Raw genomic sequence first — 57,671 nt, forward strand, 5'->3', positions numbered from 1 at the left:
TAGATATGATATACTCTTTTTTTACACCATTTTCACCTTATTGCGTAAGGTGAGTAATTAAATCTATGAAGGTCTTGATCCCGATGGCAGGATCTGAAGGAAGAGTTATTACTAATTATTCCCGCGCCATTGATCAGCGTGGGTGAACAGGCCGGGTAAGAATCAGCAAAGAAAGTTTTAGAATAATGCTTTAATTAAGTAAATTCGCACAGGCGTTTTATTGGATAAGAACAGCATGATTATAAATAAAACGACGAAATGGAATATCATCTCGAAAAATACATATAAAAAAGGCAAACAATGATCAAACATGTAATTACAGTATTTATAGTTCTTTCAGTAATGATTCCTTTGCAGATATCAGCAGAAGGCTACTTGATAAAGAACCGCTATCAACCCAATAATATATATAATATCCACTGCAAAACTGAAACAAGCTCCGATATTAATTTTGTAGCTTCGGAGGAAATGCTCAAAATGCTCAAAGAGAAGGGAACCACATTTCCCATTTCATCGAAATCTTACCTGGATATATCTGAGATTGCTGAGACAGGAAAACTGAAGGAAAATAATAGTTTCCCCATTAAAGTTGAATTTACAGATGTAACGCAGACAAATGTTGTAAACGGTGTAAAGAAGGAATCACCCGATTCAAGCAATTTCAAGGGAACTATAATATCTGGAATTATAAATGAGAATGACACATTTACTGATGTTCAGATTACAGGCAGTAATGCAGCAGTGAGATATAAGGAGTTGCTTTCAGGACTTGTCAGCAGTCTCATTAGTCAATTCCAATATCCCGATTCTCTGGTTTCAATTAATGACAGTTTTACAAAGGAAATTCCTTTACAGTTGCCCGTCCCGGGAACGAGTCCCATAAACATCAAATTAATAACTGTTTACACTCTAAAAAAAATTGAAAATGATCTGGCCTATTTTGATACAAAGTATGAGCTTGAAATGACCCAACAGTCTTCGAAATATGAAGTTGAATCACACGGCGGCGGCAAAGGAACATTAATACATGACTTGAAAAGAAACTTCTTCGCTAGACACCAGTCAGAAATGGAAATTCACCTTGAAGTAATATTTGATCAACTGAAGATCGTTTCTAATTCCGTTTCCAAAACAGACTATAGCGTAAAATGAAAGCCCTTACCTTTATTATAACATTGATCTTATCTGTAGCATGTTTTTCTCAACAGGATACGAATAAGGTGGATTGTAAGACGTGCAGAAAGCATCCCGGGGTAATTGGACCGGCTTTTAAGATCCATGGAGTGCTAAGCTACTGGAACGGAAATCCAAGTGTGAGAATTTGGAAGGTCGGCACAAAGAAGATTTATGGTGTAAGTGAACAAAGGTTTTATAAAGAAGGTTATTATAATTTGCCTCAATGGCTACCAACAATAGGCTTTGATGAAGAAATAACAGGTGATTTTGTCCTTTATCCGTTTACTAAAGAAAAGACCGGAGTTATGCCGCTTGTATGCATTGATACAGTTTACAATATGAAAGTAAGAAAGCGGAAATGATGAATATAATTTAAAGAAGCACTTTATTTTCAAATAGAAGAATATGGATTGATCGCTTGTTATAAGAATATGAGAAAAAGAATATTATTAACCAGAATGGAATCTCCATGAAAATATCCATAATTGTCCCGGATAGCGGGAGTTGAGACATATTTAAGAAGACAATAATATGATGCAGAATAGAAAACAAACGGCCTGGAAGAAGAATAGAAAGCTTGGCGACATCCAGGGCGGACGTATGCGTACTAAGCTTGCTGATAATATCTTTAACCGGCAGCATAATCTTCAACCTCCTAAGGATGGTGAAGAAAAGCCCATATTTATTCATGATAATCCCTCTAGGGATTTCTACTTTCCAGTTAGCATTGAAGATATAAAGAGAGTACTGTCTTGGCTTCCTGAGGAACATATTTCAGGTCTGACGCATATCTGGCTAAGAAAATTCAGAAAGAGTGATCATGAAAGTGGTGACACTCCGCAGGGAGAATTCATTTGTGGAAGCAAAGTCCAGCTGATTGTGCTTTATCCATTCCCGAAGAATCATAAAATGAGGTTCGGCAAAAATAAGCCGGAAAACAAGGTCATTAACTTTTATAAGAATTACACAAACGAGCTGAAAGAAGATGAAAAGGGCTGGTTCCTTGAGTGGACAAAAGAAAAAGTAAAGAAATACTACTTGGAAATCCTGCTTCTTCATGAGATTGGTCATTCACTGGATTCTTACTACAAAAGATTCAGAAGTAAAGCAGCAGTCAAGCAGCGTGAAGACTATGCCGATACATATGCAAAGCTATGGAGTAACAGAACAACTATCTCATTTGAAGATTAAGATAGATGAGTTTCTCGTCAGTTGGATCCGATGGCGTAAGCGCTAATAACGTTTTTCTTTATTTTAAAACGGCACCAAACTTAGGATCTAAATGAAATACACCTTCTCAGTAATCCTATTGAACTCATCCTTGTTCGCAGATAATGAGATCATAATTAAACTTTCTTAATCGGATGGTAACGTGAAATTATTATTACTATTCATTTGCATAATGGCGCAGTCAGAACTTCTCGTATGGGCTCAGGATACTTTGACTTGCGCTGTTCAGGTTTATGATATTCCATTTGATATCAAAGATGACCCGAATATCAGGATATCATTTCCGGAAAATTCCTTTCCCAATGGAGCAGAAGGTGTTGCATTGGCACCGGTTCTGGTTGATGAAAAAGGTATTCTTATCAAATATTGTGTTAATGTAATTCGAATTCAGGATTCTTTAAAAAATAATTCTTTGCTTTATACAGATTATAATATGAGATTGGACACTATCAGTGGAACAGCTGCCGAAATACCAATCGAAAAATATCCTTATTATATACGATTCATTGTTAAAGAAATTTATAAAAATATTAGACTGATAAAATTTACAACCAATAAACCGGCTTCCACAAAAAGAAAGTATCAATTTTCGGTTATTTTCAAAATAGGGTAAGAGTCTGCTTCCCTGAGTCATCATGAATGCGCATACGCAAAAGGGAAAATAAACTTAATTTAATATGAAAATATCTAAAGTAATCCGGTTGTCTCTGCTTATTTTCTCTGCCGCTGCTTTTGTCTTTGCATTATGGCAGCTATACCTTCTGAATTACTTAAAACAACCTAAGCAAAGAAAACCTTTGGAATTTCCAGCTGAATTTTTGGAGGGGAGAAAATATAACTATAGTTTCATTTCTGATATTAATGCAGAGTATGAGATTGCGATTAATTTTGACCATACTCAGCCGCTTAACAAAAATGATTCCTTAACAGGATATATAATTCCCTCCGGCAGAAGTTACCGAAGCATTTCTCTGCCGGTATCATTATCATTATATGAATCTGGGAAAAGGATCTTAAGTGTTGATTCTGTTTCAAGGCAGAGCTATTATTGCAGTAGCAATTCAATTGGGAGAATAATTGAAGTATTTACAGCCGGGAAGGGAAAACTGTACAATATTTCAGTCGAAATTAAAAGGACAATTGCTGACTTAAATCAGAGAAATCCTAAAATTATTATTAAACCGGCTGGAGCAGCAATTAAACGGGAAATAATTAATGCACAGAGTTCTTTGGCAATACACTGGTATTTCTTCTATATATCATTAGGAGTATTTATCATACTTTCAACTATAAACGTTACATGGTTTATTAAAGTCTGGATTTCGAAAAGGGAAGTAAAAACAGGACAATAACCATTATGGGGATATTCATAATTTGGCGAATCATTCCCGATGACGGGAGAGAAAATACATATTGTTGATATTTGTATGTCCCATGATCTTCCGAAAAGGTCTATAATAGAGAATTACAAATCCCAAGGTATTCATATCTGTAGGAAGAAAATGTATAAACAGCTGTTTTACATAGTATCTATTTTGATTGTTATTTGTGAAAACCTTGTTGCTCATGATATAAGGACATCTACATGCTTTAGCCAGTCCTTGACAAGTCAAAATAGTTTCAGGTTATCCATTGTCAGAGGTTCATATGAAATTATTAGATTCGAAATGGCTTCATCTAACATCATTCAGGATAATTTATCAGAAAGCAAATATTATATATCAACAAATTCAATTTCATTATTACTGAATTACCTTGCGACTAAGACAAAATGGGGTGAATATTTAGGCTGCGTTTTGATTCCTCAAATGCTGGGCAATATGAAGTTCAATATGGACATATATCAGGAGTATGCACAACTGACTATTGGACAAACAACGGATTATTACCTGCACTACAAAGTACCACGGATATTTACAGCTTCATCAGTTGGAATTGAATCTCATTTGGATAAAGTCAGACTCGTTGCCACTTTTGAAGTACCTTTATCCAAAGGTTACCGTAAAGATAGGAGCCCTTATTTTCAGGTGCTTGCCGGATATTATTTCTAAGCTTTACAGATGCTTTGAAAAAAGATATTTTTAGAATCATGCTAAATTTATCTAAATTTGCACTTGCCGGGTTTTAACCGGGTATATACCATGTCTACAAATCCTTAAATTATTTTGCACTACTAAGCATGAATAGATTACTGCAATATAAACATTCATTAAAGTACATAAGCGAAAGTGCGCTGATTATAACAACACTTCTCTGGGGCGCTACGTTTGTTATTGTTAAAGGGTCACTCACAGATTCATCCCCCATGCTCTTTGTTGCTGTGAGATTTCTCATAGCCTCAGTAGTCATGCTGCCTTTTGTTTATAAAAAGCTGATCCGGATAGATAAGAAGACACTATTCAGGTCTGCACTCCTGGGAGTTTTTCTTTTCTTTGAATTTGCCCCACAGGCAGTGGGACTTAAGTATACATCTGCCACCAAAAGCGGGTTTATTACAGGCTCTTTCGTGCTCTTTACTCCAATAATGCAGATAATAATTGAAAAGAAAAAACCTGCCCTTGGCGCAATTGCAGGGAGCATAATTGTAGTATTCGGACTTTTATTTCTCTCTGTTAAAGCTGCTCCTGGTCTGGATATGTTCCAGTCGATATTCAGTCTGCTCAGTGATCTTGGCGGAAACTTTAATATTGGTGACTTTTTTACACTCATCTGTGCTTTTTTCTTTGCCGTACAGATAGTATATCTGCACAAGATAAGTAAAGAGATAAACTTTCTTCTTCTTACTTTCTTTCAGACCGCTGTAACAAGCCTGCTGGCATTCCTGTTTTCGGCTGCGCTTTCAACGACAAATATTGAACCTGTTCATTTTGAGCTGACAGGAAATCTCATATTCGGACTCATGTATACAGCGCTGTTTGCAACGATCATTACCTTTTTACTTCAAAGCAGGTTCCAGAGGGAAGTGAGTCCCGTCAAGGCGGGAATTATATATTCGTTTGAACCTGTATTCTCCGCAATATTTGCATATCTGATGCTTGGCGAAAGGATCTCAGTTTTAGGCATAGTCGGAGGAATACTGATATTCTTTGGACTATTAACGTCTGAGATACTTGAATATTTGAGGCAGAAGGGGACAGTTGATCGTGAAGCGGAAGTGGATGAAGCTTAAATTGCAGCTAACCCCGTAATCAAATGAGTTGAGTATTTTTAAAGGGAATTATATATGAAATTTATGTATCTATTTCTCATTACTGCAGTGCTGAATTCCTTTCTATTTGCAAACACTGAAAGCGGTAAGGCTGAAAATTATCCGGAAAGTCCAACCAAGTCCTATATTTATCTGTCCACAGGGTTTTATGAAGCAGCTTCTGTGGGGCTGGGGCATGATTTTCACGGCGGATGGGGAGCTGGCATTAAGACCAGCGTACTTTTATTTAAGACTGATGTGCTGAAGAATAATGGGATGGGCATTGGCTTGGAAATTCACAAAAGAATATTCAGTGAAAAGAAATTTAGATTATTTGATACCATAAGTTTTGAAGCAAGTTATGGGTCAACAATAACTACGGTTCATAACCCCTGCAGCGAAATTCAGCTTAACGTTGCATCTCAGAAAGAAAGCAGAGATGGGATACACTTATACTATAGCATTGGTCTGGGGTACTCATATGAGAAAAGCAGCGGTGGAATGTTCACCCCAGCTTTCAGACTTGGAACGATCTATAATTTCTAATTCGGAAGGTGCTTCATAAATGGTTTATCCGTTTGCGGGCAATCGGCTAAGAAAATAGCTTCCCTTTTATCTCCATAATTATTTTTATTTAGCAGCAATATATTTCTTTTGCCGGCATCTTTAAAATAAACAATCGGTAAGGACTTGACTGCGAATCCCCTGTCTCTCTTAAAAAATAATTACTTATAAATTCCTTGTTTATTTTTCTTATAAATGTAAATTGCTGAATGGGTTAAACTTCTGTTTCATCTATTCTTAATTTTACAGGAGGTGAAAATGTCCCGCATTCTGTTCTTAATTCTGTTCATTTCATTTTCAGCCATTTCCTTTTGTAATAATTCCGACACAATTACTGTCGCATGCAGGCGGATTGAATTTGAAGTTAAGAATCCTTTATTGGAATCTCATCCATACATATCCGGCAAGGGAATTCCTGTGACAGATAATCTCTACAAGAAAGTAAAATTTCCTAAAGAATACCCCAAGCTTAAACTTGTTCTTTTCCATTTTCAGCCTTCCCAGTATTATTATTTCAAGTATATTAATGGAGAGTTGTCAAAGAAGAAATTCCATGAGTACATGCTGGACCCTGCACTTGGACTGGATACGGGCTGTGTATCCAAAAAATTCATCCGGGAGTATGTAATAGCAGGATTTGAGGAAAGGGATGATGAAATTATCTCCTTTATAGACGTTAATAACAATAATGACCTGAGTGATGAGACATCATATACTTATAAAATAGCAGATAAGGATAATATTAATTCAAAGGATCCGAAGAGGTATCCTGTGCTGAAATTCACATATGATTATTTTAATGGCTATAAAGTATCCCAGAGAACAATTGATGCAAAGTTAACCTTTGACCCGTCGGGTTATTACCAAAACCATGAAAACGGCGGATTACGTATTTTCTCATATATAGATTATATTCATGAGGGCAGCATCAGTGTAAATGGCGGTACATATAGAATTGGCCTTGATGATAACATAAAAGTCTACACTAAAAAGACAGCCCGTTTGGGTATTGCCCCAAATACCAGAAAACTTTTTCCGCCTGATATAAAGTACATGGCCGGCGATACAATTTCCATCGGCAATCAGTACTATAAGTTCCTGACTCACTCTGTTGACCTGGATACGGTCTATTTTGCAAAACTGCCGGATGACATAAAGCCAGTTGGTCCTTTTGAAGGGCTCTATGCACCTGAACTGACTGGAGTTACTCTAGATGGGAAACCTTTTTCATTAAAGGCGTTAAAAGGCAAATATGTGTTAATTCATTTATATTCAACCTGGTGTGTTCCCTGCCGGGAGGGAAATGCGCCGTTAAAACAGCTTCAGAAGAAATACAGAAACAGCAATCTTGTGATGGTAAATGTAACTGAAGAAGATAATCGCGACCTGGTTGAGAAATTTGCTAAAGAATTCGGAATTACCTGGCTTAACGTTTATAAGAAAGAAATATCCCCCAAATCTTATAATCACAGAAGAGAATTTAAGACATTTATGAATATACTTGGCATCTGTTATTTAATAGCTCCTGATGGAAAGGTCATAAAAGCAATTTCCCCGTTCGTGATCAATGAGCGTCTCATTAAAGAGTGCGATGAAGTGCTAAGTAAAAATGTCCGGACTGAGCTTCAGACAACTGTAAAATAAACGGGTTATATTGATAAGCTGGAGAAACAGCCTTATTTTGATACTGACCATATCCTTTCATTATATCCGATCAACAAAATAAGAGCAAATGAGGGTGAGCTTTTATAGAATTCCGGAGGAATGATTTGTTTGTAGAATGAATCAGGGCGCACCGCCGCTGTGCCTGCCTATGGCATGGTGCGCCCTACAAAGATGAACCTTATATTGTTAACTATCTGCTTATGCTATTTCCGGAACCTGCTTCAGGAATCCGTTTATCGTATCTTCCGGCATTTCGTAATTCTCAAGCTCGCCTTTTAAGAATGCATCGTAGGCTCCCAGATCCAAAAATCCGTGCCCTGAAAGATTAAACAATATCGTCTTGGCTTCACCCGACTCTTTGCAGAGGTTCGCCTGCTCAATTGCTGCCTTTATTGCATGCGAACTTTCAGGCGCAGGCACAATGCCTTCTGTCCTTGCAAACGTTCTTGCTGCCTCAAATACATCATTCTGCTGATATGCCTCGGCTGTAATTATACCCTTGTTGTAAAGATGTGAAATGATGGGCGACATTCCATGGTAACGAAGGCCTCCTGCATGGATCGATGGGGGAACATACTTGTGGCCCAATGTGTACATCTTCATCATTGGCGTCATTCCTGCTTCATCACCAAAGTCATACATAAACTCTCCCTTTGTAAGCGTCGGGCACGATGCCGGCTCAACTGCAATTACCTGCAGGTCCTTTTTCTCTCCGGCCAGCTTGTCCTTAAGGAAGCTGAAACTTAGCCCTGCAAAGTTGCTTCCGCCGCCCACGCATGCAATTACAACGTCCGGATATTCTCCGGCTTTCTCCATCTGAAGCTTTGCTTCTTCGCCTATAATTGTCTGATGCAGAAGCACGTGATTAAGAACACTTCCTAAAGCATAGTTTGTATCGTCTCTCTGGACAGCCATTTCAACTGCTTCGCTGATTGCAATCCCAAGGGCTCCCGGTGAATTCGGATCCTCTGCAAGAATTCTTCTTCCTGCTTCTGTGAGGTTCGAGGGACTTGCAATTACATCTGCCCCGAAGAGCTGCATGAACGACTTTCTGTACGGCTTCTGCTGGAAACTAACTTTAACCATAAATACCTGACATTCCATTCCGAAATGGTTGCATGCCTGCGAAAGGGCTGATCCCCACTGCCCGGCTCCTGTCTCAGTTACCAGCCTCTTTATGCCTGCTTTCTTGTTGTAATATGCCTGCGCAATTGCCGTGTTTGTCTTGTGGCTTCCTGAAGGATTGGAACCTTCATACTTAAAGAATATTTTTGCCGGGGTCTTCAGATGCTCTTCCAGACGGTATGCCCTTATTAAAGGACTCGGACGGCTTATGGCGTACATGTCCAGAATTTCATCCGGAATTTCAATATATCTTTTTGTGCTCATTTCCTGCTCAATGAGCTCCATCGGGAAAATTGCCGAAAGATCCTGCGGCCCTGCGGGCTGCTTTGTCACCGGATTGAGTGGTGCTGCCAAAGGTTCGCCCAGGTCGGCTAAAATGTTGTAGTAATAAATCGGCATTTCCTTTACGTCGAGGTTGATTCTGTTCTGTTTCATTGTAGTCTCCGTTGTATGTTTTGTTTTAATAAAATTTTTTTCTTTAAGTGACTTTATGTCCCGGCCAAAAAAAAAGCCGCAAGAATGTCTCACGGCTTTAAAACGAAAAAGCCGTGAATAGTTGTTTCACTATTCACGGCCATATAAAATTCAGTATATATATTTAAGCGAAGAATAGCGAAACACAGATGTTCCACCACCAACGCCAGGTGTTATTTACATTGTTTAATATGTAATTATTTGCTTTCATTACTTCAAATATATACCTAAAAATTAAAATCTACAAATTATTTTTTGACCCCAGTTATAAATTTATGAAAATTTATTTTGGTGGAGTCCCTTTTCAGAATTCCGGAGGAATGACTTGTCTGTAGGAAAAGGATATATCCCAAAAACATTTTAGAGCCCTGGAAGGGCGACATGTAATAAGGAAATGAAACGTGCATACCCCTGATACAAATCGCTCCTCCGGAGCTCTGAAGAGGGGGGTGGGAACATTCTTCTGCTACAGACAAATCATCCCTCCGGGATTCTATAAATACCAAATTATGCTAACGCCTGAATCCCGGCTACTGCCTAATGCCTTGATGAAATTTAATTTTTATGGATATATTATTAATGAATGGGATTATAAATGAATGAAATAATAATAGGGAGGAACTATGTTAAGAAGCGTGAAAACCCTCGAAGGCTATAAAATACACGCCCTCGACGGCGAAATTGGCGAAGTTAATGACTTCTTTTTTGATGATGTATCGTGGAATATACGCTACTTCGTTGTGGATACCGGTACCTGGCTTCAGAAACGACTGGTTCTCATTTCCCCTCATTCACTGGGAAAACCGGACTGGAAGGAAAAACGCTTCCCGGTTAACCTGACTAAGGAAAAAATCCAGAACAGCCCCTCTGTCGACGTTGCCAGACCCGTCTCTCGCCAGCAGGAGACCGACTTAAGCGACTATTACGGCTGGCCTTACTACTGGACGGGCTTGGGCGCCGGGTTCCCCGGTGCTATACCTCCTGTGCCCCCAAACCTTAACACGCCCGACCAGGGCTTTGTTACAGATAAAAATACCAGAGATGAAAACCAGAGGGAAACTGACCCCCACCTAAGAAGCGCACGCGATATAATAGACTATAAAATTCAGGCGGATGACGATAAAATTGGCAACGTCGAGGACTTTATCCTCGAAGACGACCTCTGGAGCATCCGCTATATGGTGGTCGATACCGGCAAGTGGCTCCTTCCCGGCAAAAAAGTGCTCATTGCACTCCCCTGGATACAGGATATCGACTGGAGCGATTCATTGGTCTATGTGAACCTTACAGCGGCCGAGGTGGAGCAGAGCCCTGAATATCATCCCGACAGAATCATAAATAAGGAGTTCGAGGCCGGCCTCTTCAAACATTATAACAGGCCGGTACCCTGGAAGTAAAATAAAAAAGGTCTGGAAGGCTGATCCTTCCAGACCTGCTAAAAACTATTTAAGCTTGAACTGGTAGGGCATTACCATGCGGACCCTTACCGGCTTGCCTTTCTGCATTCCGGGGTTCCAATTGCCCATAAGTTTTGTCACCCTTACAGCCTCTTCGTCGCATCCGCCGCCAATGCCTTTAACCACCTTAATATCACTCATACTCCCGTCTTTCTCAATAATAAAGCCTACCATTACTTTACCCTGTACGCCCTCTTTTTTAGCAGCCTGGGGATACACTACATTGCTGGATATGAACTCCAGAACCGCATTTACTCCGCCGGGGTAAGATGGCATCTGGTCTACAAACGTGTACGGCTCTTCCTGCTGAAGAGACGTATCTGCAGCCGGGGATGTCTTTGCAATTGCAGTAATGTCTCTTCCGCCGTTGGTCATGCCGAAGAACATTACTACAAGCATCATTAACGGAATGGAAAGAAGAAATTTAACTTTTGCATTCTTGGATGACCTTTTTTGTGCCAGCATTTCGAACCTCCTTTTTAAGAGTGAATTGAAATTGTTCGTCATTGAATTTCCGCCTGCTCTGAAGGCGAAAGCCAGAAGCGTGGATTTATATTCTGTGCTGTCTGTGCCGTTATTTATAACTTCCGTATCGGCTATAAATTCATGCTGTGCCTCAAGCTCTCTTTTCATGAGCCATACAAAAGGGTTGAACCACTGCAGAATTGTAAGAGCCTCAAAGAAGATAATGTCAACCGAGTGGAGGCTTTTTATATGCGCCTCCTCGTGCAGTATCAGTGTCGAAAGCGCCGGGTCCTCCAGGTTTCCCTTGGGAAGAAATATTGTTTTGAAAAATGAGAAGGGTGAATGCCCCTCGTCAAGCAGAATTGTCTTGTGCCCCTGAATAATTACCGGGGCGCTGTAGTCTCCCAGCTTTGAGATCTGGTACAGCCTCCACAAAAATCTTGCAAGTAATGCTGCGGAAATTATGAGGTAACCGGTCCATAAAAGGTAATAGGGATCAATACCGCTATCTGCGGCTTTTGTGCTGCTGCCTATAAGTACGGGCTCAAGATAAAGCGTAATGGTTCTTCCTGCATCACCCGAAGGAAGACTGAACCTGAAGAGGGGAACCGTGATGGAAAAAATTCCCGCCATTAAAAGATACACCCTGTTCATATAGTGCACGGTTTCTTTTTTAAGGCGCGCCATGTAGAACAGGTAAAAGATCATGAAGCTGAAGGACGACTGCAAAAGGTAAAATTCAAAAGAGTTCATTTTATTTCCCGTTAATTGTTTTTCTTTTTAGTCCCGTTTTCTTTCTTTGCCTTAATTTCTTTCTGGAGCATCTTCATTATCTCTTCCATTTCATTTACATCCATTTCTTCCTCCTTGCTGAAGAAAGAAACCATGCCTGCAAATGAATTCGAGAAGTATCCCTTAAGGAAGCCTTTAAGATGGTCCCTTGTATAATTCTCCTTTGTAACTATGGGGTAATACTCGTGCGTGTTGCCGTAGGCCTTGTGCGATACAAAGCCTTTCTTCTCAAGTATCCTTACAATTGTTGAAACCGTCGTATAGGCCGGCTTGGGCTCCGGAAGCTCTTTAATGATGTCGTTTACAAATCCCTTCCCAAGCCCCCAGAGTATCTGCATAATCTGTTCCTCGGCCTTTGTCATTTCTTTAGTTTTCAATTTATTCCTCTCTGTAATTTATTAATACAATGTAAGTGCAGGGTGAAACTGACGGTGCTTCCCCTGAAATTTCTACTCTACTGCACTCCGGCAGGCCGGTCCCTTCCGTCATCAACCTCCCGTTCCTCTTTTGCCTGATAACTATTGAATAAATAACTCAGTGATAACGCCAGATACCTGGAATTATGCGGCATGAAATGACCTTTGGAACTGAAATCATTTGCATAAGTTTCATAAATGACATCAGCTTTATTTAAGACGTCATATATCGATAACGTTACTCTTAAACTGTTAGCCAGAAACCGCCTTGAAAGTGAAATACCAAGATCCGTCGTGCTGCTCCTTTTATTTCTCTGCGACTTTGACTCCGGGCGGTAGGAAAACGACACGGATGCATTTGCCTTGTACCAGAGATTAAAGCTTGCGTATGAGGACAGGTAAAGGTTTGTCTTGTTTTCAGACAGGTCTTCCTGCATGTAAGTGCCTTTCTGTATGAACCTGCTTACATTTATTCTGGTATTCAGCGTCGGGAACCACTTAGGCAGTTGTACCGGCGAAGATTTCCCGCTGCTTAAGTTAAGGCTTAGCTCAATTCCAAATTCCTGCGTCTTTGGCCCGTTTATGTATGTGGAAAATAAAACCGTGTCCTGCATCATCGTCTGGGCGCTTATAATTTTGCCTTTCGAATCATAATAAAACAAAGTGAAGTACGGCATCAGCCCTGCGGAAATTGAATTTGTGTAAACAGGATCCAGCTTTGAATTTCCTTTGCTGGCTGAATAGGGAGAATTATTTCTCCTGAAGGGATTTAAATATCTCATCTCGGGCCTTTGTACCCTTCTGGAATAGTTTACAAAAAGCTGCATCATGTTTATGTTATATGAAAGATTAACAGACGGGTAAATACTGTAGTAATCTGTTGCAAAATTTTCTCCGCTTACTGTCTGCAGCCCTTCGGTATACGCTTTCTCTCCCCTGAGGCCAAGCCTGTAGTTGATGCCCAGGGCCTTACCCGAGTAAAGAAGATATACAGAATGAATACTCTCTTTATAATTAAACGTGTTGCTGAAATCCAGACTGTCCAGCCATGCATCCTGGAGGTAACTGAAATACAGGTTAGCGTATTCATTCGACCTGTTCCTGAACGTAAAGTTATAGCCGGTTTCAAACCTGGCCGACTTACTGAACGGATTCACATATGCCGCCTTAAAGATAGCGGTATTATTCTTCATCTGCTCATTCTGTTTCTGCAGATAAGGATAGTCTTTCCTGTAGTCATATTTAGTCGATATATTATAAAAATCATCCTGCCCTATATTTGCATAGTAAATGTCGGAAGTCACTTCGCAGCCTTCACTGTTTATCTTATTCCGGTAGAATCCGGTAAGTGTATAAGTGGCGTATTTTGTATCCTGGTCAGATCCGTAGCTGTATCTGGTATCCTGCAGCAGGTAACTTTCTCTGCGCAGTGAATTGTCAGAATAGTCTATATTCATTTTCTGATTTGTCATCGCAGTAGACAATGAAAAGAAATTGGATTCATCAGGCTCATAATCCATTCCGAGTTTCAGATCATAGAAATTGCTAAGCACACTTCCGTCGCCTGCTGATGTTGCAACGGATGTCCCGGCAGCGCTTTTCGAAATTAAGTACCGGCAGGAGGAAGATTTTTCTATATAATGTCCGTAAGTCAGATTTGTAAATATATTTATCTTCCCGCTTTTATAGTTCAGTGCTAAAGATGGCCTGGTATTTTCTTTGGAAGCTTGCCTTAAAGAGATGAAGCCGCTGAAAGAATCGAAGAGGTTCCTCTTTGAAATGAGGTTCAGAATTCCCGCATCGCCTTCAGGGTCGTCCTTGGCCGAAGGGGAAGAAACTACTTCAATTTTCTCAATCAGCTCTGCCGGCATCTGCGAAAGATACTCATCATTAAACTGGAAAGGCTTGCCGTCTACAAGTATTTTAACCCCGGCTCTTCCCCTGATCGTTATTTTGTTTGTAACAGGTTCAATCTCAACTGCCCCCACTGTTTTCAGGGCCTCGGCAACACTGGAAGGTGAAACGGGAAGTTTATCAATATTTATAACCTGCTTATCCACGTAATATTCAATCGGGGGCTTTTCTCCTTTAATTACTATGGTTTTCAGCGTAATTGAACCAGGGACTAATCTGATTTCCCCCAGGTTCAGTGTATCATTACCCGCAAAACTTACCTCAAAGCGCTTTGTCTCATAGCCTATCAGAGAAAACTGCACAACTGCGCTATCCGGCATAACTTTGCGGAGGGAAAAATATCCATTATTGTCAGAAATGGTACCTGCGGCAATTTTATTGCTGCTTTTGTTTATTACTGCCACTGTTACTCCGGGAAGCGGACTTTTAAGCAATTCACCATCAAGCACCCGGCCTTTAATTGAGAACGTTTTTCCGCTTTGAGAAAAAACAACTGAGGTACAAAACAGGACCAGAACAAGAATGAAATGTCGCATGAGATTATCCTTTTTTATGTGCAATTAGTACCTGAATAAACTGTATCCGCTAAAGGACGCCAAAATAAAAGCAAAATCATTCTTAATTTGAAAAGACCCCACCAGGCCGGTCTCATTGATGTCAACTGCAATATATAACTAAACTTTTAGTTAGTCAACGACTTTTTTAATCCCCTAACTATTTTTTTAGTAGAATTGTGATTTAAGCGGCGCCCTCAAGGAGCCTCGGAGAAAGAAAGAGGCCCCACACCCTTCTTCAGAGCTTCGGAGAAGCAAATTGTCTGTAGAAAAAGGATGATCAACAAAGAAAGCCGGAGCTCCGGAGGCGCGACTTGTATGCCGGGTATAAACATAAATTCAACATTCGGGTGGTGTCAGGAACCATTTCCTGACATCACCCGTCCGCCGCGCCATTAAAACAATCTTCTCCCCCTGTTTTATTTTCCTTAATATTCATTTATATTTTTTTATCGGATATTTCAATAATGTTACATAACCGGGAATAATATGAGATATAAAAAATTATGCAAAAACGGCCCCGAAGTCTCTGTAATCAGCTTCGGCGCCTGGGCTATCGGGGGACGCGACTGGGGTAAAACGGACGATAACCAGTCCATTGCTGCCATAAATGAGGCACTCGACCAGGGCGTTAATTTCCTCGATACGGCCGACGTCTACGGCTTCGGCCACTCCGAAGAACTTATTGCAAAAGTCCTCAAACAGCGCGGCAAAAACGGCATCTATGTCGCCACTAAGGCCGGCAGTGACTTCTATAATTATAAGGACGAAAAAGGGGAAGTGAAGATAACTCCTAACTATACAAAGGATTACCTCATTTCGGCAGCCGAGAAAAGCCTTAAAAGACTGAATGTAGATACGCTCGACCTCCTTCAGCTCCACAGCCCTTCAACGGACCTCCTTGAAAAAGACGACCCGTGGGAAGCCCTCTATCAGCTGAAAAAAGACGGCAAGATCAGACTCGCGGGCTTAAGCGTCCAGTCGTTTAAGGAAACCGAACAGGCATACCTGCTGGATAAATACAATGACATTCTGGACTGCCTCCAGGTGCGCTATAACCTCCTTGAAAGGGAAGCCGAAAAAGAACTCTTCCCCAAGGCTGAAAAGTACGGAATAGGCATAATTGCAAGAATACCTATGCTCTTCGGATTCTTAACGGGTAAATTCAGCCGCGATACGCGCTTTGAAGAAGGGGACCACAGAAGGTTCAACCTGTCCCCGGAGAAAATCGAGAAGTACTTTACCGGACTTGAAAGCTATGAGCCTTTGTATATGCTCCATCCGGAATACACAAAAGCGCAGATAAGCCTTGGCTTCTGCCTCATGCATCCTGCTGTCAGCACCGCAATTCCGGGCGGAAAAACCCCTCAGCAGGTCTCCGAGAACTGCGTCGCTGCCGAAATAGATCCTTCAATTTATAAAGAGCTCCTGTAAGGGCATAAAAAAAGCTGACATTTTACAAAATGTCAGCTTTAATTTTATATCAAAGATTTCTATCCTCTTCAATGGCTTAGTGGTGATGCCCGCCGTTGCCGTGAGCGTGTCCGTGAGCAAGCTCTTCAGCCGTAGCATCTCTTACATCCAGAAGTTCAAGATCAAATGTAAGTGCTTCGCCTGCCAGGGGATGATTAAAATCGAGTGTAATCTCATCACCTTCAATTTTTGCTATTACAAAAGGCAGCTGCTGGCCGTCAGGTGTATTTGCAACGTATTCCATTCCTTCTTCAAGCTTGCTGCCTTCAGGGAAATTGGAACGGTCTACAACCTGTACGGATTCAGGCTGATATTCACCATAAGCTTCTTCAGGAGAAAGAAATATTTCTTTTTTGCTTCCTATAATCATGCTGCTGATTTCTTCTTCCAGTTTTGGAAGAATCTGGTTTTGCCCGCTTAAAAATGAAAAAGGCTGTTCTTTAGTTGCAGAATCCAATACTTCGCCATTCTGATCCTTTAGGCTGTAAACAACAGTAACAACCTGATTCGGTTTTATTGGCATAAATTACTCCTCTAGAAAAATTATGATTGATATTTAAACATAAATAAACGCATTTTTCACAAAATAACCTATCCCAAAATGCAGGTTTGCTAAAATATTCATCTGTTTTAAGCTTTAATGATCATTGTAAAAACTTTACTCCCCTGCAAAAATTCACCCCCAAACATTGAATTTGTAAGACAAATACCTTAACTTTTTACCTTAACTAGTATAACCAGATGAAAGGCAAAATTGACAATAATCTTATAAGGTGTTGTAAGTAATGGAAAAACAGGAAGTCAGGCAAATCCTGCTCGTTGAAGATAACCTCGGCGATATCCGCCTTATTAAAGAAGTTTTTAACTACGGCAAGGTCCCCGTTAACCTCAACGTCGTCAATAACGGCGTCGACGCTGTCTCTTTCCTTAAACGGGATGAAAATTTCCCCGGCGCACCCAGGCCTGAACTTGTTATACTCGACCTTAATCTTCCAAAGAAAAACGGCAAGGAGGTCCTGGCAGATATCCGCGCCGATGAAGAGCTGAAAACCCTCCCCGTCATCGTCCTTACCTCCTCCGAGGCCGAAAGCGACGTGCAGATCTGCAAAAGCCTCAAAATTGAACGCTACTACACAAAACCGATGGAACTCGATAAGTTTGTCGGCGTAATTGAGGAAATTGAGGACTTTCTAATAAATAACAGAAATGGTAATTTAAACGGCAGCAATTAATTCTTTGCTGTTATCCGTTAAGCCGGCTATCCACGTTTTCTCAACACACTTTTTTAAAGGGGAATCTCCATGCTGAAAAAACTGACCTTAGCGCTTTTTCTTTTTGCCGCCACTTTGTCGGCCCAGGAAACTGACCTGAGCTACTTCGTCCAGAAGGCAACCGAAAACTATCAGAATAAAAATTATGCCGAATCGGCTAAAAACTTCAGACGGGCTCTCGAAATGGCCCCCCAGAGCCAGGCACTTAAATATAACCTCGCATGCGCAACCTGCCTTTCGGGCAATAATGAGGAAGCCCTGAAACTCCTGAATGAACTTGTGGACGCCGGAGGCGGTATGGACGCCGAAAATGACCCGGACTTTACTTCTCTTAGAAATACACCGGAGTTTAATGCACTACTGGAGAAAATTAAAAAACTTAAAGCTCCCATTGTAAACAGCTCAAAGGCTTTCACTGTCCACGAAAAAGACCTTATCCCCGAAGGAATTGCATACGACAGCAAAACAGGCAGCTTTTTCTTAAGCAGCCTCTATAAGGCAAAAATCCTTAAGATCAGCCCCGATGGAAAAACTGAAAACTTTACCTCGGAAAATCAGGACGGACTCTGGTCGGTTGTCGGCATGAAGGCCGACGCCGAAAAAGGACTCCTCTATGCCGCAAGCAGCTTTACCGCTACTATGAAAAATGCCGACCCAGGTGATCAGGGACGCGCAGGCATCTTTAAGTTCGATATAGCTTCGGGCAAACTGGTTAAAAAATATATAGCCCCCGGTAATAACCATTTCTTTAACGACCTCGCCTTTACTAAGGAAGGCGACATATATGTTACCGACAGCCAGTCACCCGCGGTATATTTTATTTCTAAGGATACCGATTCGCTTAAGCTCTACCTCAACCTTGCGGGCTTCCAGTACCCCAACGGTATTGCACTTAGCGACGACGGACAAAGCCTCTTTGTGGCTCATTCATCCGGTATATTAAAAGTGGACCTCAAAAAGAAAACATATTCCTCTGTTGTTGCCGCAGATAATATATCACTCGACTTCTGCGACGGCATGTACTTCTATAAAAACAGCCTAATAGGGGTCCAGAATTCCAACTTTAACCGCATCGCACGCTTCTACCTCGATAACACCCTGCGCAGGGTTACTAAAATGGAGGTCCTTGAAGCCAATAATCCCGATTTTATCATTCCCACAACCGGCACCATTAAAGGCGATGAACTTTATTTCATTGCAACAAGCCAGCTGAGAGCATTCGATGAAAACGGGAAAATATTCCCTGAAGAAAAGTTAAAAGACGTACTGATATTAAAACTAAAACTTTAAGGCTCTTAAATGACAAAAGACGAAATCCTGGAATTTATAAAAAGCAATTATAACGAGAAAAACGTTCAGGGAATGGCGCGCTTCGGCATCAGCTCCCTTAATACATACGGCGTACCGATGCCCAAACTCCGCTTTATGGCTAAGATGATAAGAAAAGACCACGCCCTGGCTCTGGAGCTCTGGAAAACCGGCATACACGAAGCCCGCATACTTGCTGCCCTCATCGACGATCCGCGGCAGGTGACTCCAAGACAGATGGAAGCGTGGGTGAAGGATTTTGAATCGTGGGACGTCTGCGACCAGACCTGCAGCAGCCTTTTCGATAAGACGCCCTATGCCTACGAAAAAGCTCTGGAATGGAGCGCGCGGGAAGAGGAATTTGTAAAAAGGGCAGGCTTTGTCCTAATGGCCACCCTCTCGGTGCACAACAAAAAAGCCGACGACGAAATGTTCATAGAGTTCTTGTCCATAATTGAAAGGGAAGCCTGCGACGAAAGGAACTTTGTCAAAAAAGCCGTAAACTGGGCCCTCCGTCAGATAGGAAAAAGAAACATCAGGCTTACCCCTCAAGCCATAAGAAGCGCCGAAAAAATCCAAAAAATGGATTCCAAAGCCGCCCGCTGGGTCGCCCGCGACGCCCAGCGCGAGCTCACCAACGAAAAAATCCTTGCAAGGATCAAAGATTAGCTAAATTGCCACGGTGAATTGCCACGGCCTTCAGGCCGTGGTCCCGGATATTCCCATCCCCCTCTGGCCTTTAGCCCCAGATTATTCGTCGACAATCCGGGGCTAAAACTAACTCAATTCGTCGGCAATGTCTTAAACGTGAACCACCAATCAAACCCTTCCTCTGTCTTCACGCGCTCTTCCGCCCCAACAACGTCCTTAGGCGGAGGATTAATAACCTTGTCGCCAATAAGCTCATTATTCGGCCAGTTCTCAGGCATTGCAACCTTCTTCTCATCCGCAATCTGAAGTGCTTTCAGTGCCCTCAGTACTTCATTGATCTGACGGCCAACTTCCTGCGGGTAATAAATCATCAGCCTTATAATTCCCTTGGGATCGATGATGAAAACAGCCCTTACGGTATTCGTCCCCTTTTCCGGATGCACCATCCCCAGCTTCATTGCAACTTTGCCCAAATCGTCTGCAATTACCGGGAAGGGGATTTCAGTGTTAAGCTTTTCCTTCATCCACTCAATCCACTTTATGTGCGAGAACACCTGGTCTATTGAAAGCCCTATCAGCTGCGCATTAAGTTTCTTAAATTCCTCGTCTTTCCTTGCAAATGCAATGAATTCCGTTGTGCATACCGGCGTGAAATCTGCCGGGTGGCTGAACAGAACAATCCATTTCCCCTGAAAATCCTGCGGAATCTTAAAAAATCCGCGCGTTGTCTGAACCTCCAGCTCGGGGAACTTCTCTCCAATCAAAGGAATGCCAATTCTGGTTTCTTGCGTCATTTCCATAACATACCTCATTTAATTTGTTTGTAAAACGAAGCTATTTATATATAAAGAAAGTGGAGCCTCATTATCCCGGATGGATCATCTTTTATCCTAAAGTAACGTTTCCCTATATAAATGCAAGTCAGGAAGAATTCTTCCTCCGCTTTACCTTTAACTTTCCCCATTTAATTCTTAAATTTGTAAACATAACAAACACAGGAAAACAATGATCAGTAAGGATTTATTGGATATACTCTGCTGCCCGGAAACTAAGGCCGACCTGGTGCTGGACGGCAACTACCTGGTTTCAGTGGATAAAGCTACACGCAGGCGCTACAGAATTGAAGACGATATCCCAATCATGCTTGTCGAGGAATCTGAACAGCTCGATATGGACACGTGGATGGAAATAATGAAGCGCCACGGCAGGAAAATTGAAGACTAATTTAATTAAGGTGAACGGAATTGATTATTAAAACCTCTCCCGACGAGATTGAAAACTACCTTTCAGATGCCGCCAACGTTAAGGGATTCTGCGAGGCGGTGTATTTCCCCGAAAATGAAAACGACGTAAAGAATGCCCTGAAAGAGGCCCTTTCTAAAAATACACCCGTTACTGTCTCCGGCAACGGCACGGGACTTACAGGCGCCCGCGTGCCCCGCGGAGGCGTCGTAATTTCAACGGAAAAAATGAATAAGGTCCTCGAAATAAATAAAGAAGAAAAATACGCCCTCATACAGCCTGCGGTAATTCTTAAGGACTTTCAGGAAATGGTGGAAAGCCAGGCGCTCTTCTACCCCCCCGACCCTACGGAAAGAAACTGCTTTGTAGGCGCAACCGTTGCGACAAATTCCTCGGGGGCAAGAACATTTAAATACGGCCCTACACGCAATTACGTGCTTGAAATTAGAGTCGTGCTCTCAAACGGCGAGACTCTTCACCTCACACGCGGCAAAGAAAAGGCAGAAGGCCTTAAACTAAGCCTTAAAACTGAAGAGGGAAGTGTAATAGATCTTGATATACCCAACTACTCAATGCCCAAAACAAAACATGCCGCAGGCTACTATGTAAAACCCGGCATGGATGCCATAGACCTCTTTATAGGCTCTGAAGGCACACTCGGCATTATTACAGAAATTAAGCTGAAACTCCTGGACCTGCCCGAGAACATACTCTCGGCAGTTATATTTTTTGACAACGAGGACGACGGACTTAACTTTATTGCCGGGGCCAGAAAGCTTTCATACGAAAGCCGCACCTCATCAGATAAGAACGGCCTCGATGCTCAGGGACTCGAGTACTTCGACTTCCACTCACTTAAATTCATGCGCGATGAATATCCCCAGATACCTGAAAGCGCCCATGCTGCGGTCTGGTTTGAACAGGAAATTACTTCTGAAAATGAAGAAACCCTTTTTGAAAAATGGATGGAGCTCATAACTGAATTTAACGGAAACGAGGAAACAGCATGGTTTGCTTCAAATAAAACTGACCTGGAACGCTTTAAGGATTTCCGGCACGCAATATCGTGGAAGGTGAGCGAGTACATTGCAAGAAAAGGCATTACAAAAGTCGGCACAGACATTGCCGTACCCGATGAAGCCTTCAAGGGTTTTTACCATGAGCTCCAGAGTAAAGTTGAAAATGCAGGCCTGAATTACATTATCTATGGCCACTTCGGAAACTCCCACGCGCACCTGAATATGCTTCCAGAAAACGAAGATCAGTTCAAAGAAGCCAAAAAGCTTTACATGGAAATATGCAGAAGGGCAGTGGAACTAAAAGGCACCATCTCAGCCGAGCACGGCGTAGGCAAGCTGAAGAAAGAATATTTGATGATGATGTACGGCGAAGAAAACATAAAACAGATGGCCCATTTGAAAATGTCCCTCGATCCGAATAAACTCCTCGGCCTCGGCAACATTTTTGACGAGAAATATTTGTCGGTGTAAAAAAATATTTATCCTCTATGACTAGCCCCGACCTTTTAGGTCGGGGTTTAATGATCCCAAACAAACCCTCTGGGCTTTAGCCCCCGATCCTCCGTCTCATGGCTATTCAAAAAAACAATGACGCCATCCGGAGATGACGCCATTTTCAATTTATATCACCGCCTTCACCGCCTCATAATGCGCCTTAACGGTCTTATCCAGATCCTCTGTCGTATGCGCCGTCGAAACAAACATCGCCTCAAACTGCGCCGGCGCAAGATATACACCGCGCTTTAACATCTCGTGGAAATACCTTCCGTACATCGCGGTATCCGACTTAACTGCACTTGCAAAATTCGTAACCGTGCCTTCGGTAAAGAACATGCACATCATAGAACCCACACGGTTCCATGCGAAATTCTTTCCCAGTGACTTCAGATTCTCCTGCATCCCTTCTTCAAGATACTTCGACTTCTCTTCCAGCACAGTGTAAACCTCAGGATGATCCTTAATATAAGTAAGCGTCGCATAACCTGCCGACATTGCAAGCGGGTTGCCGCTTAATGTCCCTGCCTGATATATGGGGCCCGAAGGCGCAACCATTTCCATAATATCCTTCCTTCCCCCGAATGCCCCAACAGGAAGCCCTGAACCTATAATCTTGCCGAACGTTGAAAGGTCAGGCTTAATCCCCAGTATCTCCTGAGCTCCTCCTCTTGCAACACGGAAGCCCGTCATAACCTCGTCAAAAATGAGCACTATGCCTTCTTCCTCACATAAGGTCTTTAACTCCTTAAGAAAGATTTTGTCAATCTTAACTACACCCATGTTTCCTGCAACGGGCTCAATTATAACCGCTGCAATCTGTCCCTTATTTGCCTGCACAAGCTTCTTTACAGAATCTATGTTATTGTAATCTGCAACCAGCGTGTCGGCTGCGTTTCCCTGCGTTACACCGGGACTCGTGGGAGTGCCCAGGGTAAGTGCTCCCGAGCCCGCCTTGATCAAAAAGTAATCGGCGTGACCGTGATAGCAGCCTTCAAACTTTATGAACTTTTCTCTTTTAGTAAATCCTCTTGCCGCCCTTACAGCGCTCATTGTGGCTTCGGTGCCGCTGTTAACCATTCTTACCATCTCAACCGAAGGCACCAGCTCTGCAATCAGCTTTGCCATATCAACTTCCAGCTCTGTGGGAGCCCCGAAGCTTGTTCCGTTTTCAATTGCCTTAAGCAGCGCATTTTTAATAAAATCCGGGTTATGCCCAAAGAGGTGCGGGCCCCAGCTTCCAATGTATTCCACATATTCATTGCCGTCAACATCCTCAATCTTCGAGCCGTATCCCTTTGTAATAAAAAGCGGACTGCCGCCTACCGACTTGAACGCCCTTACCGGGGAATTAACGCCGCCCGGTATATATTTTTTCGCTTCTTCAAAAAGCTTTTCACTTTTCTGAATATTCATTCTCTCGTTCCCTGGAATTAATTAAAAATTATTACCGCAAATATATTAAATTAAAAACTAAAACCCCTATCTCTGCGCCCGCAGCTTTGGCATCCTGATGAAAACAAACAGCGCAAATAAAATAAGAATCACCGAGTTAATTACAATAGCCTCGGGCTCACCCAGATGCTCGGCTAAGAAACCTATCAGCAGTGAACCAATCGGCATGAAACCGAAAAACGATATGCTGTAGATACCCATAACTCTTCCGCGGAATTCATCTGAAACCAGCGTCTGCACCAGCGCATTTACCACATTCATAACTAAAATCGATGCCGCCCCAATCGCTACAAGCATAAGAAGCGAAAGCGGCATCCACCTCACAAAAGAAAATGCCAGGAGCGAAAGCGGGAATGCGAACGTCCCGAAATTCACCATCTTACCCTTGCTCATATAATGCGAAACCGAAGCTATAAATAAGGCGCTTATGAGTGCACCTAAACCCCTTGCCGACTGCAGCAGGCCGTTCGTCGTTGCATCTCCGTGAAGTATCTTTACCGCCCAGGCCGGCACCAGCGTCGCAAACGATATTCCGAAAAGTCCAATAAAAGTAATGAGCGCAATAAGCACAAGAATCATCCTCTGCCCCTTAAGGTACTTTACGCCTTCCTTCAGATCGGCTATTGCGGACTTGCGCACTTCCGGTTTTGTCACCGGCTTAAGCTTCATCATAAAAAGCGCTGCAATCACGCCTAAAAACGATACGCCGTTAATTGTAAAGCACCAGGCGGGACCGAATACTGCATAAGTAACTCCGGCCACTGCAGGCCCAACTGCCGTAGCCGCATTGAACATCGTGGAATTAAGCGCTATTGCATTAACCAGATCCTCGCGCTCAACCATCTCAAGCACAAACGACTGCCTCGCCGGCGAATCAAAAGCGTTTGCAACGCCAAGCCCTAAGGCCAGAACAACAACGTGCCACGCTTCAACTATTCCCATAAATGTCAGCGCGGCAAGTATAAATGCCAGTATCATCATTACAGTCTGCGTAACAAGCAGTATGGTCCTCCTCGGCACGCGGTCTGCAACAACGCCCCCGTAAACCATAAAAAGCCATGCCGGAATGCCCGAGGCAAATCCCACGTAGCCCAGATAGACAGGGGAGTGCGTCAGCTCATAGACGAGATACCCTGTTGCAGTCGTCTGCATCCACGACCCGAACATGGAAGTCATCTGCCCCCAGAACCACAGCCTGTAATTCCTGTGCCTCAAAGCCGAGAAAGTCTGCCTGAAACTAACCTTCCTCTCCTTAGCAACCGTATTTGTATTTTCTTTAATATCTTCTTTCATATTCAATAAAGCCTGGTAAAGATAGAGGTAAAGGTAAATAAGTCAAATTATTAATCTTTACCTCTTTTCTGCCTTACCGTCGAACGTTGAACGTCGAACGTCGAACGTCAATACGTTATCTCCGCCCCCTGAAACAGATCCCTTATAAAATTAAACTCCTCATCCGTTAGCGGCTTGTCGGCGGCTTCCAGATTTACCATTACCTGCTTTAAGTTCCTGAAACCCGGTATTACTGCTGCAACTACTTTGTAATGAAGCAGATACTGCAGGGCCGCCCTCGAAAGCTCTTCTGTATTTGACCCGAACTTCTCCTTCAATGCCTCAACCTTCGGCTCAAGCTTCTCCAGATTCTCTACAGTAAACCTCTTTGCGTGCTCACGGTGGTCTCCTGCCTCAAACTTCGGGGGATTGTTCTTGCTGTACTTTCCTAATAATAACCCTTGAGCTACAGGACCAAATGCCACAAACGAAATCCCGTTCTTCTCAAGAAGCTTTCTTACAGGAGTCCCATCCGCAACATAATGATCATCCAGGGCATTGGCTGATGACTGAAGTACTTCAGGCTTAACTACCGGCACAAGCTTCTCAAAATCACTGTTTGAATAAGCCGACTGCCCGATAACCCTTATCTTTCCTTCCTCCTTCAGACGCCTCATTACCTCAACGGCATCGTTTAAGTACATGTCGCCCTGCCCGAAATCCCCGTGATGGAAATAATAAATATCTATATAGTCTCTCTTCAGGTTTACCAGCGACTGCTCGCACTGGTGCCTTATATGCTGAGGCTCATAGGCGTGCGCTGCGGTCCCTGGGAACCAGCCCACCTTGGTTGCAATAACCACACTATTTCTTCTTTCGCCAAGCACCTTCGAAAGCATCCTCTCGGCGCGCCCGTTCCCATAAACGTCGGCGTTGTCAAAATGATTTACTCCGTGCTCCAGCGCGTAATTAACGGCTTCTGTAACTTCTTTTTCATCCACGTTTGCCCAACCGTTGGGAGTTCCGTTTACCCAGTTAAGGCCCCCAAGCGTCCAGCAGCCGAGGCTTATTTCCGAAACTTCAATATTGCTTTTGCCAACTTTCCGGTATTTCATTTTATTCCTCTCTTTTTATAACAGTTTAATTAAAATGAACCTTCCAAACAACTCAAATAAAAAATGGAAGACGAAAAAAATCATCTTCCATTTCTTCTGAAATTTATATCCGCAGAATACTACTTGGTTCTTTCAAGAACCTTCACCACATCCTTTGCGAAATAGGTGATGATCATGTCCGCTCCCGCTCTTTTAATTGCAATGAGCGACTCCATCATAACCCTTTCCCCGTCAACCCAGCCGTTCTGTGCAGCTGCCTTAATAAGCGAGTATTCGCCGCTTACCTGGTATGCGGCCGTTGGCATTCCAAACCTTTCCTTTACGCGGTAGATGATATCGAGGTACGCCCCGGCAGGTTTAACCATAACCATGTCGGCTCCTTCCTCAATGTCTGACTCCACTTCCCTCAAGGCTTCCTCAGCATTTGCAACGTCCATCTGGTGCGAACGTCTGTCGCCGAAGGCTGGAGTGGATTCAGCTGCATCCCTGAAAGGCCCGTAGAAGCCTGATGCATACTTTGCTGCATAACTCATAATAGGGATCTTTGTAAAGCCCTTATAGTCGAGTGCTTTTCTGATGGCATATATTCTTCCGTCCATCATATCCGACGGCGCAATAATGTCTGCTCCGGCCTCGGCGTGCGAAACAGCTTCCTTTGCAAGAAGACTTACAGTCTCATCATTTAACACTTCCTCGCCGTTAAGAAGGCCGCAGTGCCCGTGTGAAGTATATTCGCAGAGGCATACGTCTGTAATTACAAGCAGGTTTTTTACTTCAGCCTTTATTGCGCGTATTGCCTGCTGAATAATGCCGTTCTCGGCATAAGCCTCGGAACCCTGCTCGTCCTTGTGCTCCGGAATACCGAAAAGAAGAACCGCAGGAATACCCATTTGGGCTACTTCCTGGCATTCCTTTACTGCAACATCAACTGACATCTGGTATACGCCGGGCATCGATTTAATTTCATGCTTTATGTTCTCCCCATGAACTACAAAAAGGGGATAGATAAGATCGCTTTTATTTATGTGTGTTTCACGCACCATGTCCCTTATTATGGGATCATAGCGCAGTCGCCTTAATCTTTTAGACGGGTAAACAGCCATTTCTAACTCCAATATTAAATTTGTTTTTATTCAGAGGGCGGAAAAGCTTTCCGTCCTTATTAACTTAATTTTATTATAACAGCGCAAGGGCTCTTCTGTAAACCACTTCCGAGTTTTTAATGCAGTCGCCTACAGAGATTCCGCCCCTGTAGTTGCCGCTTAAAAGTATTCCCCTGTGGGCTTTTTCAAACTCTTCGAAATACTTTTCATGCTCAATGTAGCCCAGATTGTACTGAGGGATTGCCTTGGGCCACATCCTGTCTGTCCTGTACTGCGGCATCCCCGTTATTTTCATAACTTCCTGAAACTCTTTTAACACCTGGCGAATCAGGTCTTCCTTATTCATCTCATCAAAAAGCTGCGGTGATCTTGCACCGCCTACAAAAATTGTAAATGACGCAAAGCCCTCGGGTGCCCTGTTAGGAAATATTACCGAGCTCCATATTGCGCCCAGATACGATTTATTCTCTTTCTGCGGAATTAAATACCCGAAGCCGTCCAGTGGCTGCCCTATTGACTCTTCCTTGTAGCCCAGATAGAGCACCATAACAGGCGGATAATAAATTGATTTCAGATGACTGAACAGGTTTTGATCCATTCCCTGGAACAGGTAGCCCGCAGCATGCGCCGGAAGGGTTGAAATTACAACGTCTGCTGAAACCGTCTCTTCCGTGCCGTTTTTCTTGTACTTTACTTCGTACGTGCTTCCGCTTTTTTTGATGTCTGTTACTTCGGCGCTGAGTATAACATTGTCCTTCATCGTTGAGGCAATAGTCTTCGGAAATGTCTGCATGCCGTTCTTGAAGGAAAACATTCTTGCGCTCTGCTTCGACTTCTCGGCATTCTGCTTCCTTTCCTTTGCGCCCTTTATCATTCCTTTTATAAGGCCGCCGTACTCTTCCTCCAGACGGTAAAGCTTGGGGAAAGCCGACTTTACGCTCAGCTCATCCGGGTTGCCTGCAAAGACCCCGGCTACAAAGGGATTAATGGCATAATCCAGAAACTCCTGCCCCAGACGCCTTTTTACAAAATCGGCAATCGACTGGTAGTATCCGTCGTTGGATTTTCCTACGAACGGTTCCTTCAGGAGCCTCAGCTTTCCCTGCGCCGAAAACAGACCTGTACTGAGAAATTTAATGGGATCCGTAGGAAGCGCGTGCAGCTTTCCGTCCCTTAAAATATATCTCTTATTTCCTTCAGAACTGGCATAGATCATTTCATCAGAAATACCTGTTTCCTCAACTATCTGACGTATGAGGGGAGTTGTCTCAAGTCCGCTGTTCGGACCGTAATCCACAAGAAATTCATTATCCCAGGTGCTCATCATTGCACCGCCCGGTTCACTTCCTTTTTCAATTACGGTAACATCAACACCGTCTTTTTTCAACCAGTAGGCCGCAGCCAGCCCGGATATTCCGGCACCAAGTATAACCACTTTTTTGTTCATTGTCTTCCGGATTTATTTGTACATTTATTTGAATGTTCAGGAATATTAAACTTTTTCCGCACCGTTTAACTTCTTCAATACTTCCTCACACAACGCCTCAACAAAAAGAGACGATTCATTCAATCCCGTCATTACAACGTAATTCTCTATACCTGCCTTATCTGCTATGTGCCTGTACTCAATCCCTAACTCATAAAGAGTCTCAACATGATCCGATACAAAACTTACGGGAATTAAAAGCAGATGCTTTTTCCCCGCCTGCGCCATCTCCTGAATCTTATCCTTCGTCGATGGCTCAAGCCACTTGATGGGACCAACCTTGCTCTGGAAACACTCCACAAACTCATGCGAGTTCTTCCTTTCTTCCATTACAGCCTTAACCGTCTTCTTTATCTGGTGACTGTAAGGGTCTCCTCTTTTTACATAGCTTACCGGAGTTCCGTGCGCGCTGAATACCAGCACCACGTCTTTTCTTACATCCTCCGGAAACTTTAACAGGGCTTCATCAATCCTTTCATTGATCGCCCTTATATATGCCGAATTGTCAAAATAATCGTTAACGGGAATAACCCTGGCCGCGCTGTTCTTAAACGCCCTGTTCCATTCATTAAATGAGGAGCCCGTAGTGGAGCTGGAAAAGTGGGGATACAGTGGAAGCAGTACAACCTCCTCATAACCCTTCTCCGCAACCTCTGCGGCAACTTTGTCCGTAAGAGGATTCCAGTACCTCATTGCGGTATATACATCCGCATCCACGCCTGACTTCCTTAAACTCTCTTCCAGGCTTTTTCTCTGCAGCTCCGTCCAGTAGCCTATGGGCGACTTGCCGCCAATAAGTTTGTACTCTTCTACAACCTTCGGAGCCCTTCTTCCTGCGATAACCTTTGCCATAAAATCCTGGAACGGCAGATTGAATATATCCGTATCACTGAACAGATTCTTTAAGAACGGCTCAACAGCCTCCAGCGAATCCGGCCCCCCCAGATTAAACAGCACTACCGCAGTTTTCGTCATACAGTCCTCGAATATTTTGCGGTATCTTCTTTTCTTTCAATATAGCCGTCAAAGTTCATTGCAATGTTCCTTATAAGAAGCCTTCCCATTTCTGTAACCTGAACCTTCTCATTCGTTACGGAAACAAGCCCGTCGCCAATCATCTCCTTCAGGTTGTTGAGCCCCCATGCAAAGTACTCGCGGAAATTAATCTTAAACTCGTTTTCAATCTTTGGTATATCAAGCTCAAAGTCGCACATAAGCCTCATTATAACCTGATGCCTCAGGTAATCATCATCGCTCAGGCGGTAGCCCTTCATAACCGGAAGCACTTCGCTGTCAATTGCCTGAAAATACTCTTTCTCCGTTTTATAATTCTGCGCGTAAATTCTCTGAAGCTGGCTTATAGCAGTAATGCCCATTGCATAAAGATCTGCTCCCGCGTGGGTCGAATAACCCTGGAAATTCCTGTAGAGCTTTTTCTCACGCAATGCAACTGCAAGCTCGTCGTCGGGCTTTGCAAAGTGATCCATGCCTATAAAGACATATCCTGCCGAAGTAAGCTTTTCAACCGTCATCTTTAATATCTGAAGCTTCTCTTCAGCCTGCGGAAGATCCTCTGCGTGAATTAATGCCATGTGTTTCTTAAGCCACGGAAGGTGCGCATAATTAAATACCGCAATCCTGTCGGGCGAAATATCTATTACCTTATCCACCGTCTGTGCAAACGTTTCAATTGTCTGGAAGGGGAGCCCGTACATAAGATCGAGATTAATGCTGTGGAATCCCAGCTCACGCACCCACTGGACGGTCTGCCTTGTAATATCCTCGGGCTGAATTCTGTTTACAGCCTTCTGCACCTTCTCGTCAAAATCCTGTACTCCCATGCTTATCCTGTTAAAGCCGCCTTCGCGCAAAGCCGCAACGTGCTCCCGCGTAAGATCCCTCGGGTCAATTTCGCATCCGGCCTCAATGTCGCTTTTGAAACTAAACGACTGGCTGATGTATTTAATGAGGTCTGCAATTTCATCGGGATTCAGGTGCGTCGGTGTTCCGCCGCCCCAGTGCAGCTGTGCAACCTTCCTGTCAGGAAGAATATAAGCTCTCAGCATGTCAATTTCTTTCTTAAGGTACTTAACGTACTCTTTCACCCTGTCACGGTTGCGTGTAACAAGCATGTTGCATCCGCAGAAGTAGCACAGCGTGTCGCAGAAAGGAATATGATAATAAAGTGAAAGATCAGGCAGATTCTGTCCGTAATTTGTTTTAATTATTTCATCCAGATACTGCTCGTGCTTAAAACTGTCATTGAACTGCGGCGCCGTGGGATAACTGGTATAACGCGGCCCCGGCTTATCGTACTTCTTTATCATATCCAAATCTATCGTAAACATCTTTCTTTTCTCCATTATTAAAATTCTTTATTTTGTCCCGATTCAATCTGGGGCTAAAGCCCCAACGAGAGAGGGGGAATTCCGATCCACGAGCTAAAGCTCGTGGCTATTCAATTGAGCCCGCCTCGGCGGGCTTTCTCAGCCTGAATAGCCACGACCTTCAGGTCGTGGATAAATGGTTCAAAAATATTTTTGGGCTTTAGCCCCGGATCTTTATTTATGAAATTCGGCGCTCTCTTCCTTAACAATCCTCACCAGCGCCTTCAGATTCTCCGGATCCACATCCGGAAGAATCCCGTGGCCCAGATTGAACACATGCCCCGTCCCTTCACCGTACGACCTCATTACATCCATAGCTCTCTTTCTTATAACATCCTGATTGGCATACAGCACGCAGGGATCCATATTCCCCTGAAGTGCCACTTTACTGCCCACGAGCTTTCTCACACTCCCTAAATCCATCGTCCAGTCCAGCCCCAATACATCAGCACCCGAATCCGCAAGCTCGCCTATATTATAATGCACTCCCTTGGCAAATACAATAACGGGCTCATCTTTTTTCTTCAGCTCCGAGATAACCCGTGTAATATATTGTAAAGAAAATTCCCTGAAATCATCAGGGGCAAGAATTCCGCCCCACGTATCAAATATCTGTACCGCGTTAACTCCCGCCTCTATCTTGGCCGAAAGATAATCCGCCACGGCTTTTGAAATCATCTCCAGAAGCTCGTGCGCAAGCCTTGGCTCGTCATAAATCATCTTCTTGATCAAAGAGAAATTCTTGGACCCTCTCCCTTCCACCATATACGTCAGAAGCGTCCAGGGCGACCCGCTGAAACCTATGAGCGGAACCCTTCCCTGAAGAGCCTCTTTAGTCACTTTAACAGCATCCAGAACATACTTAAGATCCTTATAAGGATCAATTACCTTTAAGCTCTTTGCATCATCCTTTGTGCGCACCGGGTTGTGGAATATTGGCCCTTTCCCCTCGTGCATCTCAAGCTTGAGGCCCATGGCCTCGGGTATAACAAGAATGTCCGAGAATATAATTGCCGCGTCCACGCCTATAATATCCACCGGCTGAATTGTCACTTCGCTTGCCAGCTCGGGCGTTTTGCACATAGTCAGAAAATCGGCTTTTTCCCTTACGGCCCTGTATTCCGGCAGATACCTTCCTGCCTGACGCATAACCCATATTGGCGTGCGTTCAACCGCCTGCCTTCTGCAGGCCCTTAAAAATAGGTCGTTCTGTATCTTCAATAAACTGTCTCCTGGCTTGATGCTGTTTTGCTGATTAAATAATAGTCTGCTGCCGCTCTTAAAACACCTTCCATCGTGTACTCTTTGGGAAGTATATCTACTCTTAAACCCGACTTCTCAATCTCACTTGCCGTCGTGGGACCAATGGCCGCAACGGCAAAATCCTCAAAGTACTTGCTTACATCTTTAACCTCCATTATTTCCAGGAAGTTTCTATACGATGATGGACTCGTAAAAATGAACAGGTCGGGCTTCGAACTCTTTAACTTGTCTTTATATAAACTTATGCTTTCTTTCGATGGCACGGCAACGCTGTAAGCCGCAGCCGCACTTACATTCGCCCCCATCTGCCTTAAGGCTTCCTGAAGCTCTCCTCTTGCAATTGCGGAAGAGGGGATAAATACATTTTTCCCCTTAAGATCTTCTTCACCTAAACCCGCAATCATTCCCGAAGCGCTGAACTCCTTGGGCACCATGCTGACTGTAATTCCCATCTTCTCACACACAGTAGAAGTTTTCTTTCCTACTGCCAGAACCTTCAGCTTCGAATAGTCGGGTTTTACCCCAAGCTCCTCGCATCTTTTAAGAAACATCTTAACAGCGTTAGCCGAAGTGAAAATGAGAATGTCTGTTTTATTAAGATCCTTAACAGCACTGTCAAACTCCTTCCAGTCCTCAGGCGGCACAACTTCAAGAGTAGGGAAGATTACAACGCCCGCGCCGCTGTCAGTAAAAAGTGCTGCCGACTCCTTCGAATCCTCCTCGGCTCTCGTTATAACAACCGTCCTGTTCTCCAGCGGAAGCTTCTTTTTGCTTCTGCTTAAGCCCTTCAGAATAAAATCAAAAAGCCTTTCCCTTTCATCCGTAATTTCATCTTTTGTGTAGCTGCCTGCAACGGCGCGGCCTACCGCGGCATAAATGCTTCCAAGCACCACCTGCGCCGCAAAATCGGGGTCAGACGTAAAGAAAACATTTTCCTTTACGCCTTCACTTATAATCTCCTTCAGCGCGTCATTAAGCTCGGTTTTCCTTTCCCTGAACTCCGAGCACGAAGAGCTCTGCGCGTTAAGGTTATCTTTCTGGAACATGATAAAGAAACAAGAGTACTTTACCATGAACATGTAATTGTGTATTACAAAAGAGTGCAGCGACTCCACAGCCGTCGCCTCTTCCTTAATTCTTGTCTTAAGTGAGCTGATGAGGTTCGTCATCCTGGTAAGCATGATGGAAAAATATAGATCCTCCTTCGAGGCAAAGTAATTATAAAGCGTGCCCTTGGCAATTGAAGCCATCCTGGCCACGTCCTCCATCATCACTTCATGAAAACTGTTCTCCGAAAAAAGCCGCGATGCCGCCTCAATTATCCTTTCACGCTTGTGATTTTTTTTATCCGTTATTTTTCCCTTATCAGCCAAAAGTAAAATCTCTTATTTTAATCGTATGTTTTTGTAGATGTCTTCCAGTATCTCGCCGGCCCCGGCCTTAACCAGATCCTTTGCAAGCTGCCGCCCGAGCTTTGCGCTGTCTTTTTTGCTCCCGCGCAGCTTCTTCCTGAACGTTACAGAGCCGTCAATTGCCCCTACAATGCCGTCAAGATAAAGCCCGTTCGGCCTAACCTGCGCATAAGCACCAATCGGCACCTGGCAGCCGCCTTCAAGCGCCTTTAAGAATGCGCGCTCTGCCATTGCTGCCGTAAATGTCTCTTCGTCGTGCACCGACTGCAGTATCTCATAAACCATTTCGTTATCCGTGTGGATCTCAAGACCCAGAGCCCCCTGGCCTACGGCCGGAAGTATCTCTTCAGTAGGAATAATTGACGAAATATGCTTCTTTAAGCCCAGGCGCTCAACTCCCGCGCGGGCAAGTATAATTGCATCCCATTCCGATTCTTCAAATTTCTTAATGCGTGTGGGAACGTTTCCCCTCAGCTCCACAATCTTAATATCCGGCCTCATGTGCAGCAGCTGCGAACGCCTCCTTAAAGAACCCGTTGCAACAACGGCACCTTCCTTTAAGTCCAAAAGCGTCATTCCTTTCTTTCCTGCAATAAGCGCATCCTCCACCGGGTGGCGCTTTGTAACTGCCGCAAGCCTCAGCCCTTCCGGTATATCCGTCTGTAGGTCCTTAAGACTGTGCACCGCAAGATCAACATTGCGGTTTAGAAGCTCAACTTCCAGCTCCTTGGTAAATAAACCCTTGTCGCCAATCTTGGACAGGGCAACGTCAAGGATCTTGTCGCCCTTGGTCTTTATAAGCCTGATTTCAACGGAAACCGACCTGTTTTTCTTTTCAATTTCTTTCTTTATAAAATTTGACTGCCACAGAGCAAGCTCGCTGCCGCGTGATCCTATAATAATGGTTTGTTTTTTCAATTATTCCCTCTGAAAATTCAGTTTTAATTTTAACTCTCGTGGTCCAGACCGAAAATGCTTCTTATAACATTTACCTTCATTGCCGATTCCTGCGTGTTTACACCGTTCTCCGAAATCTTCTTCAGCTCCACCGTCGGATGATGCAGTAGCTTGTTTACAATGCGCTTTGTTACCAGGTCCAGCTTCTCTGCGTCTTCGGCGCTTAACTTATTCTTCATTTTTTCCACTTCCTCCTGGCGTATCTCTTCAAAAAGCTGCCTTAAGGATTTGATCGTTGGCGTAACTTCAAGCGAATTGTACCACCCGAAGAGGTTAACAAGCTCCTCCATAATAATTTCCTGCACCCTCGGAAGCTCGCCCTGGCGCTTTTTGACGTTCTGATCCACAATTATTTTAAGAGAATCTATGTCGTGATAGAACACATTGTCCAGCTCGCGCACCCTCGGGTCAATATCCCTCGGAATGGCAATATCCATAAAGATTGTTGAAGCATTGCTCCTTTTCTTCATGGAGCTTTTTACCTCGTCGTAGGTCAGTATCAGATCCGGCGCGCTCGTGGCGCTGATTATAATGTCATAATCCTGCAGGTATTCCCTGAAATTTGAGAAGGGGACAGTAGTGGCATGGATTAAGGAAGCCAGCTTCTCGGCTTTTGACATTGTCCTGTTTGTAACTGAAAGCCTTCCAATTCCCTTATCCCTTAAGTGCTTGGCTGCAATCTCGCCTGTCTCGCCAGTACCAATAACAAGGGCCGACTTGCGGTTAAGTCCCGAAAAAATCTTTTCAATCAGCTGCACCGCGGCATAACTGACTGTAATTGCGCCGTCGCTTATAACCGTCTCGGTTTTTGCGCGCTTTCCTACTTTTATAGCCGAATCGAAGATCCTTCTCATTAAGAAACCCGCAAAATCAAAGTCCTCCGATATCTGGAAGGATTCCTTTACCTGTCCAAGTATCTGGTTATCGCCCAAAAGAAGCGAATCAATTCCAGCGCTGACCCTGAAAAGATGGTTTACAGCACCGCAGGAGAAGTAATTCTGGAAATTCTCCGGAGTAATTTTGCCCACGGGCTTCATTTCAATGAGGAATTTCTGAAGGTCTTTGAAGTTCGTGCGGGGATTTATAGGGAAACCGTATATTTCCGTGCGGTTGCACGTGGAAATAATAAAACCCTCGCTGAATAGGTTGCCTTTAAGCTCCTTTAGGAAAACCTTAATTTCCTCGGTGCTCAGGTGCAGGCTCTCCCTTAATTCAACGGGCGCTGTCCTGTGATTTATGCTAACTGCTAATAAATTCATAAGTAAGAATATTTGAATTCAACGTTAAATTCCGGCCTCGTCATTAATAAAACGAATGAAAACTCTTTGCCAGAAAGTTTGTAAGCAGGATAGAAAAAATTGCCAGGCAGAATCCTGCTATTGAAAAAACAATTACCTTTTTACCCCTCCATCCGCCTACGGTCTTGCTTAAAATACCCAGGCCGTACAAAACCCATACAAAGGCTGTTACAATAAGTTTAGGATCGAACCAGTTGAAATTAGGGAACGCCGAAGGAAGCCATACGGCTCCAATGATAATTGCTATAGTAAGGAGCACAAAGCCTATTACAACCGAGTAATAGCTTAACTGCTCAAGCTTTTCCAGACTCGGCAGACGCTCAAAAATGAGCCCGAACCTGTTAAGCTTAATCTCTTTATATAATATCCAGAAAAGCAGCCCGTAAACAGCGGAAATCGTAATGCCCGAATACCCCAGTAAAGCGCTTATTACGTGCAGACCCAGCATACGGTTGCGCAGAACCTCGCGCACCTCAATTAAATCCTGTATAAATAAAGATGAAATCAGCTGAAAAATGAGGGAAAATACTATTATAAAAAGCCCCGTACCCCTTATGTCCGTCAGAAGCTCCAGTATAAAGTAGCTGCAGCTGATGGCAAAAGCCAGCACCGTAAAAATCTCAAAAACATTAGTAATCGGGGGATGATTAAAATCTATTGTCCTGGCCAGAAGATAAAAAGTATGAAAAATAAGGGTTACAAAGAGGAAAATTCTTTTGGAATTGGAAAATTTGTTCTTTTCCTTAACAAAGTCATACAGATAAACGAAAAATGTAAGGCTATAAAGTACAGGAAGAAGAAAATTTAGTATCTTTACTGCAGAATACATATGCTTTTCTATTAAAAAAGTGACTGATGGGTTCAAAAATAATAACTATTTCCAACATACGCAACTCAAAATTAGACCCACCGGTCAGGAATCGTTCGACGTTCGACGTTCAACGTTCTACGTTGAAAACATGATACAAAAAAGCCCGCAAAAGCGGGCTTCAAATTATCTTTACCGTCGGACGTCGGACCTTCTTTCCGTCGAACGTCGAACGTCGAACGTCGAACCTTCTTTCCGTTGGACGTCGGACCTTGGACCTCAGTATCCCCGTCTTACAACTTTCTCAAAATCCGAATGTATCATCAATTTCACTAATTCTTCAAACTTCGTCCCCGGCTCCCAGCCAAGCTTTTCCTTCGCCTTTGCTGCGTTTCCAATCAGCAGTTCAACCTCTGTGGGACGGTAATACCCTGGCGAAACCTCCACAACGCACGTTCCGGGCTTCAGAATGTCGGTCTTTATCCTGGCACTCTGGTGCTTAAGCTCATGCTCCACAAGAGACATATCCACCTTCCTGATTACACCCCTTTCATTCTCCTCCTTACCCTGCCAGTCTATCTCAATTCCAAGCTCACGGAAAGCCAGATCCGTAAACTCACGCACCATATGCGTCTCACCCGTAGCCAGCACAAAATCATCAGCCTTCTCATGCTGAAGTATACGCCACATACCCTCGCAGTACTCTGGAGCAAAACCCCAGTCGCGCTTGGCGTTCAAGTTACCCAGAATAAGCTTATCCTGGAGCCCAAGTGCAATCCTCGAGACTGCACGCGTAATCTTCCTCGTTACAAACGTCTCACCGCGCCTTGGCGACTCATGGTTAAACAAAATTCCGTTGCATGCAAACAGGTTATAAGCCTCACGGTAATTAACAATTATCCAGTAGCCGTAGAGCTTTGCCACTCCGTAAGGGGAGCGGGGATAGAAGGGGGTCTTTTCACTCTGCGGCACTTCCTGCACCTTGCCGAACAGTTCACTCGTGGAAGCCTGATAAAACTTAACCTGACGGTCAATTCCAACCTCCCTTATTGCATCCAGGAACCTGAGAGTACCCAGGGCATCCACCTGTGCCGTATAGTCAGGAAGCTCAAAAGAGACCTTAACGTGGCTCTGAGCCGCAAGATTGTAGATTTCATCAGGACAGATCTTCTCCAATAGGCGGTTTAAGTTACTGGTATCCACCAGGTCGCCATAGTGCAGAAAAAGAGTTTTCCCGCTGATATCGGGATTATTATAAAGATGGTCAATCCTTCCCGTATTAAAAGAACTGCTGCGTCTTATAATGCCATGGACCTCATACCCCTTTTCCAGAAGAATTTCTGTCAGGTACGATCCATCCTGTCCCGTAATGCCTGTAATGAGTGCTTTTTTCATGTTCAATTAAAAATTAAAAATTAAAAAATATTGAATAGCCACTGAATAGCCACTGAATAGCCACGAGCTTTAGCTCGTGGAACGGAATAAAAAAATATTGGGGCTTTAGCCCCCGATCCTCCGGGGAAAATCAAAAACTAAACCCTCTCGGCCACATTCTCCAAAAACCAATTATAAGCTTTCCCAATCCCTTCCTTCAGCCCGGTGGTGTGGTGCCATCCCATCCCGTGCAAACGGGAAATATCCATCAACTTCCTGGGTGTTCCGTCGGGCTTGGTGGAATCATATTTTATTTTGCCCTTAAACCCTATAACCTCTGCAATTGTGGAGACTAACTCTGCAATCGTCAGATCCTCTCCCGTGCCTATGTTTATGTGCGAGATCCCATTCTCATAGAGATCCTTTGCCTCCACCTTCTGCATCACGTAATAACACGCGTCTGCCAGGTCGTCAACATAAAGAAATTCTCTCTTCGGCGTTCCCGTGCCCCATACTTCCACCTCATCCTTATTACCCGCCTTTGACTCGTGGAACTTGCGGATGAGGGCCGGAAGAACATGAGAGGTCTTCAGGTCATAATTGTCAAAAGGACCGTACAGGTTCGTCGGCATAACCGATATGAAATTAGATCCGTACTGCCTGTAATAGCTCTCGCACAACTTTATGCCCGCAATCTTGGCTATCGCGTAAGGCTCATTTGTATACTCAAGAGGACCCGTAAGAAGCATCTCCTCCTTCATAGGCTGAGGCGCCATCTTGGGATAAATGCACGAACTTCCCAGGAATAGAAGCTTTTTAGCCCCGTACTTATGTGCCGCATGAATAATATTACTCTCAATCATGAGGTTCTCATAAATAAACTGCGCGCGGAAAGTGTTGTTGGCAAGTATTCCTCCCACTTTTGCCGCCGCAACCACAACCTCTTCGGGCCTTTCCTTCTCAAAAAACTCCTCAACTTTATCCTGCCTTATAAGATTAAGCTCACTGGAAGTCCTGGTAACAATGTTATCATAGCCTTCTGAAACAAACTTCCTGCGGATTGCCGAACCCACCATGCCGCGGTGCCCTGCAATATAGATCTTCTTGCTCTTCATGCCAACGCCTTTAATAAATAGAAAATTAACTTAAACCAACTAACTAAATTAAAGAAATTCAAACAATCAACGCAAACCCGTCATTAATTTTTGAATCGGCACCGAATTCTTTGTATAATTTATAGTAGGCAGCTAAACCCGCGGCCCGCACCGTGAATTGCAATTTTTATTCTGCCGGCTTTTTTTTACCTTTGCATTGATTTTTTCTACCATAACCGAAATAAGAAAAATGAAGGGAGATTGAACTTTGAAGAAGATCATATCAGTAGTAGGCGCAAGGCCCAATTTCATGAAAGTAGCACCGCTCCATAAAGCACTTAAGAAATATAACGGACAAATAGAACACCTGATCTGCCATACGGGACAGCATTACGACGAAAAGATGTCGAAAATATTCTTCAGCGACCTGGAGCTCCCCGTTCCTCACTTCTACCTCGGCGTCGGCTCCGGAAGCCATGCAGAACAGACAGCCCGCGTAATGGTGGAATTCGAAAAAGTGCTCCTTGAGGAAAAACCCGACCTCGTTATCGTTGTAGGCGACGTAAACTCAACCATTGCATGCAGCCTTGTGGCCTCCAAGCTCCACATTAAAGTAGCCCACGTGGAGGCCGGCTTAAGAAGCTTCGACCGCCATATGCCCGAGGAAATAAACCGCCTCCTTACAGACGCCATATCCGACTTCCTCTTCGTAACCGAAAAAAGCGGACTGGAAAACCTCATGCGCGAAGGAGTTTCAGAAAGCAAGGTCTTCTTCACCGGCAACGTAATGATAGACAGCCTCGTAAACTACCTTCCCAAAGCCGAGTCTTCAGACATAATTGCATGCCATAACCTGGAGAAGGGGAATTACATCCTCGTCACGCTTCATCGCCCGAGCAACGTCGATTCAAAAGACTACCTGGAAGAACTCATTCACCTTTTGAATACAGTATCAGAAAAGAGGAAAGTAATATTCCCAATTCATCCCAGGACAAAAAACAACATGCACCGCTTCGGACTAAATAACACATTAAGCAGTAATGTAATCCTTACAGATCCCATAGGCTACATAGATTTCCTAGCCTTAACAAAAAATGCGGAGCTTATAATAACAGACAGTGGCGGCATACAGGAAGAGTCGACATACCTGGGAGTCCAGTGCATAACAGTAAGAAATAATACAGAAAGGCCGGTTACAGTAGAAGTAGGCACAAACCAGCTCATAGGCACGGACCTTGAAAAAGTAGAAAAGGCCGCTCTCGAAGTCCTCTGCGGCCAAAAAAAGCAGGGTAACATTCCTGATCTCTGGGACGGCCGCGCCGCCGAAAGAATCGCCCAAATCCTCATAGAACAATTAAAAAATTAATCCCTCTGAGTACGGGCGCACGTCGGTGCGCCCTCGCCTCAGGCTTTAGGCCCCAACCTAATTCAGAGCTTGGAGAGGTCAGATGAAGCTGATCTGTCGCAGAGAAGGAAACCAATCCTCTTCAGAGCTTCGGAGAAGCGACTTGTCTGTAGAAAGAGGACCCACACCCTTCTTCAGAGCTTCGGAGAAGCGACTTGTCTATAGGAACCAACGTGTAAACCTCTGATACAAATCGCCCTTCCAGGGCTCTGGAATTTTGGGGGAATCCATTCTTTCTACAAACAAATCATCCCTCCGGGATTCTATGAATATCAGCTGTATTGGCTTTATTCAATGAAAAAGAAATCTAAGTACAAGCCCCAATACCGCGTTAGCGGTAAAATATTTGTAGAAAAAGGATCCCAAAACCGCGAGAGCGGTTTTCTATCTGTAGCCCAGGGTATCAAATTCGCCGTGGCGAATGCAGACACCCTGGGGATGCTGATTGACATAAAAAGAATAATGTATTAAATTATGCATCATCTGGAAGATAGATCTATTCATATCATACACTGCAGCGCATAAAAAAATCACTGATCTAACACTTTAGAGCCTGAACAGTTGAATGCAGCTTTCAGAACCTTTCATCCCTTAGTTTTTCATTCCGGATATGACCTCAGACAAAATAAAGAACAGGCCATACAGTCGCCTGGCCTTTCCGTTCATTCCCGGAGGATCAAAATTCCCCGGAGATCACCCAAAGCTTAAAAAACAGGAACTATCTTCTTACACAAAAGGAGAATGCTCATCATGCTCAGTGCAATACGTATTATGCCGTTATTCCCCATAATCTTCTTAATAATTCTAACTTCAGGCTGCAAGGTAAATGACCCCGAGAAACTGAAGCCAGATGGCAGCCTCATTATAAAGGCTGAAGGAGTCTCCTCAACTGAGGTCTGGATCAGAATAAAAGACGAATCTTCCGCTCCTAAGGACGTTATCTCTCTTCAAAGAGATGGCCAGGCAGTCCTTTTATTTAGCCTCAAAGGAAAAGATACACTTATATGTGAGGATTCACTTAGCCCGGGAAGGCAGTACACCTACAAGGTAGCAAGAGTTACTTCAAAAGACGCATACACTTCAGAAGAATTAAGCATAAGAACGATGGACACGACCAGCCACGACTTTCATTTCAGAACCTTCTGGGTATGCAACCGGTCCAGCAGTCTAAGGGATGTAGCCATTATAAATGAAAATGATATCTGGGCAGTAGGGGACATGTACATGAACCTCCCTGAAGGAAAAGAGGACTATGAACCTGTTGGAGCAGTGCACTGGGACGGGAAAGAGTGGAAACAGATAAAGCTTCCGGCTGTGGCATCACCTACATACAATACATTTTTAACTCCAAATGATATACTTGCATTTTCACCTAATGACATCTGGTTTGCCAATGGAGGGGTAATCCATTTTGACGGGAAGAAAGTGACAAAATGCTACTGGATAGCAGATTTTCCGGGAAATGTTGACAATCCAGTTCTGGGAAAAGGAAAAGGGATTACAAGACTCTGGGGCACTTCATCTAATAGCATCTATGCTGCTGGCTACAAAGGAGCAATAGCCCATTTTGACGGCAAGACGTGGAAGAAGATCGACTGCAATACTGATCTGACTATACAGGATATATGGGGAAGCAAGGACCCATTAACAGGTGAAGAGGTGGTCCTCTGTGTAGCCTCAAGACTATATTCCGGCGACCTTCCCAAAGTGCTCCGGATTAAGAACGACAAGGTAACAGAGCTTTCCATAGATGGTCTCCCTCCAAGTCTCTGCTCAGTATGGTTCATGGATCTGAATAAAGTCTATATCACAGGTGACGGTCATTTCGTAAAAAACCTGAACATTGGGACTGAAAAGTGGGATTTCTTTTCAAGATCATTTACCCGGTACTGGTCGGATGCGGTAAGAGGAAATGATCTTAACGATATTGTTCTTGCCGGTGCATTCGGGGATATATGCCACTTCAACGGAAAGACATGGAAAACTTACCTCGGGAATGGGACGGAGTATATCAATGGTAGTTTGAACGGGGTGGATATAAACGGAAACACTATCTGCGCTGTTGGTACAACTGGAAGTTCTTCATTTATAGTTCTGGGGCAGAGATGATCTTAAAACAGATATTAGTCCATAATAAATTAGGAGGCAAAGCCTTCAGAAAAACAAAAACCCATTCCACCTCATCGCTCCAATTCTTCCCATCGAAAGTCGAACGTCGGACCTGCTCTCCCGTCGAACGTCGAACGTCGGACCTAATTCTTCCCCCTCATCCTCTCAATTAACTCCCGAATTATTCCCGAAACGCACTCCGTATCCGCGGCTTCATACTTCTCCAGCACACACGAGTGCATATCCAGACACATCGCATTCAGATCCCTGATTAAAGGCTGACTCTTACCCGTCAGAAATACATTAATACCCCGGCGGTCATCGGGATTAATACTCCTCGTTATCAGCTTCTTCGCCTCCAGTGAGGTAATTATATGCGTTATTCTGCCCGGCGTAAGCTTCATCTCCCGCACCAGATCCTTTATACTTACAGCCTCTGCATTCCTGAAATAACAGAGAAGCTTAAATTCTGCGGGAGTAAGACCGTTCCTTTCGGCAAAATCCAGCTCCATATTCGTGTATTCTTTAACGAGATCAAACGTCAGGTCGGCCATTGCCTGCGCCTGCCGGCTTCTGTCCTTTAATGGGGGGTTAAAGTCAGATGGGATTGGTTTTTTTTTAAGTTGTTCCATTATTTTCCAGAGGATAAAATCTTACTTTACAAAATAAATTATTTTATCGCTGATAAAACTAAAAACTTAAACTGAAAAAGCCAAAAGAAAAATAAAATTAAATATTTTTTGCTAAAAACCTAAATATCTGAATTATATTCACTCACCACCCGGAATGATATCAGTGATTTCAGGAAATGGTGAATTATACTGAATTTGTCATTACTGAACTATGGGAGTGATTGCCCGCCTGGAGCACAGGATCCCTCTGCTTGGTATGATATCCCAAACAATTTCGGAACCCTGCGAGCAGGATTCTATGATAATTGAATTTGTAAAAAAAATGATATAAATTGACCGGGAAAGTTTTGTAATAAGATTTCTAAATACCTCGGCACAAGAGTGGAAAACTGGAATAAAACAAATTATACGCGCTGGAAGGAATGAGTGTGGGTGAAATAATATCGGGACTTTTTAATGAACCAAATAATAGTTAAATTTGAGTAAAGAATGGCCCAAATTGATATTGATATAGAAATCACTGATTGTATTATTAAGATAGCTACTAACGAAAAGTTTGATACTGTTATTGAAAGAGCTGCCCGAAACGATATCGAAAAATTGAAAGGCTTCGATTTTGACTGGAAAGTAGAATATAATGATAGCGAAAAGGAAGTTTATAAACTTAGAATTCAGGGACAAAGCGAGATACTTGGCCTAATCAGCCTTTCACCTATGCACGAGGAACGGGTTGTATTTGTTCACCTCATCGAACGTAAGGACTATAAAGGCGAGAAACTCTATGCTGGTATAGGTGGAAATCTGTTCGCATTTGCCTGCAAACTCTCAATGGAACTTGATTTTGATGGCTATGTTAGCTTCGAGGCAAAAAGTAATCTTATATCCCATTATGAAAAGGAACTGGGCGCTGAACTATATGGTTCTAATCTTATGGGGATAAATGATGAAAATGCTCTCAAACTGGTTATGAGATATTATAAGGAGTATGGAAATGACGATGTTGGTTAATTATGTAAGCAAGCTTTCGGCCGAAGATAAAAAGAAAATCGGCCAATGGGCATCTGAGAAAAGAACTGAGTCCAGGAAAAGAAAAAATCATAAAAATGTGGTTGCTAAAATAGAAGTTATTAAAAGACGTAAGGCCATATAACTTCACCCCCGTATTAACGCTAAATCCTTACCTGGATAATCGGGGGCTGAAGCCCCAGTAGAGAGAGAGAATTTCCCTTTCCACGGCCTAAAAGGCCATGGCTATTCATCCCTCCTCCCCGTAGAACGTCGAACCTGCTCTTTCCGTCGAACGTCGAACGTCGAACCTCCTTCCTGCCTTTCTATTCTCCCCTCACTTTCATATCTTAACTTTCTATATTATTTAACATAGACCTTAAGAAAAGCATGAAAAAATTCGAACTAGTCTCAAGCTATAAACCCTCCGGCGACCAGCCCGAGGCTATCCGCCAGCTCACTGAAGGCATCCGCCGCGGCGAAAAGGACCAGATCCTCCTCGGCGTTACCGGAAGCGGCAAAACATATACTATATCTAACGTTATTAAGGAGATCAATAAACCAACCCTTATTATCTCCCATAACAAAACCCTTGCCGCTCAGCTCTACTCCGAATTCAAATCCTTCTTCCCCAATAACGCCGTCGAATTCTTTATCAGCTACTACGACTACTACCAGCCCGAGGCTTACGTCGTTAAAAGCGACTTATATATAGAAAAGGACTTCTCCATCAACGAGGAAATCGACCGCCTGCGCCTTAAGGCCACTACAGCTCTCATCGAAGGCCGCCAGGACGTCATTATCGTCGCCAGCGTCAGCTGCATCTACGGCATCGGCGCCCCGCAGGAATACGCTAACCAGATGATCTTTATTGATAAAACCAAGGAACTCCCGCGCAAACGCCTCATGCGCCGGCTCATTGATATCTATTATGAACGCAACGATGCCGACTTCACACGCGGTACCTTCCGCGCCCGCGGCGACGTCGTCGAAATTATCCCCGCTTACGAGACCGAGGAGGCTATACGCGTCGAATACTGGGGCGACGATATAGAAAAAATATCCATTATCGACCCCCTTACAGGCGACATTAAACGCGAGATCGAATCAATTGCGGTCTACCCCGCAAAACACTTCGTCTCCACTAAGGAACAGGTCACCCGCGCCATCGTAACTATTGAAGATGAGCTCCGCGAACGCTTAAAATACTTCAACTCGCAGGAAAAATACCTCGAAGCCCAGCGCCTCGAACAGCGCACCCGCTTCGATATAGAAATGATCAAGGAAATTGGCTACTGCTCCGGCATAGAAAACTATTCGCGCCATATGGACGGACGCCCCGAAGGCTCCCGCCCTTACTGCCTTTTCGACTATTTCCCCAAGGATTTCCTCCTCGTAATCGACGAGTCGCACGTTACCATACCCCAGGTCCGCGGCATGTATAACGGCGACCGCGCCCGCAAGGAGGTCCTCGTCGAATACGGCTTCCGCCTCCCCTCGGCGCTCGATAACCGCCCGCTCAAATTTGACGAATTCCTCCAGCTCACTAACCAGGTCATCTACGTCAGCGCTACCCCCGCCGATTACGAACTCGAACGCACCGGCGGCGCTTTCGTCGAACAGATCATACGCCCTACGGGACTCCTGGACCCTGAAATCGAAGTCCGCCCGGTTAAAAACCAGATCGACGACCTCATAGGCGAGATCCGCATCCGCGTGGAAAAAAAGGAAAGAGTCCTCGTTACCACTCTTACAAAAAAGATGGCTGAGGACCTGACAGATTACCTCGACCGCATCGGCATCCAGGTGCGCTATATCCATAGCGATATAGATGCATTGGAAAGGGTGGAAATTGTGCGCGACCTGCGCCTGGGCGATTTCGACGTCCTCGTGGGTGTAAACCTCCTCCGTGAAGGACTCGATCTTCCCGAAGTCTCCCTAGTTGCAATAATCGACGCCGACAAAGAAGGCTTCTTAAGAAGCGAACGCTCCTTGATGCAGACTGCCGGCCGTACCGCGCGTAACGCGAACGGAAAAGTTATAATGTATGCCGACGTAATAACCGCCTCAATGCGCAAAACGATAAATGAGACGAACCGCCGCCGCAAGATCCAGATGGCATATAATAAAGAGCATGGAATAACGCCCAAAACCATATTCAAGAGCGTCGAAGAGATCATGAATTCAACATCAATTGCCGATGTAAGAAAGAAAGAAGAAGAAAAATCCGATTTCTCATTCAGCAAAGTAGCCGAACCGGTAATAAAATACATGACACCCGATCAGAAGCAGGACCTGGTAGAACAGTTAACCACGCAGATGATAGAAGCCGCCAAAGATTTAGAATTCGAGCGTGCCGCCGCCATCCGCGACGAAATCGACCGCCTGAAAAAAATGATAAAATAAGTTCAAAGTTGAATAGCCGCGGCCTTTTAGGCCGTGGTTCAATGGTCCCCAAAAATATTGGGGCTTCAGCCCCCGGTTATTCGTGGAAAATCCTATAAGCCATTTTACGAAAGGGAAGAATGAGAAATTAAACAATACCCGTCTTAAACTTAAATCAGATGGAATTTATTAGCATAATTATGTAAATGATTGAAAGCAATATAAACATACCTTTCCTGGAAGAGTTTCTGCTTTCTCACCGACCAATCATTAATTACCTTTATAATATCATCTGGCTGAAGATCGGGCTTATCTTTCCGGACAAAATCAACGGTCGCAAGTACTTCAAGAGATAAAGCCGATTGAAACCCCTCAATTAAAGCTATAAGATTCTTTAACCTCGTTTTTTGTTCCTGAGAAAGCTCTCTCCTTATGTAGTCGCTTACTTCCTTTGTCCTATCATATTGTAATTCAAGTGTTTCAAAAGGCTTAACATTCATCTGTTCCAAACCTTTAATATACTTTCCATTAAGATTATGAAGCATATGTTCAACCTGTACACTATAAGGCCCATAATGGCTGGCTTGAAACTTAAGTTTGCTGAAGTTTTTATCTCCCAGCCTTTGCAGAAAATATGCAAGCTTATTAGCTACAAATAAACTGCTGTTCTCACCCAATGTCTCATAATAGAACATTGAATATAAAAGCATTGCCCGTGCCGGTGTTAAACTAACTTCTCTGGTTTGCGCATGCGACTTCAAAAGTGCTTTAATCTCCTGGCTGGGCTCATATATTTGTATATCTACATCTTGTAAATGTCCAAGATATTTTTCTATCAAAGGCTTTACTTTACTCCATTGCAGCCCTCCATTGCCGCAGCCTAAAGGAGGAATGGAAATACTATAAATTTTATAATCTTCAATTACTTTAACAAGCGCTTTTAGGCCCTCTTCAACGTATTCATACTTCGATTTCAGAAACCATTCTGTCTTGGTCGGAAAATTAATGATTATTTTTTCACCATCCAGTTTTGTTTCCTTAACTACTAGTAATTTGCCGGGAACTAACTCTTTTTTCTTGCATGCCTCGGCATAAATCCTGAAGTTCTCAGGAAATGCCTCCTTAAATTGAAGAGCTATTCCCTTGCCCATTACGCCCACAGTATTTACTGTATTGACAAGGGCCTGTGTTTTAGCTTCTAAAAGGTTTCCTGTTACAAATTTCATACTTTATCTTTCATTAATAATAAAACTGATTATTAGGATTTATAACAACGGTAATATTTAGTCCAAGACGGTTAATAATTTCCTCAAGTACTTTAGATTTTTCACTATTAAAAACTACAATTGCCCTGATACAGGATACAGGGACATAATCTTTGACTAAAAATTCCGCCTGTTTTCTTCGCATCCTGTCATAATCTGATTGTTGCGGCTGCCAATAACGGGCAGAAACCATATCCCAGTCTACCTCATCAATATTGGAGAGATCGTTATAAAACTTAGTAATTAAATTCTTGGCATGTCCATCTGTAAAGCACCATTCCCCGCATTGCTGCACTACATCATCAAGTTTGCAGCAAACATATACAATCTCACTTTGCGGGCGCATTGTAATCCCTCTGTATCCCGTCTTTATATTTAATAACATAGGAGATAACGGCCCGAAATAGAAAGGGATGTAATCTCCCAAATATCCCCCGGGAGGGTTAATTCCTACAGGATAGTTGTTCCGCTGTTGAATAAGATTACTGTCTCCAATATTTATATAGCCTGGTTCTGCTTTTTGATGTGTACGGGTAAACATTCCATGGCTAAGTAAATACTCCATATTATCTATATGGACTATTCTGTATAATTTAACAATTTTGGGCCTTTGTCCGGGCATTTACTTTTTATTATTGTAAAAAATCCTGTTATTTCAATAGACTGTATTGCATGATAAAGACACTAAAACAGACGGATAAAAGTTAATTACTAAATTAAGTAAAGAAATAACAAATATAAATAGTACCCTTTCACCGTCGTACCTGCTATACATTTCTTCCTCCCCGTTCTTTTCATTCAAAATTCAACATTCAGCATTCAACATTTAAAATAATTTGCACTTATTAAAAAATATTATAAATTGAACTCGGTTTTTTAATCCTCCGAACAAATGTTTACATTGACATCAGCTCCCGGGATTCAGAAAATCCTCATCATCTCATGCCGGAGGTGACATAATTAATTATTTATTTGTGCTCAATTTAATCCGGATCATTAAACTGAGGGGTATAATGACAGAGGTTGAAAACAGAGTGGAAATGAATGGACCTGAAATCCTGCAATATTATCACTTCAGGAACACTTCAGTTAAACTCGTCAAACACGACGGCAGGTACGTAGTCACCGCAAAAAAGTATATTCTCTATTTCTTTAAAAGAAAAATGAGATTTGAATTTACAAATTATAACGCAGCTGAGGATAAATATCTGGAAATCAAATCAGACCTCCAGTACCGCGGCCGGTCCTACTGACATCCGGAAAGGGAAGAAGGCCCTAATTAACCATTAAGTCCCTCTCCCTTTTCCCATCTAATAATTCACCATTCATAATTCATAATTCAAAATTCCCCATTCCTCTGCCTTAACCTCGAACCTCGAACTTCGAACCTTTCTTCCCGTCGAACGTCGAACCAAAAAAAATGAAATTTTTTTTGAAAATTTTTCCGAAAACGCTCCTCGTCACCATATATATATATGTAAGTAAAATATTTAATGTAAGAAAAATTGTGTACGGATTGGGGAAGCGACCGGCCGACGAGTTGAGGGGAACCCGCCAGACGTGTGATCTTTAGGTCACAACCTCATAAAAATCCGCAAAATGCTTTATTTTGCTAAATTTTTTCATTACGTTTACAAATTAAAATTGGGAGTTGTGAACTATCTTTTCCGGCTCCCTGAAGTCGTCATATTAAAATGGGATTTCGTGTCCCAAATAGGCCATGTAACTCACGTGGCGGAGCTCCGCCCGGGCCAATTAAAAATTAAAAAGTGAGGGAGGGAAGAGTTTCAGTCTTTCGAATGGCTGCAAAAGTAAGTGAAATTGTGGTGAATAATAAATTAGAATTTTTATATTTATAAGTGGATACATAAAAACCGCATCGCGGTTTCATATTTGTAGCCCGGGGTATCAAATCCCCGAAGGGGATGCAGACACCCCGGGTTAGGGATCCCCCACAATTCAGAGCCCTGTAGGGGCGGCATATTAAGAATGGTTGTTAATTCATAGAAAGTTGAACAAATATGAATTTTTTCAAACATGAGTCGGCATACATAGATGAACCCTCCGAAATTGGAGAGGGAACAAAGATCTGGCATTTTTCTCATGTTCAGAAAAACGCTAAAATTGGAAAAAATTGTGTTTTGGGCCAGAATGTGAACGTTGCCAATAATGTTACCATTGGCGACTACTGCAAGATACAGAATAACGTATCTATATACGAAGGTGTAACCCTCGAAGATTACGTCTTCTGCGGACCATCAATGGTCTTCACCAACGTTCTCGACCCGAAATGTAAATATCCCCAGGTCGGCGCAGAATTTTACAAACCGACACTGGTAAAAGAAGGCGCCTCCATAGGAGCCAACGCAACCATAGTATGCGGCCACACACTCGGCCGCCACTGCATGATCGGTGCCGGAGCCGTAGTAACCAAAGACGTCCCCGATTACGCTCTTGTAGTAGGCAACCCGGGAAAGATAATCGGCTGGGTAAGTGAAGCCGGCAAAAAACTGGAATTTAACAAGGATAACCTCGCCCGCTGCGAAAAATCAGGCAAGACATACAAATTTGAAAAAAATAAAGTTATAGAAATTTAAACAGTACAGAGTCTACGAGGAGTCCGGGGGGGAATTTTTGTAACCGCACATCCCGCTAAACGCCAATAAATTTTAACTCATTTCCCAGGGGGAAAAACACCGGATAAATCATTCACTGAAATCCGGTGCTTGAATATTCCCATCCGGTTTATTTAATACACAAAAAAAATAACAAAAAGAAAGAAAACCTATGTTTTTTTTAAGATTAATCCGGGAATCATGGGAAAGAGTCGTTAAAAGAATAGAGTATATCCGGACGTATATAGTATTAAAAAGAAACAGGGTGGAAATAGGGAAAGAAAGCATTAAAAACATAAACGGTGTACCGTTTATTGTAAACTGCGGAACCTGTGTAATTGGCGATAGAGTAACATTAAACAGTAAATATTCAGCAAATGCCATAGGCGGCCAGACATTCCTTTCAATTGTTGTTAAAGAAAACGCAAAATTAGTTATAGATGACGATTCAGGTATATCAAATTCAGCAATCTACTGCGCTCAGGAAATACAGATAGGTAAAAAAGTATCCATCGGAGGGGATTGCAAGATATACGATACCGATTTTCATTCAATTCACCTGAGTGAAAGAAATACAAATGTTAAAAGCTCCCCGGTTATAATAAAAGATGGTGTATTTATTGGGACGGGAGCTATAATACTGAAAGGAGTAACCATTGGAACCGAAAGTGTAATAGGAGCCGGTTCCGTAGTTACAAAGAATATTCCTGACTATGAAGTCTGGGCCGGCAATCCGGCTAAATTTATTAAAAAACTAAAAAGCTAGATATTTTATCCTTATCCTTGGATCCAAAACATTTATTAGCTTTTGTCGAACAATTTTAAAAGAAGTTTAGGTCACTTTTCCGTCCCTCCCGTATGAAAAATTTAGTCATTTAATTCAGAAATAAAAATCTTTATTCTTGCCACGGTCATTTCTGAATTTTTCATCCTGAATTTTTCCCCCTGTGATTGACGGGGCGGAGCTATGCTAAAATAAGAATTAGTAAGTAACTTATTAATTAGTCCAGTTTCATTTGCTGAACTTGTATTTAATATAAAAATTATACTACAAAAATAATTATTTCCGGAGTAACAATGCAGCTCTTAGAAAAAGTTAATAACAAATCCGCAGTTGTCGGTATTATAGGCCTTGGTTATGTGGGGCTACCATTAGGACTTGAATTTGCCCTTAAAGGATTCAAGGTAATAGGCTTTGATCTAGACCCCCGCAAACCAGAATTTCTTTCCCAAAAGAAATCTTACATTAAGCATATAAGTGAAGTGAAAATAGCCAAAGCAGTTGACAGCGGAAAATTCTCTGCAACAACGGATTTTTCTAGACTTCCGGAAGCTGATGCTATAATTATCTGCGTTCCTACTCCATTGGATGAACACCGCGAGCCTGATATGACTTATATTGTTAACTCGTCAAAAATGATCCAGCAGTATTTAAGGAAGGGTCAGTTTGTTTCTTTAGAATCGACTACCTATCCTGGCACAACTGATGAAATTCTTCTCCCAATGTTCGAAGAGGCTCCAATAGTCCAGGGAAAGACTGACGCTAAGAAGTTAGTTGTTGGTGAGGATTTTTACTTAGCCTTCAGCCCTGAACGTGAAGACCCAAATAATCCCGATTACTCAACTGCCACAATACCTAAAGTTGTCGGTGGTACTACACCAAAGTGCCTTGAGATAGCAAAAGCGCTTTATGGAAATGTTATTGTAAAAGTAGTTCCGGTAAGCTCAACCGCTGCAGCTGAAGCAACAAAAATACTGGAAAATGTTTACCGTGCAATCAACATTGCCCTTGTAAATGAGCTTAAGATGGTATTTGACAGGATGGGTATTGACGTATGGGAGGTAATTGAGGCAGCAAAGACAAAGCCCTTCGGCTTCAACGCATTCTACCCTGGTCCTGGACTTGGTGGCCACTGTATCCCCATAGATCCATTCTATCTTACATGGAAAGCACGTGAATACGATATAAATACAAAATTCATAGAACTGGCCGGAGAAGTAAATACATACCAGCCCTATTATGTAGTTGAAAGAACACGTGAAGCACTCGACTGCAAGCGCAAGCCATTAAATGGTGCAAAAGTCCTGATACTAGGGGCTGCATACAAGAAAGATATTGATGATATGAGGGAATCTCCTTCCCTTAAACTTATTGAAATATTCCGTGAAAAGGGAGCTGAGGTCAGTTATAATGATCCTTATGTACCAAAACTTCCTAAAACACGAAAATATGAATTCCAAATGGATTCAGTTGAGCTCACAGCTGAAAATCTGGGAAGCTTTGATGCCGTGGTCTTAAGCACAGATCATACAAATTATGATTATAAGTTCATTGCCGAGAATGCAAAAATTGTAGTAGACTCCCGTAATGCTTTTGCAAAGAACGGCGTTAAAAAAGAAAATATTTATAAAGCTTAAAAAAACAAATCGTGCTGAGGATAAAAGCTCAGCTGATTCTATGAGTGAGAGGAAACATGAATTATTTTAAACATGAATCGGCATATGTAGATGAGCCTTCCGAAATAGGGGAAGGAACAAAAATATGGCACTTCTGCCATGTTCAAAAAAATACTAAAATCGGCAAAAATTGTGTGTTTGGTCAGAATGTTAATGTTGCAAACAATGTTACAATAGGAAATTTTTGTAAAATACAGAATAACGTATCCATATATGAAGGCGTAACCCTGGAAGATTATGTGTTCTGTGGACCTTCTATGGTATTTACCAACATTCTGGATCCAAAATGCAAGTACCCACAGGTCGGAGCTGAATATTACGTACATACATTAGTAAAGGAAGGTGCTTCAATTGGAGCTAATGCTACAATAGTATGTGGACATACAATAGGAAAACATGCTCTTATCGGAGCTGGTGCTGTTGTAACAAAAGATGTCCCCAATTATGCTTTGATTATAGGCAATCCAGGGAAAGTAGTAGGATGGGTTAGTGAAGCGGGTAAAAAATTACAGTTCGATAAGGATGGATTTGCTTATTGTGAAAAATCCTGTAAAACCTACAAAATCGAAAATGGAAAAGTCCAAGAGATATAAAATTGTATATTAAATTTCTAGAAGAGACTAAAATAATTAAATCTAAATAATCTCCAAGTAATTATATGAAAAAAGCTCTCATCACCGGAATTACAGGCCAGGATGGTTCATATTTAACCGAAATTCTTTTGGAAAAAGGTTATGAAGTTCATGGAATAGTAAGAAGAAGCAGTTCAATTAATACTGGAAGGATTGATCATCTTTATAATAATCCGGAAATAAGAAATGAAAGATTATTTCTTCATTATGGTGATGTAGTAGATACAAGTAATCTTAACAGGATTCTTGAAAAGATTTGTCCCAATGAAATTTATAATCTTGCGGCTCAGAGTCATGTTAAAGTCTCTTTTGAAGTCCCAGATTATACTGCTCAGGTTGACGCTCTCGGAACTCTTAGATTTCTTGATGCCATTAGGGAAGTTGGAATTGGAAGGGAAACTAAATTTTACCAGGCATCAACAAGCGAGCTCTTTGGTAAAGTACAGGAAGTCCCCCAAACTGAGAATACTCCATTTTATCCCCGTTCACCTTATGGTGTAGCAAAACTTTACGGCTACTGGATAATTGTTAATTATCGTGAAGCCTATAATCTTTTTGCATGTAACGGAATTCTTTTTAATCACGAATCCCCTAGACGAGGCGAAACATTTGTTACACGCAAAATAACAATGGCAGCTGCAAAGATCGCGTTAGGACTGCAAGATAGGTTAGTTCTTGGTAACCTAAATTCCAAACGTGACTGGGGCTTTGCTCCTGAGTACTGTGAGGGAATGTGGAGAATTCTTCAGCATGAAATTCCAGAAGACTTTGTTCTTGCTACAGGTGAAACTCACACAGTCCGTGAGTTTACAGAACTTACCTTCAAAGAGCTGGGAATTGAGTTAGAGTGGTGTGGCGAAGAAGAAAACGAAAAGGGTATAATTAGAAGATTTGATCCAACTTTCATCGCTTCCTTTCAAAATGAAAACTTTAGAACTGGACATTTGAAGCCGGGTTCTTGTGTTGTAGAGGTTTCTTCCTCATATTACCGCCCCACAGAAGTAGAACTGCTTATTGGCAATGCTTCAAAAGCAAAAGAAAGTCTCGGCTGGAGTCCTAAAACCAAATTTGAGGAGCTCGTAAATATTATGATCAAATCAGATTTATATAAAAATATAAAAAATTAAAATAGGTATAAATGCTTATGCAAGTCCCATTATTAGATCTTAAGGCGCAATATAATGCATTAAAGCGGGAACTCGATTCTGCAATGCTTCGTGTTGCTGAATCACAGCACTTTATTCTCGGTCCTGAAGTTGACAACTTTGAAAAAGCCATGTGCGAATATATTGGATGCAGATATGCATATGGCGTTTCTTCCGGAACAGATGCTCTCCTTCTTGCTCTTATGGCTCTCGAAATTAAAGCAGGTGATGAGGTGATTGTTCCAACATATTCATTCTTTGCTACCGCCGGTGTAGTCGCTCGTCTTAGCGCAGTCCCCGTGTTTGTAGATTGCGATCCTGTTACCTTTAACATTGCCACTGAAAAAATCGAGGAAAAGATCACCTCAAAGACAAAAGTAATTATACCTGTTCATCTGTACGGACAGAGTGCCGAAATGGAAAAAATAATGAAAATTGCTGACAGATACGGATTAAAAGTGGTTGAAGACGGCGCTCAGGCAATTGGAGCTGAATATAAGGATGGCAGTAAAGTAGGTACAATCGGTCATATTGGCTGTTTCTCTTTCTTCCCAAGCAAAAACCTGGGTTGCTTTGGTGATGGAGGACTAGTAACAACAAATGATAATTTAATTGCTGAAAGGCTTCACATCATGCGCGTACATGGTGCGAAACCGAAGTATTATCACAAAGTAATAGGTGGAAATTTTAGAATAGATGCAATTCAAGCTGCCGTTCTAAATGTAAAATTACCATATCTTAATTTATGGTCCGCCAAAAGAAGACAGAACGCTGAGCTTTATACAAGATTATTTGTGAAATCAGGGCTCGCATCAGAAGAGGGCAAGATCTCTTTCGATAATTGCGATAAAGTTCTGTTGCCAAGTCCGGTTTATAAGAATTCTTCATTAAAGAATTACCATATATATAATCAATATATTATAAGGGTTGAAAATCGTGATGGTCTTCAGGCATTCCTCAAAGAAAAAGGAATTGGTAATGAAGTTTATTATCCGGTACCGTTTCACCGCCAGGAGTGCTTCTCGAAACTAAACAATGAGGATTCTTTATATCCAAACGCTAACTTTTCGGCTGAACATTCTCTTGCTCTGCCCATTTATCCGGAACTTTCTAATGAGCAAATTACATATGTTGTTGAAACAATAAAAGAATTTATACACTTATAAAGCGGAATTTTATTCTGCTTTTCTTTAATAAACTTTCAAAATAATTTTTACAAAGCTATGAAAAATTTTGCAATTACCGGTATTGCCGGCTATATAGCTCCACGTCACCTTCAGGCAATTAAGGATACAGGGAATAAACTTATTGCCGCAGTTGATCCGCACGATTCAGTAGGTATACTTGATAGATTCTTCCCAAATGTAAGTTTCTTCACTGAATTCGAAAGATTTGATCGTCATATTGAGAGACTTCGGAGAACAGACGGTGGAGAGGAAGTCAATTATGTAAGTATCTGCTCTCCAAACAATCTACATGATGCGCATATTAGGTTTGCCCTTAGGGTTGGCGCAGATGCTATCTGTGAAAAACCTCTTGTCCTTAATCCCTGGAACTTGGATGCTCTTCAGGAACTGGAAAGTGAAAGTGGAAAACGAGTCTATAATATTCTTCAGCTTAGGGTTCATCCATCTCTGGCAGCATTAAAGAAAAAAACAGAATCCGAAGTTCAAAATTCGAAGAAACATGAAGTAGTTTTAACTTATATTACTTCACGCGGACCATGGTACAATTACTCATGGAAAGGTGATACAAGTAAATCTGGCGGTGTGGCCACAAATATTGGAGTTCATTTCTTTGACTTGTTGATTTGGTTATTTGGAAGTGTCGACAAAAATGAAGTATATATAGCAGAGCCAAACAAAATGAGTGGTTTTCTGGAACTTAAGAATGCAAATGTCCGATGGTATTTATCGATTGATAGAAATGACCTTCCTGAAGAAGCTTTCAATAAAGGACGCAGCACACATAGATCTATAACGGTTGATGATAGTGAAATAGAATTTACAGAAGGCTTTACAGATCTTCATACACGCATTTATGAGGAAATATTAAAAGGGAAGGGCTTTGGCATCGATGATGCACGGGCAGCTATTGAAACCGTTTATAATATAAGAAATGCCAAAGTACTAGAAGGCACAGAATATCTGCACCCTTATATACTAAATAAAAAAGAATACTAATTAATTCTACATCACGAATTATATAAACAGTTCTTAGTTTTAGTTAAATTTTCCAAAGGTATTTTAAAATAATTTTTTTATATGGAAAAAATATTAATTACAGGTGCTGCTGGGTTTATTGGCTCGCATCTTACTGAACGCTGTGTTGAATTGGGCTATTCTGTTAAGGTATTTGTCCGTTACAATTCAAAAAATAACTGGGGATGGTTAGAAGATTCAAAAGTAAAGAACGATATTGAAATTGTAGCAGGTGATATAAGAGATTATGATTCAGTTTTTAATGCTATGCAGGGCTGTAAAACGGTTCTGCACCTGGCTGCTCTGATAGGAATTCCA

General features: G+C 42.7%; 53 protein-coding genes (1 of these 53 running past the window's edge). 30 read left to right on the top strand and 23 right to left on the bottom strand.

The features are described from left to right. Positions 1-300: 300 nt before the first annotated feature. From HF312_12805 to HF312_12845, 9 genes are all read left to right on the top strand, one after another. Positions 301-1,152: a hypothetical protein gene (locus HF312_12805; GenBank protein MCU7521091.1), complete on the top strand. Its 852-nt coding sequence runs from the start codon at positions 301-303 to the stop codon at positions 1,150-1,152. Then, positions 1,149-1,538 carry a hypothetical protein gene (locus HF312_12810; GenBank protein ID MCU7521092.1) on the top strand — a complete coding sequence of 130 codons (390 nt, stop codon included), beginning with the start codon at positions 1,149-1,151 and terminating at the stop codon, positions 1,536-1,538. The genes HF312_12805 and HF312_12810 overlap by 4 nt, the downstream gene beginning before the upstream one ends. A 172-nt stretch (positions 1,539-1,710) precedes the next feature. Continuing rightward, a complete protein-coding gene (locus HF312_12815) occupies positions 1,711-2,367 on the top strand; it encodes a hypothetical protein (protein MCU7521093.1) in 657 nt (218 codons plus the stop codon). Between the two features lie 181 nt (positions 2,368-2,548). Continuing rightward, the gene (locus tag HF312_12820; GenBank protein MCU7521094.1) at positions 2,549-3,019 is read left to right on the top strand and encodes a hypothetical protein; all 471 of its coding nucleotides are present in this window, start codon (positions 2,549-2,551) and stop codon (positions 3,017-3,019) included. A gap of 64 nt (positions 3,020-3,083) precedes the next feature. After that, positions 3,084-3,758, top strand: coding sequence for a hypothetical protein (locus HF312_12825; GenBank protein MCU7521095.1), 675 nt, complete (start codon positions 3,084-3,086; stop codon positions 3,756-3,758). 150 nt (positions 3,759-3,908) lie between these two features. Beyond that, the gene (locus tag HF312_12830) at positions 3,909-4,457 is read left to right on the top strand and encodes a hypothetical protein (GenBank protein ID MCU7521096.1); all 549 of its coding nucleotides are present in this window, start codon (positions 3,909-3,911) and stop codon (positions 4,455-4,457) included. A gap of 128 nt (positions 4,458-4,585) precedes the next feature. Further along, positions 4,586-5,575, top strand: a complete 990-nt coding sequence (locus HF312_12835) for a DMT family transporter (protein MCU7521097.1) — start codon at positions 4,586-4,588, stop codon at positions 5,573-5,575. A 54-nt stretch (positions 5,576-5,629) separates the two neighbouring features. Beyond that, positions 5,630-6,139 carry a hypothetical protein gene (locus HF312_12840; GenBank protein ID MCU7521098.1) on the top strand — a complete coding sequence of 170 codons (510 nt, stop codon included), beginning with the start codon at positions 5,630-5,632 and terminating at the stop codon, positions 6,137-6,139. A gap of 276 nt (positions 6,140-6,415) precedes the next feature. After that, positions 6,416-7,801 (top strand): TlpA family protein disulfide reductase, encoded by a 1,386-nt coding sequence (locus tag HF312_12845; protein MCU7521099.1) that lies wholly within the window; start codon positions 6,416-6,418, stop codon positions 7,799-7,801. 219 nt (positions 7,802-8,020) lie between these two features. Here the strand turns inward: HF312_12845 and HF312_12850 are convergent, their stop codons facing one another. Beyond that, positions 8,021-9,382, bottom strand: a complete 1,362-nt coding sequence (locus HF312_12850; GenBank protein MCU7521100.1) for a TrpB-like pyridoxal phosphate-dependent enzyme — start codon at positions 9,380-9,382, stop codon at positions 8,021-8,023. Between the two features lie 662 nt (positions 9,383-10,044). On the opposite strand from HF312_12850, the gene HF312_12855 reads away from it, so the two are divergent. Beyond that, positions 10,045-10,818: a PRC-barrel domain containing protein gene (locus HF312_12855; protein ID MCU7521101.1), complete on the top strand. Its 774-nt coding sequence runs from the start codon at positions 10,045-10,047 to the stop codon at positions 10,816-10,818. A 45-nt stretch (positions 10,819-10,863) separates the two neighbouring features. On the opposite strand, the gene HF312_12860 is transcribed toward HF312_12855, so the two are convergent. The 3 genes from HF312_12860 to HF312_12870 form a co-directional block, all read right to left on the bottom strand. Next, positions 10,864-12,096 (bottom strand): M56 family metallopeptidase, encoded by a 1,233-nt coding sequence (locus HF312_12860; protein MCU7521102.1) that lies wholly within the window; start codon positions 12,094-12,096, stop codon positions 10,864-10,866. An 11-nt stretch (positions 12,097-12,107) separates the two neighbouring features. Then, positions 12,108-12,497 carry a BlaI/MecI/CopY family transcriptional regulator gene (locus tag HF312_12865; protein MCU7521103.1) on the bottom strand — a complete coding sequence of 130 codons (390 nt, stop codon included), beginning with the start codon at positions 12,495-12,497 and terminating at the stop codon, positions 12,108-12,110. 92 nt (positions 12,498-12,589) lie between these two features. Continuing rightward, on the bottom strand, positions 12,590-15,001 hold the full coding sequence (locus HF312_12870) for an outer membrane beta-barrel protein (GenBank protein MCU7521104.1): 2,412 nt from the start codon (positions 14,999-15,001) through the stop codon (positions 12,590-12,592). A 507-nt stretch (positions 15,002-15,508) separates the two neighbouring features. Here HF312_12870 and HF312_12875 point away from each other — a divergent pair. Continuing rightward, positions 15,509-16,453, top strand: a complete 945-nt coding sequence (locus tag HF312_12875; protein MCU7521105.1) for an aldo/keto reductase — start codon at positions 15,509-15,511, stop codon at positions 16,451-16,453. Between the two features lie 76 nt (positions 16,454-16,529). Here HF312_12875 and HF312_12880 read toward each other — a convergent pair whose 3' ends face one another. Beyond that, positions 16,530-17,015 (bottom strand): peptidylprolyl isomerase, encoded by a 486-nt coding sequence (locus tag HF312_12880; protein ID MCU7521106.1) that lies wholly within the window; start codon positions 17,013-17,015, stop codon positions 16,530-16,532. Positions 17,016-17,277: 262 nt separating this feature from the next. On the opposite strand from HF312_12880, the gene HF312_12885 reads away from it, so the two are divergent. The 3 genes from HF312_12885 (at position 17,278) to HF312_12895 (ending at position 19,740) form a co-directional block, all read left to right on the top strand. Then, a complete protein-coding gene (locus tag HF312_12885; GenBank protein ID MCU7521107.1) occupies positions 17,278-17,724 on the top strand; it encodes a response regulator in 447 nt (148 codons plus the stop codon). 69 nt (positions 17,725-17,793) lie between these two features. Continuing rightward, complete coding sequence (locus tag HF312_12890) at positions 17,794-19,053, top strand: tetratricopeptide repeat protein (GenBank protein ID MCU7521108.1); 1,260 nt, start codon at positions 17,794-17,796, stop codon at positions 19,051-19,053. 9 nt (positions 19,054-19,062) lie between these two features. Then, positions 19,063-19,740, top strand: a complete 678-nt coding sequence (locus tag HF312_12895) for a DNA alkylation repair protein (protein ID MCU7521109.1) — start codon at positions 19,063-19,065, stop codon at positions 19,738-19,740. Positions 19,741-19,853: 113 nt separating this feature from the next. Here the strand turns inward: HF312_12895 and HF312_12900 are convergent, their stop codons facing one another. Continuing rightward, complete coding sequence (locus HF312_12900; protein MCU7521110.1) at positions 19,854-20,516, bottom strand: peroxiredoxin; 663 nt, start codon at positions 20,514-20,516, stop codon at positions 19,854-19,856. Positions 20,517-20,727: 211 nt separating this feature from the next. On the opposite strand from HF312_12900, the gene HF312_12905 reads away from it, so the two are divergent. Further along, complete coding sequence (locus HF312_12905; GenBank protein ID MCU7521111.1) at positions 20,728-20,946, top strand: hypothetical protein; 219 nt, start codon at positions 20,728-20,730, stop codon at positions 20,944-20,946. Between the two features lie 20 nt (positions 20,947-20,966). Then, positions 20,967-22,454 carry an FAD-binding oxidoreductase gene (locus tag HF312_12910; GenBank protein ID MCU7521112.1) on the top strand — a complete coding sequence of 496 codons (1,488 nt, stop codon included), beginning with the start codon at positions 20,967-20,969 and terminating at the stop codon, positions 22,452-22,454. Positions 22,455-22,604: 150 nt separating this feature from the next. Here the strand turns inward: HF312_12910 and hemL are convergent, their stop codons facing one another. The 14 genes from hemL to HF312_12980 all read right to left on the bottom strand — a co-directional run bounded on the left by hemL (position 22,605) and on the right by HF312_12980 (position 39,523). After that, positions 22,605-23,894 carry a glutamate-1-semialdehyde 2,1-aminomutase gene (gene hemL / locus HF312_12915; GenBank protein MCU7521113.1) on the bottom strand — a complete coding sequence of 430 codons (1,290 nt, stop codon included), beginning with the start codon at positions 23,892-23,894 and terminating at the stop codon, positions 22,605-22,607. Positions 23,895-23,960: 66 nt separating this feature from the next. Further along, entirely contained in the window at positions 23,961-25,226 is a 1,266-nt protein-coding gene (locus tag HF312_12920) for an MFS transporter (GenBank protein MCU7521114.1), read from the bottom strand. A 107-nt stretch (positions 25,227-25,333) separates the two neighbouring features. Beyond that, complete coding sequence (locus HF312_12925; GenBank protein ID MCU7521115.1) at positions 25,334-26,320, bottom strand: aldo/keto reductase; 987 nt, start codon at positions 26,318-26,320, stop codon at positions 25,334-25,336. 119 nt (positions 26,321-26,439) lie between these two features. After that, positions 26,440-27,423, bottom strand: coding sequence for a porphobilinogen synthase (gene hemB, locus HF312_12930; GenBank protein ID MCU7521116.1), 984 nt, complete (start codon positions 27,421-27,423; stop codon positions 26,440-26,442). 73 nt (positions 27,424-27,496) lie between these two features. Next, positions 27,497-28,870, bottom strand: a complete 1,374-nt coding sequence (hemG, locus tag HF312_12935; protein ID MCU7521117.1) for a protoporphyrinogen oxidase — start codon at positions 28,868-28,870, stop codon at positions 27,497-27,499. Positions 28,871-28,915: 45 nt separating this feature from the next. Next, positions 28,916-29,884, bottom strand: a complete 969-nt coding sequence (gene hemH, locus HF312_12940) for a ferrochelatase (protein MCU7521118.1) — start codon at positions 29,882-29,884, stop codon at positions 28,916-28,918. Then, positions 29,881-31,257: an oxygen-independent coproporphyrinogen III oxidase gene (gene hemN, locus HF312_12945; protein ID MCU7521119.1), complete on the bottom strand. Its 1,377-nt coding sequence runs from the start codon at positions 31,255-31,257 to the stop codon at positions 29,881-29,883. The genes hemH and hemN overlap by 4 nt, the downstream gene beginning before the upstream one ends. 213 nt (positions 31,258-31,470) lie before the next feature. Then, entirely contained in the window at positions 31,471-32,517 is a 1,047-nt protein-coding gene (locus HF312_12950; GenBank protein MCU7521120.1) for a uroporphyrinogen decarboxylase, read from the bottom strand. Beyond that, positions 32,514-33,932, bottom strand: coding sequence for a TetR family transcriptional regulator (locus tag HF312_12955; protein ID MCU7521121.1), 1,419 nt, complete (start codon positions 33,930-33,932; stop codon positions 32,514-32,516). Before HF312_12955 ends, HF312_12950 begins: the two co-directional genes overlap by 4 nt. 12 nt (positions 33,933-33,944) lie before the next feature. After that, positions 33,945-34,889, bottom strand: coding sequence for a hydroxymethylbilane synthase (hemC, locus tag HF312_12960; GenBank protein MCU7521122.1), 945 nt, complete (start codon positions 34,887-34,889; stop codon positions 33,945-33,947). A gap of 29 nt (positions 34,890-34,918) precedes the next feature. Beyond that, positions 34,919-36,187, bottom strand: coding sequence for a glutamyl-tRNA reductase (locus HF312_12965; GenBank protein ID MCU7521123.1), 1,269 nt, complete (start codon positions 36,185-36,187; stop codon positions 34,919-34,921). 43 nt (positions 36,188-36,230) lie between these two features. Continuing rightward, positions 36,231-37,055, bottom strand: a complete 825-nt coding sequence (gene ccsA / locus HF312_12970; GenBank protein ID MCU7521124.1) for a cytochrome c biogenesis protein CcsA — start codon at positions 37,053-37,055, stop codon at positions 36,231-36,233. A 258-nt stretch (positions 37,056-37,313) separates the two neighbouring features. After that, positions 37,314-38,429, bottom strand: a complete 1,116-nt coding sequence (gene gmd / locus HF312_12975; GenBank protein ID MCU7521125.1) for a GDP-mannose 4,6-dehydratase — start codon at positions 38,427-38,429, stop codon at positions 37,314-37,316. Positions 38,430-38,566: 137 nt separating this feature from the next. Further along, complete coding sequence (locus HF312_12980; protein MCU7521126.1) at positions 38,567-39,523, bottom strand: GDP-L-fucose synthase; 957 nt, start codon at positions 39,521-39,523, stop codon at positions 38,567-38,569. A 247-nt stretch (positions 39,524-39,770) separates the two neighbouring features. Between HF312_12980 and wecB the strand changes: the two genes are divergently transcribed. Together wecB and HF312_12990 are read left to right on the top strand one after the other, a co-directional pair. After that, positions 39,771-40,868, top strand: coding sequence for a UDP-N-acetylglucosamine 2-epimerase (non-hydrolyzing) (wecB, locus tag HF312_12985; protein ID MCU7521127.1), 1,098 nt, complete (start codon positions 39,771-39,773; stop codon positions 40,866-40,868). A gap of 789 nt (positions 40,869-41,657) precedes the next feature. Then, a complete protein-coding gene (locus HF312_12990) occupies positions 41,658-43,016 on the top strand; it encodes a hypothetical protein (protein MCU7521128.1) in 1,359 nt (452 codons plus the stop codon). Between the two features lie 143 nt (positions 43,017-43,159). Here the strand turns inward: HF312_12990 and HF312_12995 are convergent, their stop codons facing one another. Then, the gene (locus tag HF312_12995; protein MCU7521129.1) at positions 43,160-43,648 is read right to left on the bottom strand and encodes a MarR family transcriptional regulator; all 489 of its coding nucleotides are present in this window, start codon (positions 43,646-43,648) and stop codon (positions 43,160-43,162) included. A 489-nt stretch (positions 43,649-44,137) separates the two neighbouring features. Between HF312_12995 and HF312_13000 the strand changes: the two genes are divergently transcribed. The 3 genes from HF312_13000 to uvrB all read left to right on the top strand — a co-directional run bounded on the left by HF312_13000 (position 44,138) and on the right by uvrB (position 47,059). Next, entirely contained in the window at positions 44,138-44,656 is a 519-nt protein-coding gene (locus HF312_13000; GenBank protein MCU7521130.1) for a hypothetical protein, read from the top strand. Next, entirely contained in the window at positions 44,640-44,798 is a 159-nt protein-coding gene (locus HF312_13005) for a hypothetical protein (GenBank protein MCU7521131.1), read from the top strand. The genes HF312_13000 and HF312_13005 overlap by 17 nt, the downstream gene beginning before the upstream one ends. Before the next feature lie 245 nt (positions 44,799-45,043). After that, positions 45,044-47,059: an excinuclease ABC subunit UvrB gene (gene uvrB / locus HF312_13010; protein ID MCU7521132.1), complete on the top strand. Its 2,016-nt coding sequence runs from the start codon at positions 45,044-45,046 to the stop codon at positions 47,057-47,059. A 149-nt stretch (positions 47,060-47,208) separates the two neighbouring features. Here uvrB and HF312_13015 read toward each other — a convergent pair whose 3' ends face one another. After that, a complete protein-coding gene (locus tag HF312_13015; protein ID MCU7521133.1) occupies positions 47,209-48,264 on the bottom strand; it encodes a macro domain-containing protein in 1,056 nt (351 codons plus the stop codon). 13 nt (positions 48,265-48,277) lie between these two features. Then, positions 48,278-48,925, bottom strand: coding sequence for a DUF4433 domain-containing protein (locus tag HF312_13020; GenBank protein ID MCU7521134.1), 648 nt, complete (start codon positions 48,923-48,925; stop codon positions 48,278-48,280). A gap of 391 nt (positions 48,926-49,316) precedes the next feature. On the opposite strand from HF312_13020, the gene HF312_13025 reads away from it, so the two are divergent. The 9 genes from HF312_13025 to HF312_13065 form a co-directional block, all read left to right on the top strand. Beyond that, complete coding sequence (locus HF312_13025) at positions 49,317-49,556, top strand: hypothetical protein (GenBank protein ID MCU7521135.1); 240 nt, start codon at positions 49,317-49,319, stop codon at positions 49,554-49,556. A gap of 768 nt (positions 49,557-50,324) precedes the next feature. Then, positions 50,325-50,900 carry an N-acetyltransferase gene (locus tag HF312_13030; protein ID MCU7521136.1) on the top strand — a complete coding sequence of 192 codons (576 nt, stop codon included), beginning with the start codon at positions 50,325-50,327 and terminating at the stop codon, positions 50,898-50,900. 190 nt (positions 50,901-51,090) lie between these two features. After that, positions 51,091-51,684 (top strand): acyltransferase, encoded by a 594-nt coding sequence (locus HF312_13035; protein ID MCU7521137.1) that lies wholly within the window; start codon positions 51,091-51,093, stop codon positions 51,682-51,684. A gap of 311 nt (positions 51,685-51,995) precedes the next feature. Continuing rightward, entirely contained in the window at positions 51,996-53,336 is a 1,341-nt protein-coding gene (locus HF312_13040) for a nucleotide sugar dehydrogenase (GenBank protein MCU7521138.1), read from the top strand. Positions 53,337-53,392: 56 nt separating this feature from the next. After that, positions 53,393-53,968, top strand: coding sequence for an N-acetyltransferase (locus tag HF312_13045; GenBank protein MCU7521139.1), 576 nt, complete (start codon positions 53,393-53,395; stop codon positions 53,966-53,968). 65 nt (positions 53,969-54,033) lie between these two features. Further along, the gene (gene gmd, locus HF312_13050) at positions 54,034-55,134 is read left to right on the top strand and encodes a GDP-mannose 4,6-dehydratase (GenBank protein ID MCU7521140.1); all 1,101 of its coding nucleotides are present in this window, start codon (positions 54,034-54,036) and stop codon (positions 55,132-55,134) included. Between the two features lie 17 nt (positions 55,135-55,151). Continuing rightward, complete coding sequence (locus HF312_13055; protein ID MCU7521141.1) at positions 55,152-56,318, top strand: DegT/DnrJ/EryC1/StrS family aminotransferase; 1,167 nt, start codon at positions 55,152-55,154, stop codon at positions 56,316-56,318. Positions 56,319-56,375: 57 nt separating this feature from the next. Next, positions 56,376-57,335 carry a Gfo/Idh/MocA family oxidoreductase gene (locus HF312_13060; protein ID MCU7521142.1) on the top strand — a complete coding sequence of 320 codons (960 nt, stop codon included), beginning with the start codon at positions 56,376-56,378 and terminating at the stop codon, positions 57,333-57,335. Between the two features lie 81 nt (positions 57,336-57,416). Next, positions 57,417-57,671, top strand: partial view of an NAD-dependent epimerase/dehydratase family protein gene (locus HF312_13065; GenBank protein MCU7521143.1) — the start only. Its footprint extends 720 nt past the window's final position; only the first 255 of its 975 coding nucleotides appear in the window; the start codon lies at positions 57,417-57,419; its stop codon lies beyond the right edge, outside the window.

This window comes from Ignavibacteria bacterium (genome assembly GCA_025612375.1).
Lineage (GTDB): Bacteria > Bacteroidota > Ignavibacteria > Ignavibacteriales > SURF-24 > JAAXKN01.

Excerpts from the sequence above, each read along its gene's own strand:
- HF312_12805 (MCU7521091.1), top strand. The coding sequence starts at position 301 with ATGATCAAACATGTAATTACAGTATTTATAGTTCTTTCAGTAATGATT.
- HF312_12810 (MCU7521092.1), top strand. The coding sequence starts at position 1,149 with ATGAAAGCCCTTACCTTTATTATAACATTGATCTTATCTGTAGCATGT.
- HF312_12815 (MCU7521093.1), top strand. The coding sequence starts at position 1,711 with ATGCAGAATAGAAAACAAACGGCCTGGAAGAAGAATAGAAAGCTTGGC.
- HF312_12825 (MCU7521095.1), top strand. The coding sequence starts at position 3,084 with ATGAAAATATCTAAAGTAATCCGGTTGTCTCTGCTTATTTTCTCTGCC.
- HF312_12830 (MCU7521096.1), top strand. The coding sequence starts at position 3,909 with ATGTATAAACAGCTGTTTTACATAGTATCTATTTTGATTGTTATTTGT.
- HF312_12835 (MCU7521097.1), top strand. The coding sequence starts at position 4,586 with ATGAATAGATTACTGCAATATAAACATTCATTAAAGTACATAAGCGAA.
- HF312_12840 (MCU7521098.1), top strand. The coding sequence starts at position 5,630 with ATGAAATTTATGTATCTATTTCTCATTACTGCAGTGCTGAATTCCTTT.
- HF312_12845 (MCU7521099.1), top strand. The coding sequence starts at position 6,416 with ATGTCCCGCATTCTGTTCTTAATTCTGTTCATTTCATTTTCAGCCATT.
- HF312_12850 (MCU7521100.1), bottom strand. The coding sequence starts at position 9,382 with ATGAAACAGAACAGAATCAACCTCGACGTAAAGGAAATGCCGATTTAT.
- HF312_12855 (MCU7521101.1), top strand. The coding sequence starts at position 10,045 with ATGTTAAGAAGCGTGAAAACCCTCGAAGGCTATAAAATACACGCCCTC.
- HF312_12860 (MCU7521102.1), bottom strand. The coding sequence starts at position 12,096 with ATGAACTCTTTTGAATTTTACCTTTTGCAGTCGTCCTTCAGCTTCATG.
- HF312_12865 (MCU7521103.1), bottom strand. The coding sequence starts at position 12,497 with ATGACAAAGGCCGAGGAACAGATTATGCAGATACTCTGGGGGCTTGGG.
- HF312_12870 (MCU7521104.1), bottom strand. The coding sequence starts at position 15,001 with ATGCGACATTTCATTCTTGTTCTGGTCCTGTTTTGTACCTCAGTTGTT.
- HF312_12875 (MCU7521105.1), top strand. The coding sequence starts at position 15,509 with ATGAGATATAAAAAATTATGCAAAAACGGCCCCGAAGTCTCTGTAATC.
- HF312_12880 (MCU7521106.1), bottom strand. The coding sequence starts at position 17,015 with ATGCCAATAAAACCGAATCAGGTTGTTACTGTTGTTTACAGCCTAAAG.
- HF312_12885 (MCU7521107.1), top strand. The coding sequence starts at position 17,278 with ATGGAAAAACAGGAAGTCAGGCAAATCCTGCTCGTTGAAGATAACCTC.
- HF312_12890 (MCU7521108.1), top strand. The coding sequence starts at position 17,794 with ATGCTGAAAAAACTGACCTTAGCGCTTTTTCTTTTTGCCGCCACTTTG.
- HF312_12895 (MCU7521109.1), top strand. The coding sequence starts at position 19,063 with ATGACAAAAGACGAAATCCTGGAATTTATAAAAAGCAATTATAACGAG.
- HF312_12900 (MCU7521110.1), bottom strand. The coding sequence starts at position 20,516 with ATGACGCAAGAAACCAGAATTGGCATTCCTTTGATTGGAGAGAAGTTC.
- HF312_12905 (MCU7521111.1), top strand. The coding sequence starts at position 20,728 with ATGATCAGTAAGGATTTATTGGATATACTCTGCTGCCCGGAAACTAAG.
- hemL (MCU7521113.1), bottom strand. The coding sequence starts at position 23,894 with ATGAATATTCAGAAAAGTGAAAAGCTTTTTGAAGAAGCGAAAAAATAT.
- HF312_12920 (MCU7521114.1), bottom strand. The coding sequence starts at position 25,226 with ATGAAAGAAGATATTAAAGAAAATACAAATACGGTTGCTAAGGAGAGG.
- HF312_12925 (MCU7521115.1), bottom strand. The coding sequence starts at position 26,320 with ATGAAATACCGGAAAGTTGGCAAAAGCAATATTGAAGTTTCGGAAATA.
- hemB (MCU7521116.1), bottom strand. The coding sequence starts at position 27,423 with ATGGCTGTTTACCCGTCTAAAAGATTAAGGCGACTGCGCTATGATCCC.
- hemG (MCU7521117.1), bottom strand. The coding sequence starts at position 28,870 with ATGAACAAAAAAGTGGTTATACTTGGTGCCGGAATATCCGGGCTGGCT.
- hemH (MCU7521118.1), bottom strand. The coding sequence starts at position 29,884 with ATGACGAAAACTGCGGTAGTGCTGTTTAATCTGGGGGGGCCGGATTCG.
- hemN (MCU7521119.1), bottom strand. The coding sequence starts at position 31,257 with ATGTTTACGATAGATTTGGATATGATAAAGAAGTACGATAAGCCGGGG.
- HF312_12965 (MCU7521123.1), bottom strand. The coding sequence starts at position 36,187 with ATGAATTTATTAGCAGTTAGCATAAATCACAGGACAGCGCCCGTTGAA.
- ccsA (MCU7521124.1), bottom strand. The coding sequence starts at position 37,055 with ATGTATTCTGCAGTAAAGATACTAAATTTTCTTCTTCCTGTACTTTAT.
- gmd (MCU7521125.1), bottom strand. The coding sequence starts at position 38,429 with ATGAAAAAAGCACTCATTACAGGCATTACGGGACAGGATGGATCGTAC.
- HF312_12980 (MCU7521126.1), bottom strand. The coding sequence starts at position 39,523 with ATGAAGAGCAAGAAGATCTATATTGCAGGGCACCGCGGCATGGTGGGT.
- HF312_12990 (MCU7521128.1), top strand. The coding sequence starts at position 41,658 with ATGCTCAGTGCAATACGTATTATGCCGTTATTCCCCATAATCTTCTTA.
- HF312_12995 (MCU7521129.1), bottom strand. The coding sequence starts at position 43,648 with ATGGAACAACTTAAAAAAAAACCAATCCCATCTGACTTTAACCCCCCA.
- HF312_13000 (MCU7521130.1), top strand. The coding sequence starts at position 44,138 with ATGGCCCAAATTGATATTGATATAGAAATCACTGATTGTATTATTAAG.
- HF312_13005 (MCU7521131.1), top strand. The coding sequence starts at position 44,640 with ATGACGATGTTGGTTAATTATGTAAGCAAGCTTTCGGCCGAAGATAAA.
- uvrB (MCU7521132.1), top strand. The coding sequence starts at position 45,044 with ATGAAAAAATTCGAACTAGTCTCAAGCTATAAACCCTCCGGCGACCAG.
- HF312_13015 (MCU7521133.1), bottom strand. The coding sequence starts at position 48,264 with ATGAAATTTGTAACAGGAAACCTTTTAGAAGCTAAAACACAGGCCCTT.
- HF312_13020 (MCU7521134.1), bottom strand. The coding sequence starts at position 48,925 with ATGCCCGGACAAAGGCCCAAAATTGTTAAATTATACAGAATAGTCCAT.
- HF312_13025 (MCU7521135.1), top strand. The coding sequence starts at position 49,317 with ATGACAGAGGTTGAAAACAGAGTGGAAATGAATGGACCTGAAATCCTG.
- HF312_13030 (MCU7521136.1), top strand. The coding sequence starts at position 50,325 with ATGAATTTTTTCAAACATGAGTCGGCATACATAGATGAACCCTCCGAA.
- HF312_13035 (MCU7521137.1), top strand. The coding sequence starts at position 51,091 with ATGTTTTTTTTAAGATTAATCCGGGAATCATGGGAAAGAGTCGTTAAA.
- HF312_13040 (MCU7521138.1), top strand. The coding sequence starts at position 51,996 with ATGCAGCTCTTAGAAAAAGTTAATAACAAATCCGCAGTTGTCGGTATT.
- HF312_13045 (MCU7521139.1), top strand. The coding sequence starts at position 53,393 with ATGAATTATTTTAAACATGAATCGGCATATGTAGATGAGCCTTCCGAA.
- gmd (MCU7521140.1), top strand. The coding sequence starts at position 54,034 with ATGAAAAAAGCTCTCATCACCGGAATTACAGGCCAGGATGGTTCATAT.
- HF312_13055 (MCU7521141.1), top strand. The coding sequence starts at position 55,152 with ATGCAAGTCCCATTATTAGATCTTAAGGCGCAATATAATGCATTAAAG.
- HF312_13060 (MCU7521142.1), top strand. The coding sequence starts at position 56,376 with ATGAAAAATTTTGCAATTACCGGTATTGCCGGCTATATAGCTCCACGT.